At 70.0% G+C, this 57671-nt stretch carries 50 protein-coding genes (1 of these 50 running past the window's edge); 15 read left to right on the top strand and 35 right to left on the bottom strand.

The annotated features are described in order from the left end of the window. Nucleotides 1-7 precede the first annotated feature (7 nt). The 13 genes from ACFO0C_RS37105 to metX form a co-directional block, all read right to left on the bottom strand. Entirely contained in the window at nt 8-1309 is a 1302-nt protein-coding gene (locus ACFO0C_RS37105; protein ID WP_378071457.1) for an ammonium transporter, read from the bottom strand. 75 nt (nt 1310-1384) lie between these two features. Continuing rightward, on the bottom strand, nt 1385-2032 hold the full coding sequence (locus ACFO0C_RS37110; RefSeq protein ID WP_378071458.1) for a helix-turn-helix domain-containing protein: 648 nt from the start codon (nt 2030-2032) through the stop codon (nt 1385-1387). Continuing rightward, complete coding sequence (locus tag ACFO0C_RS37115) at nt 2033-2698, bottom strand: DUF4166 domain-containing protein (protein WP_378071459.1); 666 nt, start codon at nt 2696-2698, stop codon at nt 2033-2035. Next, nucleotides 2695-3348 (bottom strand): SRPBCC family protein, encoded by a 654-nt coding sequence (locus ACFO0C_RS37120; RefSeq protein WP_378071460.1) that lies wholly within the window; start codon nt 3346-3348, stop codon nt 2695-2697. The genes ACFO0C_RS37115 and ACFO0C_RS37120 overlap by 4 nt, the downstream gene beginning before the upstream one ends. Nucleotides 3349-3405: 57 nt before the next feature. Continuing rightward, nucleotides 3406-4509 (bottom strand): FAD-dependent oxidoreductase, encoded by a 1104-nt coding sequence (locus tag ACFO0C_RS37125; RefSeq protein WP_378071461.1) that lies wholly within the window; start codon nt 4507-4509, stop codon nt 3406-3408. A 40-nt stretch (nt 4510-4549) separates the two neighbouring features. Next, complete coding sequence (locus ACFO0C_RS37130) at nt 4550-5869, bottom strand: FMN-binding glutamate synthase family protein (protein ID WP_378071462.1); 1320 nt, start codon at nt 5867-5869, stop codon at nt 4550-4552. Next, a complete protein-coding gene (locus ACFO0C_RS37135) occupies nt 5869-6531 on the bottom strand; it encodes a hypothetical protein (RefSeq protein ID WP_378071463.1) in 663 nt (220 codons plus the stop codon). Before ACFO0C_RS37135 ends, ACFO0C_RS37130 begins: the two co-directional genes overlap by 1 nt. Then, on the bottom strand, nt 6519-7370 hold the full coding sequence (locus tag ACFO0C_RS37140; protein WP_378071464.1) for a hypothetical protein: 852 nt from the start codon (nt 7368-7370) through the stop codon (nt 6519-6521). The genes ACFO0C_RS37135 and ACFO0C_RS37140 overlap by 13 nt, the downstream gene beginning before the upstream one ends. Before the next feature lie 16 nt (nt 7371-7386). Beyond that, nucleotides 7387-8715, bottom strand: a complete 1329-nt coding sequence (gene glnT, locus ACFO0C_RS37145) for a type III glutamate--ammonia ligase (RefSeq protein WP_378071465.1) — start codon at nt 8713-8715, stop codon at nt 7387-7389. Between the two features lie 128 nt (nt 8716-8843). Further along, entirely contained in the window at nt 8844-9680 is an 837-nt protein-coding gene (locus ACFO0C_RS37150; RefSeq protein ID WP_378071466.1) for an SGNH/GDSL hydrolase family protein, read from the bottom strand. An 89-nt stretch (nt 9681-9769) separates the two neighbouring features. After that, entirely contained in the window at nt 9770-10240 is a 471-nt protein-coding gene (locus ACFO0C_RS37155) for a CoA-binding protein (RefSeq protein ID WP_378071467.1), read from the bottom strand. Beyond that, complete coding sequence (locus tag ACFO0C_RS37160) at nt 10237-11535, bottom strand: O-acetylhomoserine aminocarboxypropyltransferase/cysteine synthase family protein (RefSeq protein WP_378071468.1); 1299 nt, start codon at nt 11533-11535, stop codon at nt 10237-10239. The genes ACFO0C_RS37155 and ACFO0C_RS37160 overlap by 4 nt, the downstream gene beginning before the upstream one ends. After that, nucleotides 11532-12647 (bottom strand): homoserine O-acetyltransferase MetX, encoded by a 1116-nt coding sequence (gene metX / locus ACFO0C_RS37165; RefSeq protein WP_378071469.1) that lies wholly within the window; start codon nt 12645-12647, stop codon nt 11532-11534. The genes ACFO0C_RS37160 and metX overlap by 4 nt, the downstream gene beginning before the upstream one ends. Nucleotides 12648-12734: 87 nt before the next feature. On the opposite strand from metX, the gene ACFO0C_RS37170 reads away from it, so the two are divergent. Beyond that, the gene (locus tag ACFO0C_RS37170) at nt 12735-13280 is read left to right on the top strand and encodes an OsmC family protein (RefSeq protein ID WP_378071470.1); all 546 of its coding nucleotides are present in this window, start codon (nt 12735-12737) and stop codon (nt 13278-13280) included. Between the two features lie 2 nt (nt 13281-13282). Further along, nucleotides 13283-14491, top strand: a complete 1209-nt coding sequence (locus ACFO0C_RS37175) for an NAD(P)-binding domain-containing protein (protein ID WP_378071471.1) — start codon at nt 13283-13285, stop codon at nt 14489-14491. Here ACFO0C_RS37175 and ACFO0C_RS37180 read toward each other — a convergent pair. Beyond that, nucleotides 14434-16647: a rhamnogalacturonan lyase gene (locus tag ACFO0C_RS37180; RefSeq protein WP_378071472.1), complete on the bottom strand. Its 2214-nt coding sequence runs from the start codon at nt 16645-16647 to the stop codon at nt 14434-14436. The genes ACFO0C_RS37175 and ACFO0C_RS37180 overlap by 58 nt on opposite strands. A gap of 156 nt (nt 16648-16803) precedes the next feature. Here ACFO0C_RS37180 and ACFO0C_RS37185 point away from each other — a divergent pair, with 156 nt between their 5' ends. The 4 genes from ACFO0C_RS37185 to ACFO0C_RS37200 are packed head-to-tail and all read left to right on the top strand — an operon-like array spanning nt 16804 to nt 20657. After that, nucleotides 16804-18789, top strand: a complete 1986-nt coding sequence (locus tag ACFO0C_RS37185; RefSeq protein WP_378071473.1) for an alpha-glucuronidase — start codon at nt 16804-16806, stop codon at nt 18787-18789. A 30-nt stretch (nt 18790-18819) separates the two neighbouring features. Next, nucleotides 18820-19500 (top strand): hypothetical protein, encoded by a 681-nt coding sequence (locus tag ACFO0C_RS37190; protein ID WP_378071474.1) that lies wholly within the window; start codon nt 18820-18822, stop codon nt 19498-19500. 32 nt (nt 19501-19532) lie between these two features. Beyond that, nucleotides 19533-20069 (top strand): hypothetical protein, encoded by a 537-nt coding sequence (locus tag ACFO0C_RS37195; RefSeq protein WP_378071475.1) that lies wholly within the window; start codon nt 19533-19535, stop codon nt 20067-20069. A gap of 60 nt (nt 20070-20129) precedes the next feature. Next, nucleotides 20130-20657, top strand: coding sequence for an RICIN domain-containing protein (locus ACFO0C_RS37200; protein WP_378071476.1), 528 nt, complete (start codon nt 20130-20132; stop codon nt 20655-20657). On the opposite strand, the gene ACFO0C_RS37205 is transcribed toward ACFO0C_RS37200, so the two are convergent. Genes ACFO0C_RS37205 through ACFO0C_RS37230 form a run of 6 tightly spaced genes read right to left on the bottom strand, consistent with a single transcriptional unit; the run spans nt 20624 to nt 28236 of the window. Next, complete coding sequence (locus ACFO0C_RS37205) at nt 20624-22627, bottom strand: beta-galactosidase (protein ID WP_378071477.1); 2004 nt, start codon at nt 22625-22627, stop codon at nt 20624-20626. The two genes, ACFO0C_RS37200 and ACFO0C_RS37205, sit on opposite strands and share 34 nt — an antisense overlap. Continuing rightward, entirely contained in the window at nt 22624-23271 is a 648-nt protein-coding gene (locus tag ACFO0C_RS37210; protein WP_378071478.1) for a hypothetical protein, read from the bottom strand. Before ACFO0C_RS37210 ends, ACFO0C_RS37205 begins: the two co-directional genes overlap by 4 nt. Continuing rightward, nucleotides 23268-24746 (bottom strand): GH39 family glycosyl hydrolase, encoded by a 1479-nt coding sequence (locus tag ACFO0C_RS37215; RefSeq protein WP_378071479.1) that lies wholly within the window; start codon nt 24744-24746, stop codon nt 23268-23270. Before ACFO0C_RS37215 ends, ACFO0C_RS37210 begins: the two co-directional genes overlap by 4 nt. Continuing rightward, nucleotides 24743-26386: an ABC transporter substrate-binding protein gene (locus ACFO0C_RS37220; protein ID WP_378071480.1), complete on the bottom strand. Its 1644-nt coding sequence runs from the start codon at nt 26384-26386 to the stop codon at nt 24743-24745. The genes ACFO0C_RS37215 and ACFO0C_RS37220 overlap by 4 nt, the downstream gene beginning before the upstream one ends. A 12-nt stretch (nt 26387-26398) precedes the next feature. Beyond that, nucleotides 26399-27268, bottom strand: coding sequence for a carbohydrate ABC transporter permease (locus ACFO0C_RS37225; protein WP_378071481.1), 870 nt, complete (start codon nt 27266-27268; stop codon nt 26399-26401). Continuing rightward, the gene (locus ACFO0C_RS37230; protein WP_378071482.1) at nt 27265-28236 is read right to left on the bottom strand and encodes an ABC transporter permease; all 972 of its coding nucleotides are present in this window, start codon (nt 28234-28236) and stop codon (nt 27265-27267) included. The genes ACFO0C_RS37225 and ACFO0C_RS37230 overlap by 4 nt, the downstream gene beginning before the upstream one ends. Nucleotides 28237-28439: 203 nt before the next feature. On the opposite strand from ACFO0C_RS37230, the gene ACFO0C_RS37235 reads away from it, so the two are divergent. Then, on the top strand, nt 28440-29615 hold the full coding sequence (locus tag ACFO0C_RS37235; protein ID WP_378071483.1) for a LacI family DNA-binding transcriptional regulator: 1176 nt from the start codon (nt 28440-28442) through the stop codon (nt 29613-29615). Nucleotides 29616-29623: 8 nt separating this feature from the next. After that, the gene (locus tag ACFO0C_RS37240; protein WP_378071484.1) at nt 29624-30598 is read left to right on the top strand and encodes an acetylxylan esterase; all 975 of its coding nucleotides are present in this window, start codon (nt 29624-29626) and stop codon (nt 30596-30598) included. A gap of 19 nt (nt 30599-30617) precedes the next feature. Here ACFO0C_RS37240 and ACFO0C_RS37245 read toward each other — a convergent pair whose 3' ends face one another. From ACFO0C_RS37245 to ACFO0C_RS37255, 3 genes are all read right to left on the bottom strand, one after another. After that, nucleotides 30618-30815, bottom strand: coding sequence for a hypothetical protein (locus ACFO0C_RS37245; RefSeq protein ID WP_378071485.1), 198 nt, complete (start codon nt 30813-30815; stop codon nt 30618-30620). A 294-nt stretch (nt 30816-31109) separates the two neighbouring features. After that, nucleotides 31110-33416 carry an FxSxx-COOH system tetratricopeptide repeat protein gene (gene fxsT, locus ACFO0C_RS37250; RefSeq protein WP_378071486.1) on the bottom strand — a complete coding sequence of 769 codons (2307 nt, stop codon included), beginning with the start codon at nt 33414-33416 and terminating at the stop codon, nt 31110-31112. A gap of 162 nt (nt 33417-33578) precedes the next feature. Then, nucleotides 33579-34760, bottom strand: a complete 1182-nt coding sequence (locus ACFO0C_RS37255; protein WP_378071487.1) for a right-handed parallel beta-helix repeat-containing protein — start codon at nt 34758-34760, stop codon at nt 33579-33581. A 203-nt stretch (nt 34761-34963) separates the two neighbouring features. Here ACFO0C_RS37255 and ACFO0C_RS37260 point away from each other — a divergent pair, with 203 nt between their 5' ends. Next, nucleotides 34964-36490, top strand: coding sequence for a pectate lyase family protein (locus ACFO0C_RS37260; RefSeq protein WP_378071488.1), 1527 nt, complete (start codon nt 34964-34966; stop codon nt 36488-36490). After that, nucleotides 36490-37386, top strand: a complete 897-nt coding sequence (locus ACFO0C_RS37265) for a pectate lyase family protein (RefSeq protein ID WP_378071489.1) — start codon at nt 36490-36492, stop codon at nt 37384-37386. Before ACFO0C_RS37260 ends, ACFO0C_RS37265 begins: the two co-directional genes overlap by 1 nt. Before the next feature lie 716 nt (nt 37387-38102). On the opposite strand, the gene ACFO0C_RS37270 is transcribed toward ACFO0C_RS37265, so the two are convergent. Together ACFO0C_RS37270 and ACFO0C_RS37275 are read right to left on the bottom strand one after the other, a co-directional pair. Then, on the bottom strand, nt 38103-39299 hold the full coding sequence (locus ACFO0C_RS37270) for a restriction endonuclease subunit S (RefSeq protein ID WP_378071490.1): 1197 nt from the start codon (nt 39297-39299) through the stop codon (nt 38103-38105). Next, nucleotides 39296-40690 carry a class I SAM-dependent DNA methyltransferase gene (locus ACFO0C_RS37275; protein ID WP_378071491.1) on the bottom strand — a complete coding sequence of 465 codons (1395 nt, stop codon included), beginning with the start codon at nt 40688-40690 and terminating at the stop codon, nt 39296-39298. The genes ACFO0C_RS37270 and ACFO0C_RS37275 overlap by 4 nt, the downstream gene beginning before the upstream one ends. 238 nt (nt 40691-40928) lie before the next feature. On the opposite strand from ACFO0C_RS37275, the gene ACFO0C_RS37280 reads away from it, so the two are divergent. Further along, complete coding sequence (locus tag ACFO0C_RS37280; RefSeq protein ID WP_378071492.1) at nt 40929-41837, top strand: alpha/beta fold hydrolase; 909 nt, start codon at nt 40929-40931, stop codon at nt 41835-41837. Between the two features lie 53 nt (nt 41838-41890). Here the strand turns inward: ACFO0C_RS37280 and fxsT (ACFO0C_RS37285) are convergent, their stop codons facing one another. From fxsT (ACFO0C_RS37285) to ACFO0C_RS37330, 10 genes are all read right to left on the bottom strand, one after another. Further along, nucleotides 41891-45748 (bottom strand): FxSxx-COOH system tetratricopeptide repeat protein, encoded by a 3858-nt coding sequence (gene fxsT / locus ACFO0C_RS37285; protein ID WP_378071493.1) that lies wholly within the window; start codon nt 45746-45748, stop codon nt 41891-41893. Then, a complete protein-coding gene (locus ACFO0C_RS37290) occupies nt 45741-46904 on the bottom strand; it encodes a TIR-like protein FxsC (RefSeq protein WP_378071494.1) in 1164 nt (387 codons plus the stop codon). The genes fxsT (ACFO0C_RS37285) and ACFO0C_RS37290 overlap by 8 nt, the downstream gene beginning before the upstream one ends. Continuing rightward, on the bottom strand, nt 46901-47566 hold the full coding sequence (locus ACFO0C_RS37295; protein WP_378071495.1) for a hypothetical protein: 666 nt from the start codon (nt 47564-47566) through the stop codon (nt 46901-46903). Before ACFO0C_RS37295 ends, ACFO0C_RS37290 begins: the two co-directional genes overlap by 4 nt. Beyond that, nucleotides 47563-48357: an aminoglycoside N(3)-acetyltransferase gene (locus ACFO0C_RS37300; protein WP_378071496.1), complete on the bottom strand. Its 795-nt coding sequence runs from the start codon at nt 48355-48357 to the stop codon at nt 47563-47565. Before ACFO0C_RS37300 ends, ACFO0C_RS37295 begins: the two co-directional genes overlap by 4 nt. After that, nucleotides 48354-50558 (bottom strand): FxsB family cyclophane-forming radical SAM/SPASM peptide maturase, encoded by a 2205-nt coding sequence (locus ACFO0C_RS37305; RefSeq protein WP_378071497.1) that lies wholly within the window; start codon nt 50556-50558, stop codon nt 48354-48356. Before ACFO0C_RS37305 ends, ACFO0C_RS37300 begins: the two co-directional genes overlap by 4 nt. A 25-nt stretch (nt 50559-50583) precedes the next feature. Next, a complete protein-coding gene (locus ACFO0C_RS37310) occupies nt 50584-50730 on the bottom strand; it encodes a hypothetical protein (protein ID WP_378071498.1) in 147 nt (48 codons plus the stop codon). Nucleotides 50731-50928: 198 nt separating this feature from the next. Further along, nucleotides 50929-51372, bottom strand: coding sequence for a metal-dependent transcriptional regulator (locus tag ACFO0C_RS37315; RefSeq protein WP_378071499.1), 444 nt, complete (start codon nt 51370-51372; stop codon nt 50929-50931). A gap of 12 nt (nt 51373-51384) precedes the next feature. Beyond that, nucleotides 51385-52176: an ABC transporter ATP-binding protein gene (locus tag ACFO0C_RS37320; RefSeq protein WP_378071523.1), complete on the bottom strand. Its 792-nt coding sequence runs from the start codon at nt 52174-52176 to the stop codon at nt 51385-51387. Between the two features lie 5 nt (nt 52177-52181). After that, nucleotides 52182-53243, bottom strand: a complete 1062-nt coding sequence (locus ACFO0C_RS37325; RefSeq protein WP_378071500.1) for a FecCD family ABC transporter permease — start codon at nt 53241-53243, stop codon at nt 52182-52184. Beyond that, nucleotides 53240-54283 (bottom strand): FecCD family ABC transporter permease, encoded by a 1044-nt coding sequence (locus tag ACFO0C_RS37330; RefSeq protein ID WP_378071501.1) that lies wholly within the window; start codon nt 54281-54283, stop codon nt 53240-53242. Before ACFO0C_RS37330 ends, ACFO0C_RS37325 begins: the two co-directional genes overlap by 4 nt. A 133-nt stretch (nt 54284-54416) precedes the next feature. Here ACFO0C_RS37330 and ACFO0C_RS37335 point away from each other — a divergent pair, with 133 nt between their 5' ends. From ACFO0C_RS37335 to ACFO0C_RS37350, 4 genes are all read left to right on the top strand, one after another. Beyond that, nucleotides 54417-55442 (top strand): ABC transporter substrate-binding protein, encoded by a 1026-nt coding sequence (locus ACFO0C_RS37335; RefSeq protein WP_378071502.1) that lies wholly within the window; start codon nt 54417-54419, stop codon nt 55440-55442. Beyond that, nucleotides 55443-56036, top strand: a complete 594-nt coding sequence (locus ACFO0C_RS37340) for a GNAT family N-acetyltransferase (protein WP_378071503.1) — start codon at nt 55443-55445, stop codon at nt 56034-56036. 73 nt (nt 56037-56109) lie between these two features. Further along, entirely contained in the window at nt 56110-56343 is a 234-nt protein-coding gene (locus ACFO0C_RS37345) for a phosphopantetheine-binding protein (RefSeq protein WP_378071504.1), read from the top strand. After that, nucleotides 56340-57671: the 5' portion of an FAD-dependent oxidoreductase gene (locus tag ACFO0C_RS37350; RefSeq protein WP_378071505.1), read on the top strand. It continues 162 nt past the right edge of the window; the window shows 1332 of its 1494 coding nt (coding positions 1-1332); the start codon lies at nt 56340-56342; its stop codon lies off the right edge, out of view. The genes ACFO0C_RS37345 and ACFO0C_RS37350 overlap by 4 nt, the downstream gene beginning before the upstream one ends.

Below are 57671 nucleotides of genomic sequence, written 5' to 3' on the forward strand. Positions count from 1 at the left end.
CCGTTCCTCAGGAGACCGGGGCCAGCGCCGGAGCGGGGGTGCTCTCCGGGGTGTTCGCCTTGCCCTCCAGGTCGTAGGCGACCTCCGCGTGCTCGACCAGGTCGACGCCTTCGGCCTCCTTCTCCGTGGACAGCCGCAGGCCGATCGTCTTCTGCAGCGCGAACGCGATCACCCAGGTGACCGCGAAGGAGTAGACCAGCACCGCGAGTGCCGCGACGGTCTGCTTGCCGAGCAGCCCGAACCCGCCGCCGTAGAACAGGCCGGCCTGGCCGCTGGGCGCGTCCGCGACGCCGAACAGGCCGATCAGGACGGTGCCGATCAGGCCGCCGGCGAGGTGGACGCCGACGACGTCGAGGGAGTCGTCGTAGCCGAACCGGTACTTGAGGGCGACGGCGAGCGGGCACACCGCCCCGGCGATCGCGCCGATGGCCAGGGCGCCGAGCGGGCTGACCGCGCCGCAGGCCGGGGTGATCGCGACGAGGCCGGCGATCGCACCGGACATGCCGCCGAGCGTGGTGGCGTGCCCGTCACGCAGCTTCTCCACCAGCAGCCAGGCCAGGATCGCCGCGCACGTGGCGTTGAACGTGGTCAGCATGACGATGGACGCGCTGTTGCCGGCCGCCAGGGCCGAGCCGCCGTTGAAGCCGAACCATCCGAACCACAGCATCCCGGCGCCGAGCGCGACGAACGGCAGCGCGTTGGGCCGGGCCTGCGACGGCCACCCGGTGCGCTTGCCGACCACCAGGACCAGGGCGAGCGCGGCGACACCGGCGTTCATGTGGACTGCCGTGCCGCCCGCGAAGTCGACGGCGGCGAGCTTGTTGGCGATCCAGCCGCCGATCACGCTGCCGTCGGCGGCGTCGAACGCGAACACCCAGTGCGCGACCGGGAAGTAGACGAACGTCGCCCACAGGCCGGTGAAGAGCAGCCACGGTCCGAACCGGATCCGGTCGGCGACGGCACCCGCGATCAGGGCCGTGGTGATCACCGCGAAGAGGGCCTGGAAGATAGCCACGAGGGCCGGTGGGAGGGTCGCCTCGGGGTCGCCGGCGACCATCGCACCGAGCCCGGCGTGCTCGGTCAGGTCACCGAGAAGGCCGAGCCCGCCGTAGGAGTCGCCGAAGACGGCGGAGAAGCCGAACAGGGTCCACAGGACGCCGACGACGGCGACGCTGCCGAACACCATCATGATCATGTTGAGGACGGAACGGGCGCCGACCATGCCGCCGTAGAACAGGGCGAGGCCAGGGATCATGAGTGCGACGGCCATCGAGGCCGCGAGGATGAATGCGGTGCTGCCGACGTCCAAGAGAGGCGGTCCTTTGTCTACTGGGAGTGTCCGGAGTCTTATCCCAGTAGACGTAAAGACTGTTAAGGCCGCGTATCAGCGGTGCGGCGCGACCGTATCCGGGAAGGCGATCACCGACAGGAACCGGATCGGCAGCTCGATCAGGTCGGCCGGGCCGTGCGCGCCCTCCCCGTCCATCTGCAGCGAGTCACCCGCGGTGAGCCGGTGCACCGACCGGCCGTGCGCATAGTCCATGACCCCTTCGAGCATGTAGATGAACTCCGTCCCCGGATGCTGGAACAGCGGATACGTCTCGCTCTTGGCGGTCAGCGTGACATGCAGGCACTCCAGGCGCCGGTGCTCCCCGCGCAGCGACCCGAGCAGCAGGTACTCATGGCCGGCCTGCGAGCCGTCCCGGACGATCGCGGTGCCGCCCCCGGCCGGCACGAAGGACGACGGACGCTCCCGGTCGGCGCCCCGGAACAGGCTGGTCACCGGCACGTCCAGGCCGTCCGCGAGCGCGCCGAGCGTGCCCAGGCTGCATGAGGTCTGCGCATTTTCGATCTTCGACAGCATGGCCTTGGAGATGCCGACCCGGGTGGCCAGCTCGGCGACCGTCAAACCGTACTGAATGCGCAGCTCGCGCACGTTGCGCCCGATCGCCACCTCGAGTTCGAGGCCGCCGACCGGTTCGCCGGAGGCCCGTTCCCGGGCCGTCCCGGTGTCATTGCGAAGGATAGTCACCTAGACAGTCTCCCGCAGCGGCCGGACCGCGGCCGGAACCGGCGCCCCGGCCGGCACGTACCCGGCCGTGAAGCTGCCGTGATAGCCGAAGAGCGGCCCGAAACGACGGTTCGTGACGGTCACCCGGATCCGGAACCGCTGCGCCCACTCGTCCCACAACTCGTGCACCTCGGCGTCCCCGCGGATCAGCGCCGGGCACCCGAACCCGCCGCGGAACATCTGCGCCCCGCTACGGATCCGCAGCCCACCACGGCCGTCGGCGGACACGTCCAGGTCGACGGCGAGATGCTGGGTGGTGCCGAGATAGTCGACGGGAACCCGGCGGTCCGGGTCGTAGACCATCGTCGCGTCGAAACGGCGGCGCCGGTGCGGCCCCACCTGGAAGGTCCGCACGAAGGTGAGCGCCGGTCGGCCGAAACTGTCCTGGTAGGCGTAGTTCTCGATGGTGAACGGCACGTCGGCGCCGGTCTCCGGGAACAGGATGTGCCGCAGTGTCCCGACATGCAGGAACGGCGCGGTGAACGCCCCGCCACGCCAGATCCGGTCCATCGTCCCGGCGCCGACGCATCCCTGGTCCCGCTCGCCGTCGACCCCGAAACGCCGCTGCAGGTTCGGATGCAGGCGGTCGAAATCGTCACCGAGAGCATGCTGAAAGACCGAGGTCATCGCTGGTCACCCTTTCCGGGCCGGCGCCGGCATCGCCGGGCGGCAGGCGTCTTCCGATGCGGGGGTACGGCTACGGCGAAGACCGTGGCCAGCAGAAGGCTCCAGGGCCGTCCATCGACTGTGGCGGCGACGACCAGCCCGCCCCGCAGGAGCAGTTCGGCCGCCGCGTGCAGCCGGGCCCGCTCCGGCGGCACACCATGTTCGAGCCAGATCCGCAGACGGTCGAACGACCAGGCCGTCGCCCACCCGAACACCGGCCCGAACCCGAGATCGAACCATCGCCCGAGCCGTCCCCAGCGCGTGCGGTAGCGATATCCCGTGAGGAACCGGACTCCGCCGTCGACCGGCACATATCGCCAGTAGCCCGCCCCGTCCCGAATCGGCGACCGCCGATCATCCGACCCGAACCGCAGCGACGACACGGCTTCCCCGTCACGCCGCCGCTCGCCACCGTGCACCCCGAAGCCGGCGATCTCCACCCCCGGCAGCACGGCGGTGGCATAGGTGAACTCGGCCGGTGCGGTCCCGGCGACCGCCTCGATCCGCCCGAACCTGACATCCCACCGGGCATGCTCGCGATGGTCCTGGGTCGCTCCCCAGACGCGCTCCAGCGGAGCCGCGATCACCGTTTCCACGTAAACGCTGCCCACGACGCCTCCACACCAGTTTTGAGCACGTGCTCAAACTAGCCCCTTTTAAGCGATCGCTCAACCCTTCGGCGGAACACGGAAACGATCGGCCGGTGGCGCGAGGCCCAGGGCGGAGTCCGCGATGAGGGCGCCGAGCAGTGGGGCGAACTTGGCGCCGTGACCCGAGCACGGGGAGGCGACGGTGAACGGGCCGGCCGTGTCGATGACGAAATCCTCGGTCGGGGTCATGGTGAAGACGCAGGTGGTCTCGGCGTACGGCTCGGGGATCAGACCGGGCAGGTACTCCGCGACGTACTCGACGACCCGCCGGCGGTTGGCCGGGTCCACGATGCCGTCGTTGCCCGACGCTGACGGGATGTCGGTCCCGCCCAGGTATTCGGCCACCTTGTGGCCGCGGTGATCGGCGTCGCGGCCGCCCGGCAGCGAGTAGGTCGCGATGTCTCCCCGCTTGTGCACCGACGTCGGCCAGGCGGCGCCCGGATCGCGGTACGGGAAGTGGAACGCCTGCTCCTTGGTGATCCGCAGCGGCGGGAGCCGGAACGGCAGGTCGGCGGCGAGTGACGGCAGCCATCCGCCGGCGGCCACGATCACGTGGTCCACGGTCAGTTCGTCGCCGTGCGCGGACCGGATCGAGACACGGCCGGAGCCGGGTATCAGCCGGGTCACCGTCCAGTCGGTCAGGACCGTCGCGCCGGCCGACCGGGCCAGCGCGATCATGGCGTTCACCGACGATGCGGCGTCGATCACCCCGGCGCCGGGCTGCCACAGCACCGGGCCGTCGACGTGCATGCCCGGCCAGCGGGACGCGGCCTGCGAGGCGGTCAGCAGTTCGTGCTCGACACCGATCGACGTCAGGACACCGGCCAGGTGAACGGGGTCGCGCTGTGCGCCGAAGTCGATCGCCCCGACGTAGCGGATCAGCGGGACGTCGGCTGCCTGGGACAGTTCGTCCCAGTGGGCCCGGGCCTCGGCGACCAGGTTCGCGTAGAACGGGTCCGGGTAGGCGTACCGGAAGATTCTCGCCGAGCCGTGCGAACTGCCCTGCCGGTTGGCGGGCGTCGCCCGCTCGAGAACCGTGACCCGCTCACCGCGCTGAGCCAGCCGCCACGCCGTCGCCGCCCCGGCGAGCCCGGCCCCGACGACGGCGAACGAGCGGGTCACCGTGCCGCTCCCGGAGCCCGGCCGGAGGTGTAGGTGCGGGTCACTGTGCCGCTCCCGGGATCCACGAGGTGCCGGCCAGGGGGACCCGGGCCATCGCGGCGGCCTCGATCGTGACCGCGACCAGGTCCTCCGGCTCCAGGTGGGTGACGTGGGCCTTACCGCAGGCCCGCGCGATCGTCTGCGCCTCCATGGTGAGGACCCGCAGGTAGTTGGCGAGCCGCCGGCCGCCCTCGACCGGGTCCAGCCGGGCGGCCAGCTCCGGGTCCTGGGTGGTGATGCCGGCCGGGTCCCGGCCGTCCTGGAAGTCGTCGTAGAAGCCGGCCGCCGAGCCGAGCGCCTCGTACTCGGCGGACCAGCGCGGGTCGTTGTCGCCGAGGGCGATCAGCGCCGCGGTGCCGATGGCGACCGCGTCGGCGCCGAGGGCGAGGGCCTTGGCGACGTCGGCGCCGGTACGGATCCCGCCCGACACGATCAACTGGACACCCCCGGCCCCCTGCCGGTGCACGCCGAGTTCCTGCAGCGCCTGCACGGCCTGGGGCAGGGCGGCGAGGGTGGGGATGCCGACGTGCTCGATGAACACGTCCTGGGTGGCGGCCGTCCCGCCCTGCATCCCGTCGACGACGACCACGTCCGCCCCGGCGTGCACGGCGAGCTTGACGTCGTAGTAGGTCCGGGTCGCGCCGACCTTCACGTAGATCGGCTTCTCGTAGTCGGTGATCTCCCGCAGTTCCTGGATCTTGATGGTGAGGTCGTCCGGCCCGGTCCAGTCCGGGTGCCGGCAGGCGCTGCGCTGGTCGATGCCCTGCGGGAGGGTCCGCATCGCCGCCACCCGAGAGTTGATCTTCTGCCCGAGCAGCATGCCACCGCCGCCGGGTTTCGCACCCTGCCCGAGCACGATCTCGATGGCGTCGGCCCGTCGCAGGTCGTCCGGGTTCATCCCGTACCGGGACGGCAGGTACTGGTACACCAGGTGTTTGGACTGGCCGCGCTCCTCCGGCGTCATGCCCCCGTCGCCGGTGGTGGTGCTGGTCCCGACCTCCGACGCACCGCGCCCGAGCGCCTCCTTGGCCTGCGCCGACAGCGCCCCGAAACTCATCCCGGCGATGGTCACCGGGATGTCCAGGTGCAGCGGGTACTCGGCGTTGCGCCCGCCGAGCACGACATCGGTCCCGCACGACTCCCGATAGCCCTCCAGCGGGTAGCGGGACATGCTCGCCCCGAGGAACAGCAGGTCGTCGAAGTGCGGCAGCGCCCGTTTGGCACCCCAGCCCCGGATGTCGTAGACGCCGGTGGCCGCCGCCCGCTGGATGGCGTGGATGGTCGCCCGGTCGAAGGTCGCCGATTCGCGGAGATGGCTCATCAGTAGTCGTTCCCTGCCTGGAAGTGGTAGAGCTGCCGGGCCGATCCGTAGCGGGTGTAGTCGGCGGTGTCGTCGTCCGGCCAGCCCGCCCGGTCGAGGAGTTCGCGCAGCTCGGCGTGGTGTTCTGGGCGCATGTCCTTGGCGATGCAGTCGGCGCCGAGCGACGACACCTTGCCGCGGACGTAGAGGCGGGCCTCGTAGATCGAGTCGCCGAGGGCCTCCCCGGCGTCGCCGCGGACCACCAGGCGCCCGGCCTGGGCCATGAACGCGCTCATGTGACCGATGCTGCCACCGACCACGATGTCCACGCCCTTCATCGAGATTCCGCAGCGGGCCGCCGCGTCGCCGGTGATCACCAGCAGGCCGCCGTGGGCGGTGGCACCGGCCGACTGGGAGGCGTTGCCGTTGACCCGTACGCTGCCGCTCATCATGTTCTCGGCGACGCCGACGCCCGCGTTGCCGTTGATGACCACGTCGGCGAGCTGGTTCATCCCGGCCGCGTAGTAGCCGCAGTGCCCGTCGATCGTGACGGCCAGCGGGGTCCGCAGGCCGGCGGCGACACTGTGCTTGCCGTTCGGGGCGGTGATGGTCACGGTCCCGGTTTCGAGGCGGTGCAGGGCGCGGTTGACGCCGCTCGCCATGGCGTAGGTCAGCGTGTCCATGCGTAGATCCGTTCCGGCTCGGGTTCGAAGATGCGGGCCTGTTCGATGCCGGGCAGGCCGACGAGAGCGCGGTACTCCGACGCCATCGCGACCCACGCGTCGGTCTCGGCGACGACGGCGGGTTTGCAGGCGATCGCGTCACGGACCACGGCGAACGAGTCCCGATTGGACACGAGCAGCGTGTAGAAACCGTCGAACTCGGCACACAGGCTCTTCAGTGCCGACTCGATGTCCCGGCCGTCGGCGAGCGCCTGCGCCACGTACCGGGCGCCGACCTCGGTGTCGTTCTCGCTGTCGAACACCACGCCACGGGCCCGGAGGTGGCGGCGGATGGTGGCGTGGTTGGCGAACGAGCCGTTGTGCACGAGGCACTGGTCGGGGCCGACCGCGTACGGGTGCGCGCCGGCCGGGGTGACCGCCGACTCGGTGGCCATCCGGGTGTGCCCGACGCCCTGCCAGCCCTGGGCCCGCTCCAGGCCGAACGCGGTCGCCAGGTCCCGGGGGTGGCCGACACCCTTGAGCACGGTCAGTTCCTCACCGAACCCGGCGATCGGCAGGCCCGGCAGCCGGGCCAGGAGATCGCCGACCGGCATCGGGGCGTGCACGACCTGCACCTCGCCGAGGTCGATGACGGTGGCGCCGTCGATCGCCGGAACCGACGGGGCCAGCACGGTCACCGTCGCGTGGCCGGGCGGCGACCAGACCGGATCGCCGTAGACGGCCACCCCGGCCGAGTCGGCGCCCCGCTCGGACATCTCGCACAGCATGCCGGTGAGCAGTTCGCCGAGCCGCGGATACAGGTCGGGGTCTCGTAGGTGGAGACCGACGATTCCACACATCGCGGTGCATCCCCTTTCAGAACGCTTGCAGGTACTGGTTGATCTCCCAGGGCGACACAGCGCTGTGCCAGGCGAAGAACTCCTCGCGCTTGAGCTGGGCGAAGTAGGCGGCCACGCCCCCGCCGACGGCGTCGAGCACGCCGGTCAGCAGGTCGTCGGCCTCGAACGCACTCACGGCGTCGAGCAGGGTCAGCGGCAGCGGGCCGCCCTTGGACTCGCCGGCGCCGGGGCGCCCCGGATCCAGTGAACGGGCGATGCCGTCCAGGCCCGCGCCCAGGGCTCCGGCGATCGCCAGGTACGGGTTCGCCGATCCGTCACCGCCACGCAGCTCGACACGCTGGTCGTCGGGTACCCGTACGTAATGGGTCCGGTCGTTGCCGCCGTAGGTGGCGTGTCGCGGTGACCAGGACGCTCCGGATGTGGTGGCGACCGCCCCGGTCCGCTTGTAGGAGTTGACCGTGGGTGCGAGCAGGGCCTGGAGGGCGCAGGCGTGTTCGAGCACCCCGGCCACGAACGAATACGCCTCCGGCGACAACCCCAGACCCCGATCGTCGTCGGCGGTGGGAAAGACCCGCTGCTCACCCGCGGTGAGCGACATGTGCAGGTGCAATCCGTTCCCGGTACGGTCGGCGAACGGCTTGGGCATGAAGGTGGCGGTCATCCCGCGCTGCTCGGCGAGCATGGTCAGCAGGTAGCGCAGGGTGATCACGCGGTCGGCGGTGGTGAGGGCGTCGGCGTACTCGAAGTTCTGCTCGAACTGCCCGTTGCCGTCCTCGTGGTCGTTGGCGTAGTTGCCCCAGCCCAGTTCGTTCATCGCCGAGGAGATCGCGGTGAGGTGCTCGTACATCCGGGTCACGCCACGGGCGTCGTAGCAGGGCTGCGCGGCGGTGTCGAGCGCGTCGGCCGGCCGGATGCCGCCCTTGCCGTCGCGTTCGACCAGGAAGTACTCGACCTCGGCACCCACCCACGGGGTGTATCCGGCGTCGGCGGCCCGGGTCAGCACCGCTTTGAGGATGTTGCGGGGCGCGAACCGCCACGGCTCGCCGCCGACGTGCGGGTCGCAGTGCACGATCGCCAGACCCGGTTTGAGGAACGGCACCGGGGTGAACGACGACGGGTCGGGGATGGCCATCAGGTCGGGGTCGCGGGGCTGCTGGCCGATCGCGCCGACCGCGTATCCGGCGAAGCCGACACCCTCGGTGGCCAGTGTCTCGACCGCTTCGACCGGGACGAGCTTGGCGCACGGCTTGCCGCGCAGGTCGACGAAGAGCGCCAGGATGAAGCGGACGTCCGCGGCTGCGGCACGTTGTGCGAGTTCAGAAACCGGTGACGATGCCTGTGACACGTGACCTCCCCTGAAGAAGATTCTTCACAAGAAACTCTGTTTCGCAAGAGTGAACAGAATCTCTGTTACGGGAGGTCGCCGGATCTGTTACGTCCCCGGCACCGCGATGCCGGGGACGGGAACCGTCGTCAGGCGCGGTCGGTCAGGCCGCTCCCGGCGATCGCCGGCAGGTAACCGCGGGCCTGGCCGGTCGCGGTCGGGTGCAGAACCCGGTTGTCACGCATGCCCTCGGCGCCGACCAGCCACGGCTTGCGGCTGCACAGGCCGTGCGCCGCGAAGCCCGGCTCGACGTCGACGAAGCGGACCTTGTTGCGGGCGGCGGCCGCGGCGATCGCCGCGTTCAGGCGGGTGACCACGTGATTGGCGCGGGCCCGGACCCGCAGCGTCAGCGGCACCGACGGGCACTTCGGGCTCTTGGCGAACGGCAGCGGATAGCCGGTGATGACGATGCGCGCGTTCGGCGCGGCGGCGGTGACGGCGCGTAGCATGCGGTGCAGGCCGCGCGGCAGGTCCTCGGCCAGCCGGCGGTTGACCGCCAGGTTGTCGCTCTGGCAGGCGGCGTTCGCGAGCCGGTTCATGCAGGTCGCGAGCAGCTGCCTGAGCTGGAGGTCGTTGGCGCCGGCGGTGATGGTGACCAGCTGGGTCCGCCGGCTCAGTACGGACGCCTGACGAATCACGTCGGCGGTCGTGGCGCCGGTGCAGGCGGCGTTGCGCACCGAGATGCCGCCGTGCGCCTCGCGCGCGAGCAGAGCCGGGTAGGCGGCGCCGTTGCGGCCGCACTTGTCGCTGGTCGGCGCGGCGCCGAAGCCGGCGGCGTAGGAGTCACCGAGCGCGACGTACTGGAGCGGTGCCGGGGCGACGGCCACGGCCACGGCGGTCGCGGGGGCGGCCCAGGCGGTGGCGGTCAGTGCGGCGGTCGCACAGACGGCGACGACGCGCTGGAAGATCGCGGTGGGTTTGGACATTGCGGGTCTCCGTATTCGGTGCGGTGTGTGCGCGGTGAACCGGGGAGGGCTCACAATCGGACAAACGCCCCAAACAACGAAAAGTCACCCTATTGGAGACCGGACCGTACCGAGGTTATCCGCTGGGTGTTGAAGCCGAGCCAATGCATCCGGCCGACGTAGCGGGCGTGCTCGACCTTCAGGCAGCGGTCCATGATCACGGTCAGGCCGCCGGCCTCGGCGATGTCCGCGCCCTCCTGGTTGACCACTCCGAACTGGGTCCACAGCGCGCCCGCCCCGGCCGCCACCGCGTCGGTCGCGATCTGTGGCAGCGCGGCCGGCGCCCGGAACACGTTCACCACGTCGATCGGCACCGGCACGTCGGCCAGCGACGGGTAGGACACCTCGCCGAGGATCGACGACTCCCGCGGATTGACCGGGATCACCCGATAGCCGTGCCGTTTCATGTAGTAGCCGACGAAATAGCTGGCCCGTAGCTCGTTGCCGGACAGCCCGACGATCGCGATCGTCCTCGCCGAGTTGAGCACCCGCTGGATCGTCAGCGCGTCCTGATAGCTCACGACCGCACCCCCTCGAAGGCCTGCGTCAGGTCCCAGATCAGATCGTCCACGCTCTCGGTGCCCACCGACAGCCGGACCGTGCCCGGGCCGACGCCGGCGGCCCGCAGTTCCTCGTCGCTGAGCTGCCGGTGCGTGGTGCTCGCCGGATGGATGATCAGGCTCTTCGCGTCACCGACGTTCGCCAGGTGCGACCAGAGCTGCACGCCGCGGATCAGGTCCTGCCCGCCGTCACGGCCACCGGCCACGTCGAACGAGAACACCGCGCCCGGCCCGAGCGGCAGATACTTCTCCACCAGCGACTTGTACCGGCTGTCCGGCAGCCCGGCGTAGGTGATGTTCGACGCCAGCGGATGGCCGGCCAGGAAGGACGCGATGCGCCGGGCGTTGGCCACGTGCCGGTCCATCCGCAGCGACAGCGTCTCCAGGCCCTGCAGGAACAGGAACGCGTTGAACGGCGACAACGCCCCGCCCAGGTCGCGCAGCGTCTCCGCCCGCAACTTCATCAGATAGCCGTAGGTCCCGAACGTCTCATGGAACTTCAATCCGTGGTACGCCGGGGACGGCTCCGCCACCACCGGGAAGCGCCCGTTCGACCAGTCGAAGGTGCCGGCCTCGACGACCACCCCGCCGATGCTGGTCCCGTGCCCGCCGATGAACTTGGTCGCCGAGTGCACCACGATGTCCGCGCCCCATTCGATCGGCCGGCACAGGTAGGGCGTGGCGAACGTGTTGTCCACGATCAGGGGCAGCTCGTGCTCGTGCGCGACCCGGGCGATCGCCTCGATGTCGAGCACGTTCCCACCGGGGTTGCCGATGGTCTCGCCGAAGAACGCCTTCGTGTTCTCCCGCACCGCCTTGCCCCACGCCGACGTGTCGTCCGGGTCCACCCACGACAACTCGACGTTCATCTTGCGCAGCAGGTGCTTGAGCTGGTTGACGGTGCCGCCGTAGAGCGCCTGCGACGCGACCACGTGGTCACCCGGTTCCAGCAGCGTGAACAGTGCCGCCGCCTGGGCCGCGATCCCGCTGGCGAAGGCGACCGCCCCGCTGCCGCCCTCCAGGTTCGCCACCCGCTCCTCGAAGACCGCGGTCGTCGGATTCATGATCCGGGAGTACGTGTTGCCGTACTCCTGGAGGTTGAAGTAGGCCGCCGCCGACTCCGGATCCTCGAAGACGTAGCTGGTGGTCTGGAAGATCGGCACTGCCCGGGCGCCGGTGTTCGGGTCGGGCCGCTGCCCGGCGTGCAGCTGCCGGGTCTCGAACCCGAACTCGTGCGGCACTTCTTCTCTGCTCATGCCCTGCCTTCCAGGAATCGCCGGACGATCGGGGTCTGCCGGGCCTCTTCCAGCAGAAAGCAATCGTGCCCGTACGGCGCGTCGATCACGTGGTTCTCCACCGATTTACCGAGTTTCGTCAGCGTGTCGGCGATCTCCTGGGACGCGGCCGGCGGGTAGAGCCAGTCCGAGCTGAACGAGATCAGCAGCGTCCGGGCCCGCACGTCGTCGAGTGGCCCCAGCTCGAAATAGGTCAGCGCCCGGGACAGGTAGAGGTAGGTGTTGGCGTCGAACCGACGGACGAAGGCGGCAGCCTGGTGCCGCAGGTAGCTCTCCACCTCGAACTCGGGCTCGGTGATCGTGTAGTTGAGCCCGTCCCGGAGACGCCGGCCGAACTTCTCCGCCAGTCCCGGCGCGGAGAGGTAGGTGATGTGGCCGACCATCCGGGCCACACCCATCCCGGCGTCCGGCGAGCGGCCCGTGCCGTAGTAGCGACCGCCCTGCCAGTCCGGGTCCCGCATGATCGACTCGCGGGCGATGGCGTTCCAGGCCACCCCCTGCGGCTGTAACGCGTGCGTGGACGCGATCACCACGATCGCGTCGACCTGAGTCGGATACCGGACCGCCCATTCGAGTGCCTGCATCCCGCCGAGTGAACCGCCGGCCACCGCGGCGAGCCGGTCGATGCCGAGCTCGTCGAGGAACGCCCGCTCGCACCGGACCATGTCGGCCACCGTGATCACCGGGAAGTCCGGCCCGTACGGCTCACCGGTCGCCGGGTCGGTCGACGACGGCCCGGTGGTGCCCCGGCAGCCGCCCAGCAGGTTCGTCGACACCACGAAGTACCGGTCGGTGTCGAACGCCTTGCCCGGCCCGATCATGCCGTCCCACCAGCCCAGACCCTTGGCGTAGCCCTCGCGGGTGCCCTCCTCGGGCGGGCTCGCCGCGACGCCGGCGGCGTGCGCGTCACCGGACAGTGCGTGGCAGACCAGGATCACGTTGTCCCGATCGGGGGACAGCGTTCCGTACGTCTCGTAGGCCACCCGCACGCCGGTAAGGTCCCGTCCGCAGTCCAGTGGCAGCGGGCGGGGCAGGTCGAGAAAACGGGTCTCGACGACTCCGACGCTTTTCATGGCCCCCAACGCTAGGCCGGGACAAGATCATTGTCTAGTGTCCCGATGGGTGTTGTAGATCAAGGCGTCACCAGGGAGGATCCAGCCATGACCGTCACCGATAACGGAGTCAACGTCCAGGCGCTGCTCGACGCGCGTGAGGCCCTCAAGGGCGCGCCGGAGGCCGCCCAGTTCACCTGGCGGGCCACCTCCAAGTGGGACAAGGGCGTGCACAGCACCACCACCATCGAGAACTTCTACGGCCTCGGCGCCGAGCAGTCGCACAAGTCGAGGACCGAGTTCGCCGCCGACCACCCCGAGGTCTTCGCGGCCGAGGACAACGGCATCACCCCGATCGAGTACCTGCTGGTCGGCCTGGCCAGCTGCCTCACCGCCGGCGTCGCGTCGGTCGCCCAGAACCGGGGCGTCCAGCTGCGCTCGGTCACCGCCGTCGTCGAGGGCAACCACGACATCCGCGGCATCCTCGGCGACCCCGACGTGCGCAACGGCTACAACGACATCAAGGTCACCTTCAACATCGACGCCGACGCCTCCAAGGAGGACATCGAGGCGATCGTGGCCCAGTCGCAGAAGCGGTCGGCCGTCTTCGACGCGCTCACCAACCCGACCGACGTGACGGTCGAGGTCGCCTGACCTTGGGCGACAGCGTCACCACGGTCGTCGTCGGCGCGGGGCACGCCGGGCTGGCCGCCAGCCACTTCCTGCGGGCGCGGGGCGTCGACCACGTCGTCCTGGAACGCGGGCAGGTCGCGAACTCGTGGCGCACCGAGCGCTGGGACTCGCTGCGGCTGCTCACCCCCAACTGGCTGAGCCGGCTGCCCGGACAGGACTACGACGGCGACGACCCGGACGGGTACATGACGATGGCGGAGGTGGTCGCGTTCATCGAGCGCTTCGCCGCCGGGGCGCCCGTCCGGACCGGGGTGAACGTGACGTCGGTGCGGCGTACCGGCGAAGGGTTTGCCGTCGGTGACCTGCGGTGCCGGTCGGTGATCGTGGCCAGTGGCGCCTGCAACGTGCCGGTCGTGCCGGACTTCGGGGACCTCGGCGTCCATCAGGTCACGCCGTTCGGCTACCACAATCCCGACAAGCTGCCGGACGGCGGCGTGCTCGTCGTCGGCGCCTCGGCCACCGGCGTGCAGCTCGCCGCCGAGCTGCGGGCGGCCGGGCGGCACGTGGTGCTCTCGGTGGGGGAGCACACCCGGATGCCGCGCCGGCACCGCGACCGCGACGTGTTGTGGTGGATGCACGAGACCGGGCTGTGGGCGCAGCGTTACGACGAGGTGGAGGACCTCGACCGGGCCCGGCGGCTACCGTCGCCGCAGCTCGCCGGGGGCGCCGACGTCGACCTCAACACGCTGACCGACGCCGGGGTGGAGCTGGTCGGGCGGCTGGCCGCGGTGCGCGACGGGGTGGCGCTGTTCTCCGGCGGGCTGCGCAACGTGTGCTCGCTCGCCGACCTGAAGGCCAACCGGATGCTCGCCGGATTCGACGAGTGGGCCGGGCTGACCGGCCGGGTCCCGCTGGAACCGACGCGGGTTCCGGCCAAGCCCCGGCTGCGGCTCGACCTCGGCAGCGGCGAGATCAGCACGATTGTGTGGGCGACCGGGTTCCGGCCCGACCACTCCTGGCTGGACGTGCCGGTCCTCGACGAGAAGGGCCGGCTGCGCCACGACGGCGGCGTGACCGACATCCCCGGGCTGTACGCCCTGGGCCTGCCGGTGCTACGCCGCCGCCGGTCGACCTTCCTGCACGGGATCGAGGACGACGCCCGCTACGTGGTCGATCACCTGATCCGTACGTTGAGCGGCACCTTCGACCAGTCGGTGTCGGAGGCCAGGTAGAAGCTGGGGTAGGACGGCTGGTTGTAGGTGGTCTGCTGGCGGGCCACCTCCACCCGGTACTGCGGGTCCTGCATGAGCGTGTAGAGCTTGTGGTTCGTCACCTCGGTGCTCAGGTAGATCCGGATCGCCGAGCTGTCGGCGGTCCGGAGCAGCAGCTCCTCACGCCAGTCCCCGAGGACGTCGGCGACCAGGCCCGGGTTGCCCTTCGTCCCGTTGTTCGCCAGGGTCCCGTCGGCGGTCAGCAGCCGGCCTCGGGTCCAGTCGTCGATCGTCGGCGTGACGTCCAGCGCGCCGTTGACGATCTGCGTGGTCAGGTCGGCCGACCAGCGGATGCTCGCGTTCGTGCCGGGGATGGTGCTGGTCAGCACCTCGCCGGTGGCGCTGTGCAGGCCGAGCGCCTCGGAGCCGCCGGGCATGCTGGCCCACGACTCGACACCGCGCGTCCCCGGCAGCACGTCACCGACCATGCCGCGGCCGGTGTCACGCCCGGAGTACGTCCCGAACAGCACCTCGCCGGTCTTCGCGTCCCGCATCGCCATGCCGTACGGGGCCGAGGTCGCACCCTCGTGCACGGTGAAGATCTCCAGGCCGGGACGGTCCGGATCGATGTCGGTCACGTGCATGGCATCGCCGTGCCCGAGCCTGGCCACCGTCACGCCGTCCGGCAGTGTGTCGAACGACGAATACAGCACGTCACCGTCGTCGTCGATGGTGGCCGAGCCGTAGACGATCTCCTGCTTCCCGTCCTGATCGGCATCCGCCGCGCTCAGCGAATGGAAGCCCTGGGTGGTGATCTTCCCGTACTTCGCCGACGTGCCGTCACGCCCGTGCGGGGAGTCGTTGAACGGGTTCGTCATCGGCGTCCAGCCCGAGTCCACGTACCAGTCCTCGACCAGCTTGCGGCCGTTCCAGCGGTAGCTGACCAGCGTCGTGCGGGTGTAGTAGCCCCGGGCGAACACCGCCGACGGGTGCCGGCCGTCCAGGTAGGCGACCCCGGACAGGAACCGGTCGACCCGGTTGCCCGGCTCGATCCGGGCCATCGCGTAGTCGCCCCACATCAGGCCGTCGTCGTGGCGGCCCGGCTTGTACTCGATGGTCTGCAGCTCACGGCCGGTCGCGCCGTCGAAGACGGTCAGATATTCCGGGCCGTCGACGATGAAACCCTCGAAGGCGCGCAGGACGTTGCGGGCGCTGCGGGACGGGGCGTAGACGTCCATGAAGTAGTCGGTCAGCTTCTCGGCGTCCGTGCGGCTCAGCGGGTACTGATACTGCGGGGCGATGCCGAACGCCTGCTCCAGCGTCGCCGGCCAGTTTCCCGCCACCACCTCGGGATGCCTGTCCCAGCCGAGGAACATCTGCACGACGTGCTCGTAGTATCCGGCCGCACTCAGCCGGTAGTCCTCGGTGGGGGAGTGACCCGGGGTCGTGATGAAACGCTCCCGGCCGTCCCGGATCGTCTTCGTGCCCGGGGCGGTCTTCATCATCATCTCCGAGCGGCCGTCGCCGTCGAAGTCGTACACCAGGAACTGGGTGTAGTGGGCGCCGGCCCGGATGTTCACGCCCAGGTCGATGCGGTGCAGCAGGGTGCCGTCGGCCCGGTAGGTGTCGACGTAGACCGGGCCGGTGTAACCGACCTGTGAGACGTCCTTCGAGTTCGACGGGTCCCACTTGACGATGTACTCGTACCGGCCGTCACCGTCCACGTCGCCGACGCTCATGTCGTTGGCCGAGTAGGTGTACGCCCCGCCCACCGGGGTCACGCCGTCCTCCGGCTTCTGTAGGGGCAACTCCGTGTAGTTCGTCGCCCAGGGCGTGACCGTGTTCGAGCCGCTGACCCGGTACTTCGAGGTGGCGGTGCCGTCGCGGTCGAGGAAGTTGGTGCTGTCGGTGACGGTCGCGATCCGCCGGCCGTCACGGTAGACCGCGAAGTTCGCGCCGGTCAGGCCGGTCGCCGAGTGGCCGGTGGCCTCGTTCGCCAGCAGTCGCCAGCTCAGGAAAACGCCCTCGCTCGTCGCGGCCGCGACCAGGCCGCGGTCGAGACGTTCCATCTGCGGGCCGCGGGGCGGATGGGAGGCGGCGGGAGACGCGGGCAGGGCGGCGGCCAGGACGGCGGCCGCGACGCACGCTTTCCACAGTCTTCCGGTACGGGGACTCATGGGCTCGCATTCCTCTCGGTGGATGGGGGAAAGCGCTTTCCTGGAGTTTGCAGCCCCGCTTCGGTGTCGTCAACGGTTTCGATGGATCGTTTCAGTCGGCGCCTGGCGAGGTCGTGCCTGGTCCGGCCGCGACGTCGGCGATATCGTTTCCCCTCGATGAGTGAGACGTCTTCGCCCGAAGTCCACCCGGCCTGGCTGCCTCCGTCGGCGTTCCGCGCACTCGGCTCCCGTCGCGTCCACGTGGAAGCCTCCGGCCCACTCGCCGACACCGTCCGCGCCGAGGTTGCCCGGGCCTGCGCCCTGTTCGGCGGCAACGCGTCGTCACCACCGGCCGCCGCCGACCTGATCCTGACCCTCGCCGCCGTTCCCTCCTCCGGCTCCGGGGACGGGTTTCTGCTCGCCCGGCGGGGCGCGGCGACGATCGTGATCGCGGACGGTCCGGCCGGGCTGCTCCACGGCCTGTTCGAGGTGGTCCGCCGCGGTGAGGCCGCCTTCGCTCCGGATCTGGCCGACGAGCGCCACGAGCCCGCCCTCGGCCTCCGCGTCCTGGACCATTGGGACAACGTCGACGTCCACCCGGTGATGGGCCAGGTCGAACGTGGTTATGCCGGCGGTTCGATCTTCTGGCACCACGGCCGGCTCCGCAACGACCTGACCCGGGTCCGCGATTACGCACGGTTGCTGGCGGCGACCGGCATCAACGCGGTCACCGTCAACAACGTCAACGTCCACCGGAGCGAGACCCACCTGCTCACCGACCGGCTCGGCGAGGTCGCCGCGATCGCTTCAACCCTGCGGCCGTACGGGATACGCCTGCACCTGGCCATCAACTTCGCCGCCCCGGTGATCCTCGGTGACCTGCCCACCGCCGACCCGCTCGACGACCGGGTCCGCCGCTGGTGGCGGGAGACCACCGACCGGGTGTTCGCGACGATCCCCGACTTCGGCGGCTACCTGGTGAAAGCCGACTCCGAGGGCCAGCCCGGCCCGTTCACCTACGGCCGCACCCACGCCGACGGCGCCAACATGCTGGCCGCGGCCCTGGCCCCGCACGACGCTCCGGTCCGGTGGCGGGCGTTCGTCTACAACCATCGCCAGGACTGGCGTGACCGCTCCACCGACCGGGCCCGGGCCGCCCACGACCACTTCGCGCCGCTCGACGGGCAGTTCAGCGGCAACGTGATCCTCCAGGTCAAGCACGGCCCGATGGACTTCCAGACCCGCGAGCCGGTGTCCCCGGTGCTGTTCGCCATGCCCCGGACCCGGGTGGCCGTCGAGCTGCAGGTCACCCAGGAGTACACCGGCCAGCAGCGGCACGTCTGCTACCTGCCCCCGATGTGGAGCGGGGTGCTGGCCTTCCGGCCGGACGGTGACTCCGGTCCGGCTCTGGCGGAGCGCTTGTCCACCCGTACCCCTGGAGGTGGGGTCTTGTCGGCCGTCGCCAACGTCGGCGATGATCCGTTCTGGACCGGCCATCCGCTGGCGCAGGCCAACCTCTACGCCGTCGGCCGCCTCGCGTGGTCACCCGGCCGCGATCCGGCGGCGATCCTCGACGAGTGGATCACGCTGACCTTCCCGGACGCCCCGCGGCAGGCCCTCCACGACCTCATGGCCGATTCGTGGCTGACCTACGAGCAGTACACGGCGCCGCTCGGCGTCGGTTTCATGGTCCGCCCCGGTCACCATTACGGCCCGGACGTGGACGGCTACGAGTACACGCCGTGGGGCACCTACCACTTCGCCGACCGGGACGGCATCGGCGTCGACCGCACCACCGCCACCGGGACCGGCTTCACCAGCCAGTACCCGCACCCGTGGTCGGAGCGCTACGAGTCCCCGGCCACCTGCCCCGACGAGCTGCTCCTGTTTTTCCACCACGTCCCGTACACGCACGTCCTGCACAGCGGTACGACGGTGATCCAGCACATCTACGACACCCACTTCGCCGGCGCCGAGCGGGTCGCCGACATGCGGGCCCGGTGGGCGGACCTGGCCGGCACGATCGATCCGGCGGTCCACGCCCGCGTGACCGAGCGCCTGGCCGAGCAGCTCCGCAGCGCCGAGGAGTGGCGGGACCAGATCAACACCTACTTCCACCGCAAGTCCGGCATCCCCGACGCCAAGGGCCGCACCATCCACTGACCTCGGTGATCCTTGGCTTAGGATGCGCCGATGCCCGCTCGTGCCGCTCGTCTGCTCGCGCTTCCGTTCGTGCTGCTGGCGTTCGCTCTCCGCATCTTCGAGGCGCTCTGGCTGGAACCGCACACCTGGGGCATCGAACCGTCCGCCGCCGGTGTGCTCGCGGCTCTCGGCATGGTCCTGGGCACGCTGGCCGTGCCACTGCTGACCTACCGCCGGCTGACCCGGGCGGCACGTGACATCCCGTCGGCGTGGCGGGTCGACACCGTGGGGCGGCGGTTCTTCGTGGAGCCGGCGCCGGTCTGGAAGGGTTCCTTCGCCATCGCGCTCGCCTGGATGGCCCCGGGTGCCGTCCCGATGGAGCGGGTGCCGCACGAGGAGCAGCGGCGGATCGCCGAGTTCGGCGCCTACACCACGGCCGGGGAGATCCTCGCCGTGCTGTTGCTGCTGGTGGCCGTGGTCATGCTCCTGGTGAACCGGCCGTCGCTGGCGCTGGACGCTGACGGGGTGACGGTCCAGTGGTACCTCCGCCGGACCGGCGTGCGCTGGGCGGACACGCCGGCACTCAGGGTCCCCGGCCGGGGGCTGGCGATCACCTCGCGGTTCCTGGCCTTCTCGATCGACACCTATCGTGATGATCCGCAAGCCCGGAATCGGATCGGAACCATCGGGGAGGCGGACCGGCTGGAGTCGGCGTTCCGGTCCGGCGGCTGATCGGGGAAGCGCGGTCCTTCTACCGTGGATCCGTGACCGACAAGCTGCCCGAGCTCCCGCAGGCCTATCAACCACCACCGAGTGTCCTGGTCGACGAGTCCGAGCCGGCGCTCGTCCCGCCCGACGATCCCGCCCCGATCGCACCCCGCCGCCGGAGCCGTACCGGTCTGGTCGTGGTGACCGTTCTGGTGCTCGCGGCGGTGGTCTGGGGGTTCGTGCGACCCGCGCCGGCCCGGGAACCGGCGGCCCTGCCACCCGGGCCGGCGCCGGCGGCCAGTCCGGTGTTCCGGCTCGAGGCGATCCCCGGCAGCGCCGAGCGCAGCCGCCGCTGGCGGATCACCGAGGGCGCCCCGACGTCGATCTACTTCGCGAACGACACCGGCGAGACGGTCACCGTCAACCGGCTCACCGAGGAGCAGGAGCGGATCCGGTACGCGGAGATCGAACCGGGCCAGGGCTACCACCAGGACACGTACGCCGGCCACGTGTGGGTGATCACCAAGGCCGACGGAACGGCCGTGGCGTTGTTCCGGGCGATCAAGGAACCGGGGCTGGCCGAGATCCGCTGACGCACACGGTCGTCGCCTACCATCGAGACGCATGGATTCTCCATCGGGGAGGGACGATCGATGACATTCGGCAGGCGTGTGTTCGGTGCGATCAGTTTGCTGATCCTGGCGCAGGCGGCCCTACTGACCGGCGCGACACCGGCCCACGCGGCGGATCCGGTGACCAACGATGAGTACCACCTGCTCAACCGGGGTTCCGGGCTGCGTCTCGGCATCGAGGCCGCGAGCACGCAGAACCTGGCCGACGCGGTCCAGTTCGAGGAGAACACCAGCCCGGACCAGGTGTGGACGCTGTGGGCGAACGGCTCGCTGCAGAACCTCAACAGCGACAAGTATCTGAGCGTCGAGGCCGGCGGCACCCAGAACCTCAACCATGTCGTGCAGTACAAGTGGGTGGCCACCACGGACCAGTTCTGGGACCTCGAACCCAGCCCGTGGGGCCGCAACCTGCGGACCATCGTGAACCGTAAGAGCGGCAAGTGCCTCGGGATCGAGGCCGGCTCGACACAGAACCTGGCGCAGGCCGTCATCTACACCTGCGACGGCACCACGAATCAGTCGTGGTATTTCGTGAACTGGCTGGGGTAGACGGCTACGCCGTTCGGGCCGAGGGTGCGGACGGGATGGCCGGAGATCAGGTCGGGGCCGGCGCACGCGGCCGGCAGATCGACCGGGACCGTGCCGTGGTTGAGGACGAAGAGGAGACGGTCGCCGTCCGGGGTGACGCGGACGGCGGTCTCCACGTCGGGCAGGTCGGCGCACGGGCCGAGCAGGCCGTGCCGGGTGAGCACCTCCCGGACCACGTGGGTCACACCGTCCTGGGACAGGCCGGCCCCGACATACCAGGCGTGACCGGCGCCGTGCGTGTTACGGGTGACGGCTGCCGTGCCGGCGTAGAAGTCCGAGCGGTAGGTGCCGACGACCTCGGCGCCCTGCGGGATGACCAGTTCGAACAGCAGCCGGGACTCGAACGTCGAGCCGTTCATGGTCACCGGATTCACGACGGACGCCTCGCGGGCGTCCCACTCGTCCACCCGGATCCCCAGCAACCTTGCCAGGGGCCCGGGAACGTCAGCCAGAAATGCGTTGTCGTTCCCGTCGACGCGTCCGGACAGGAACGTGGCGAGCACCGTGCCGCCCCGGGACGCGACCTCCGTCAACCGATCGGCGAGACCATCTTTGATCATGTGCAGGGCCGGTGCGACCACCACGTCGTAAGAGTCCAGGGGCGCGGTCACCGGGATCACGTCGAGGTCGGCCCCGAGCTGCCACAGCGCGCGGTGATAGGTGGTGACCACGTCGAGGTAGCGGACCAGCCGGGACGGTCCGTCGGAGATCTCCAGCGCCCACCAGCTGTCCCAGTCGAACAGCAGCGCGACCTTCGCCGGGGTTCGTGCGCCCAGCGTGACGGCGCCGAGGGACGACAGCTCGGCGCCGAGATCCGCGACCTCCCGGAACACCCGCGTGTCGGACCGGCCGGCGTGCCCGATCACCGCCCCGTGGTACTTCTCGCTGGCCCCGCGACCGGCCCGCATCTGGAAGAACAGCACGGCGTCGGCGCCGTGCGCGACCGCCTGCCAGCTCCACAGCCGCATCACGCCGGGTCGCTTCAACGGGTTGACGTCCCGGCAGGCGGTGACGCTGGGTGTCTGCTCCATGAGCCAGAACGGCTGCCCGCCCTTGAGGCCGCGCATCAGGTCGTGGGCGAGGGCCATCCGTGCCGCGGACCGGTCGTCGGGCGGATAGTTGTCCCAGGAGACGAAGTCGAGGTCGGCGGCCCACCGGTGGTAGTCGATCGGCCGGTACAGCCCCATGAAATTGGTGGTCACCGGCGTGTCCGGATCCGATTGTCGGATCGCGGCCTTCTCGTCGCGGTAGTTGGCGAGCATCGCGTCGGACATGAACCGCAGGTAGTCCAGGGTGATGCCCTGGAAGGCGGTGTGATCGGGCCCGCGCCAGTGCTCGGTCAGCGCGGACGGCGGCTCGATCTCGTCCCAGTCGGTGAACGTGTGCGACCAGAACGTGGTGTACCAGGCCTCGTTCAGCGCGGACAGCGTGCCGTAGCGGCTCTGCAACCAGTCACGGAAACCGGCGGCGCAGAGCTCGCAGTAGCAGGCGCCGCCGTACTCGTTGCCGACGTGCCAGGCGATGATCGCCGGGTTGCCGGCATAACGCTCCGCGATCCGCCGCGCGACCTCGGTCGAATACCGCCGGAAATCGGGGGAACTCGGGCACGAGTTGTGGCGCTGGCCGAACCGGTGCCTGCGCCCCTCGAAATCGGTACGGGTCACCGACGGATGCGCGCGGGCCATCCACGCCGGATGCGCGCCGGTGCCGGTGGCCAGGCAGATCCGCTTGCCCTCGGCGCCGGCGCGTTCGACGATCCGGTCCAGTGTGGAGAAGTCGTAGACGTCCGGCGCCGGCTGGGTCAGCCCCCACGTGAAGACACCGACAGTGAGCGTGTCGATGCGCGCGGCCGCGAAGAGCCGGTAGTCGTCATCCCACACCTCCTTCGGCCACTGCTCCGGGTTGTAGTCGCCGCCGTACGGGATCCTCATCCCACGAACTCCTTCCGGACCACGGCAACCAGTGGCTGCGCGGTGCCCAGCAAACCGAGGACCAGCAAAGATGCGGCCAGTGCGAGCGTGGCCTCGGACCACAGCCACACACCGGCGAGCGCGACGACGATCAGGCAGGCGTTACCCACCGTCACCCCGAAAGAGCGGATCAGGAGGTACGCCGAAAGCCGCGCCACATCACGCAGGCGGAACACGAACAGTGACGTGATGACGAGAGCGTTCAGCATCCACAGCGTCGCCACCGCGATCAGCAGCAGCTGCGGAACCCCGGGATCGACCAGGTTCGCGGTGACCAGGAGCAGCCAGGGCACCCACACCTTCAGGGCACCGAGAGCGTTCAGCCGGTAGCCGCGCAGGAACGCCGTACCGGGATGGAGGTCGGTCAGGTCGAGCCGACGCCGGTCCAGCGCGTAGATCGCCGCCGACAGCGCCGGCCCGACCGGGAGCACACAGAGCGCCGCGAGCGGCAGGTTCGACGTGTCCCGGTCGAGCAGGGTCAGTGCGGCGATCCCCGGCCCGGCGGTGACCAGGAACAGCAGCTCCACCACCAGCAGGGTGTAGATCATCGCGGCGGCCTGGGACAGCAGCCCGGTACCGAAACGCTCGCCGATCGTGGTGTTCACGGCGTCCCCAGCAGCCGGGAGTCGTCCCACCACGACGGTGTCTCGTCGCAGACCGGTGTGATCTCCAGCAGGGTCACCTCGTGGCGGGCCAGCGTGAGGTCCACGGTGACGTGACCGTTGACGACCGGCCGCCGGCGGTGGGCGCGGACCGGCTCGGCGGCCTCCCGTAGCCAGTCGAGCTGCCGGGACGTCGGCGAGGCGGGCCGGCCCATCTCCCGCCAGGCCGTCCACGCGTTGCCGCGTTCCTCGTCGACCGACGACCGCACCTCGAAAGCGGATTGCCCGGACATCGGCAGCGACAGCCGCAGGGAATGCGACGACGGTGAATTCCGCAGATCGGTGTGGTCGACCGGCGCCCACGCGAGAATCGTCACCCGCCCCGTGACATCGGTGGTCATCAGGTGATGCGGGCCGCGCGACAGCACCTCCTCGCCCATGCGCGCCAGGAACGCGTACAGATGGAAGGTCGGCTTTTTGATCTGCCGGTGGGTGAGGAGACCGAAACCGCCGTGGAACAGCGCGGTGGGGATGCCCTCCTCCTCGAACATGTCGCTGAACGTCCAGTAGGAGAACGAGTCGGCGTGGTCGCCGCCGGCCGCGACGACCGGCGCCAGATAGGCCGCGTGAAAGGCCGTGTCGTGGATCGGGTTGTCCGGCCGGTAGGACGAGTTGAACTCGGTGATGTGAACCGGGAGTCCGTCCAGTGGGGTGCCGGCCAACTGCCTGCGGGGCAACGCGAACTGTTCCAGCAGCCGCGAGGCCGGCGCCAGTGTCTGATGCGTTCCGAACGGCACGTGCTCGGCCGGTCCGGAGGTGTACGCGTGCCGGCTCACGAAATCGATCGGCACATCCCGGGCGACCACGAATTCGGCGAACGTCTCCAGCCACTTGTCCGACCCGGGCGAGATGGCCGGGCCGCCGACCTGCAATTCCGCGTCCACATCCTTGACCGTCGTCGCGCTGATCTCGTAGAGCCGGTGATAGGCGTCGGCATCCGCGTCCCGCCAGAACTGGGTCAGGTTCGGCTCGTTCCACACCTCGATCGGCCATTGCCGGACCTCGGCCAGCCCGTAGCGGTCGACCAGGTGGGTGACCGTGTCACGGACCAGATCGGCCCACGCCGACCAGGAGCGCGGCGGCGTGATGTTGCCCTTCCACCAGAAGACCGTCTGATCGCCGGAAGCGAGCCCGGACGGCATGAAACCGAGTTCGAGAAAGGGCCGGATCCCCCGTTCGAGGTACAAGTCGACGACCTGGTCGAGATAGGTGAAGGAGTGTCGCACGTGCTCCTGGCCGAGGTGCGTGAACGGCCGGTGGATGCCCATTCCGTCGCTGAACAGGCCGTGCCCGCGAATGTGCCGGAACCCGATCTCCCGCTGCACCAGAGCGAGCGAATCCTGGTAGTCGCGGCGCAACGCGAGTTCCATCCGGCCGGTCCCGACACATGCGCGCCAGGCGGCCGGCAGCCGGCTCAACCGTGCTCCTTCTTGTACCGCTCGTGCGCCTTGTTGACGATGTCCAGGTACTGGGTGGCGTTCTTGCCCTCCAGTTCCTTGACGTAGGCGTCCCATTCGGAGAGGGGCCGCTGGCCGAGCGCGAACTTCAGTGTGTTCTGGAAGACGTGGTCCTTGAGACCGGCGTCCCAGAGGGTGACCTGCTCGCGTTCCTCGATGGTCAGCGGTGCGGGCGGCGGGACCGGCCGGACCTGCCGTTTGTTCATCTCGGCCTGGAATGCCTTCTCCTCGTCGGAGAACTGCGAGTTGAGGACGGCGGTGCTGCCGCCGTACGCGAAGACGCCGTTGAAGAATCCGAAGTCGACCTGCAGATCCTTGGTGGCGTCGGGGTTGAGGCCGGCCCATTTGATGCCCGGGTCGAGCTTGAACGAGCCGTCCTCGACCTTGCCGGTGTAGGTCTGCCCCTCGATGCCCCACTTGCTGAACATCAGGCCGGCGTCGGAGTACCACAACCAGTCGACGAACTGCATCATGGCCACGAAGTTCTTCGACTCCAGGGCCTTCTTGGAGATCATGATGCCGTTCTCGAGGCGGGTCTCGCCGGGCAGTGTGGCGCCGGCCGGGCCGATCGGCAGGATCATCTTGGCCACCGTGGCACCGGGGATCTTGGCGATGTCCTTGCGGGCTTCGTTGACCACGGTCTGCGCGTTGGCGCTGATCACGAACGACTTGCCGGTGGCGAACTTCTGCCGGGCGATGTCATCGGTCTGGGTGAAGCTCTCCGGGTCGAGCAGACCCTCCTTGACCAGCGTGTTCACGTATTCGAGGACCTGCCGGTACTGGTCCATCGCGCCGGTGTAGACGAACTTCCCGGCGGTGGCGTCCCAGTAGGTCGGGTTCCAGCCCCACCCGGCGCGGGTGCCGTAGGAGGACGAGATCAGGTTGAACAGGTTGTTGGCGCCCGGTTGTGGGGGAGTGCTCCAGCGGTCCGACAGCGGGTACTGGTCGGGGTAGGCCTTCTTCATCTCGCGCAGCACGCCGGTCAGGTCGTCCCACGTCTGCGGCGCGGTCAGGCCCAGCTTCTCCATGATGTCGGTACGCACGGCCAGCGAATAGTCCTGCCAGGCGTTCTCGTGCAGGCCGGGCAGCAGGTAGAACTTGCCGTCCTGGGCCTTGAACCCGTCCAGGTTGCCCTGCAGGTTCCAGCGGGCGACCTTGTCCTGGAAGTGGGGCATCAGGTCGACGTAGTCGCTGACCGGCAGGATGGCCCCACCGGCGATGAACGCCTCCTCGTCCGGGTGGTAGGTCTTCGGGATGATGAACGGCGCGTCCCCGGCGCTCACCATGACGCTGCGCTTCTGGTTGTAGTCACTGCCCGGTACGGCCGTCGACTCCAGCGTCACGTTGGTGCGAGCGGTCAGCTCCTTGAAGAACGGCCAGTCCGCCTTGTACGGGTAGGCCGGGTTGCTCAGCATCATGATCGGGAAGGTGACCGGCTCGGTGGCCTTGAACTGGTCACCGGCCTTGAAGCCGTCCATCGCACCGGCCCGCTTGTCGTCCAGGCCCTCGGACGAGCCCTCGTCGTCGCTGCAACCGGCGAGCCCGGCGACGGCCGCGGCGCCCGCGGCGGTCAGGAGATGACGTCTGGTCAGCTGAAACATGGGGGAGTGCTCCTAGCCCTTGACGGCGCCGAGCATGACGCCGGAGACGAAATATCGCTGGATGAAGGGGTAGACGAGCATGATCGGCAGCATGATCAGGACGATCGTGACGGCCTGGATGCTCGCGGCGATCTGCAGCGCGGCCTCGCTGGAAGCGGTGTTGTCGGTGCCGGAGGTCGCGCCGGCGATCAGATTGCGCAGGTAGACGGTGACCGGGAAGAGCTCCTGCCGGTCCATGTAGAGGAACCCGGCGAACCAGGAGTTCCAGAAACTCACCGCGTAGAAGAGCGTCATGGTGGCGAGCACCGCCTTCGACAGCGGCAGCACGATCCGCAGCAGCGTCCCGTACGTGCCGGTGCCGTCGACGGCGGCGGCCTCCTCGAGTTCCAGGGGCAGGCTCTCGAAGAACGCCTTCATGACGAGCAGGTTGAAGACGCTGATCGCGTTGGGCAGCACGATCGCCCACAGCGTGTTGCGCAGGCCGAGCGAACTGACCAGGACGTAGTTGGGGATGAGACCGCCGTTGAAGAACATCGTGAACACCGCGATGCCGACGAGCGCGCCGCGGCCCCTCAGGTTCCTCTTCGACAGCACGTACGCGTAACAGGTGGTCAGGACCAGCGCGATCAGCGTGGCCACAACCGTGTAGTAGACGGTGTTGCGGTAGTTGGTCCAGAACATCGCGTCGGACATGACCCGGTCGTACGTGGTGAGGTTGAACCCCTTCGGCCAGAACGAGACCTGACCCGACCGGATCTCCTGCTCGCCGCTGAACGAACGGGCCACCACGTTCGCGAACGGGAACAGCGTCACCAGCACCACGCCGGCCAGCACGAACCCGTTGACCCACTGGAACACCCGGTATCCCCGGGTCACGCTCACCACAGGCTCGTCCCGGCGACGCGGCGCGACAGCGTGTTCGCACCGAGCACCAGCGCCAGCCCGATCAGCGACTCGAACAGTCCGATCGCGGTGGCGTAACTGAAACTCCCCGAGACGATGCCGACCCGGTAGAGGTACGTCGAGACGACATCCGCCGTGACGTAGGTGAGCGGGTTGTAGAGCAGCAGGATCTTCTCGAAGCCGACCGCCAGGAACGTGCCGATGTTGAGGATCAGCAGCGTGATCATGGTCGGCCGGATGCCGGGCAGTGTCACGTGCCAGGTCTGCCGCCAGCGGCTCGCGCCGTCGACCATCGCCTGGTCGTAAAGGTCGCTGTCGATCGTGGTCAGTGCCGCCAGGTAGAGGATGGTGCCCCAGCCGACGGTCTGCCACACCTCCGACGACACGTAGATGGTCCGGAACCAGCCGGGCTCCTGGATGAACGCGACAGGTTCGCGCCCGATCGCGTGCAACCCCTGGTTGATCACGCCGTCGATCGAGACGGTCTGCATGATCATGCCGGCGATCACCACGATGGACAGGAAGTGCGGCAGGTAGGAGACCGTCTGCACGAAACCCTTCAGCCAGCGGGTGCGGACCTCGTTGAGCAGCAGGGCCAGCACGATCGGCAGCGGGAAACAGAACAGCAGCGTGAGTGCCCCGATCACCGCCGTGTTGGTGAAGACCTGCCAGAACGTCGGATCGGCGAGGAACATCCGGAAATACCGGAGCCCCACCCAGTACTCGCCGAACAGGTCGCCGCCGGGCTCGTACCGCCGGAACGCGATCACGTTCCCGAGCATCGGCAGATAACGAAAGATCAAAAAGAACAGCAGGGGGAGTACGGCCAGCGAGTACAGCTGCCAGTCGCGGCGCAGAGCCTGCGACCAGGAACGGCGGCGCGGCCGCAACGGGGTGTCGGGTGGGTCCTGAGTGGAGTGGGACGGGGTTGCCTGGGCTGTCAGCATTAGCCAGCCTTCCGAAACTTTCATCGAAAAACCGGGATGTATGGCGGCGAACCTAAGTCCGTTACGAATCGATGTCAAGCCTGATGGGAACGCTCAACTGATGGCGATCAACAGTGGACTCCGTCGATGTCCGGCGGCTATGGTGCCTTCACGTTCGACCGAAAAGCGGTTCGCAACTACCGAAGGGTGGTGCGTGATTTTCGATGACGAAGCCTGACGGGCCCGCGACCATCGCTGTCATCGCGAGTGACGTCGGGGTGTCGGTGACGACGGTGTCGAAGGTGCTCAACGGACGCTCCGATGTGGCCGCCCGCACCCGGGAACTCGTCGAGGCCAGCCTCCAGCGGCACGGCTACCGCCGGCGCAGCCGCCGCCCGCCCGCCGTCACCGGGCACCTCGACCTCGTCTTCCACGAGTTCGACACGGCCTGGTGCATGGAGGTCATACGCGGCGTCGAGGCGGTCACCTCCCCGGCCCGGGTCGAGCTGGTGGTCTCCCAGCTCGGCGGCAAGCATCGGCCGCCCCGCCACTGGGCCGACGACGTCCTCCAGCGCAGCCCGCTCGGCGTCCTGCTGGTGCTGTGCCATCCCACCGAGACCCAGCGGCGGCTGCTGATCCGGCAGCGGATCCCGTTCGTCGTCCTCGACACCGACAGCGCGACCGCCGCGTCGGTGCCGACGGTCGGCTCCAACAACTTCAACGGCGGTCTGCTGGCCACCCAGCACCTGATCGATCTGGGGCATCGGCGGATCGCCGTCGTCTCCGGCCCGGCGGACGTGCTGTGCAGCCGGGCCCGCGTCGCCGGATACCGGTCGGCCCACGACGAGGCGGGCCTGCCCGTCGACCCGGCACTCGTCCGGTACGGGGCTTTCACCGGCCACACCGGCTACGACATCGGCCTGGAGCTGCTCGCGATGCCGGACCGGCCCACCGCCGTCTTCGCCGGCTCCGACACCCAGGCCCTCGGCGTGATCCGCGCGGCCCGCCGGCTCGGCCTCCAGATCCCGGCCGACGTGTCGATCGTCGGTTACGACAACGTCCCGATGTCCGCGTGGACGGCGTCCGCCCTGACCACCGTCGACCAGCACGTCGCCGACATGGCCGGCACCGCCGCCCGGATGCTGCTCGACCTGGCTCGCGGCGTGGACGTCCCGATGACCCGAGTCGACCTGGTCACCGAGCTGATAGTCCGCGAGACCACCGCCCCACCACCGTCGTCCCCGCCGCCTTCCGCACCCTCGCCGTCTCCGATGCCCGCTACCGTTCCGCCGCCCTCGCCCTCGCCCTCGCCCTCGCCCTCGTCGTCGCCCTCGCCCTCGCCCTCGCCCTCGCCCTCGCCCTCGTCGTCGCCCTCGCCCTCGCCGTCCCCGTTTGCCTGAGGACCGTCGTGCCCGATTTCGATCTTCCGCTCGACCAGCTCGAGCGGTATGCGCCCGCCCTGCCGGAACCGCCGGACTTCGACGCCTTCTGGCTGTCGACACTCGTCGAGGCCGCCGGCCCGGTCGTCCTCGACGCCCGCCCGGTGCCGAACGACCTGGCCCTGTTCGACTGCTGGGACGTCACGTTCGGCGGATTCGGAGGTCAGCCGGTCCGCGCCTGGTACACCCGTCCCGCCGGCCGTCCCGACGCACTGCCCGGAGTCGTCGAGTACGCGGGTTACGGCCGCGGCCGGGGCCTCCCGCACGAGCGCCTGATCTGGCCCGCGGCAGGCTACGCCCACCTGCTGATGGACAACCGTGGCCAGGGCGACCTCTACGGTTGCGGCGGCGACACCCTCGACCCCTCATCCGGTACGACAGCGGGCGGCCCCGGCGTGGCGACACGCGGAATCCTCTCCCCGCACGACTACTACTACCGTCGCCTGATCACCGACGCGTTCCGTGCCGTGATGGCCCTCCGCGAACTCCCCGGCGCCGACCCGGCCCGCAACGCGGTGATCGGAAACAGTCAGGGCGGCGGCCTAGCCTTGGCGGTGGCAGGCCTGATCCCCGACCTGGCGGCAGTGCTCGTCTCGTCCCCGTTCCTGTGCCACTTCCCACGGGCGGTGTCCTTGACCGACCTGGCCCCCTACGGCGAGATAGCCACCTACCTGTCCGTGCACCGGGACGCCGAGTCCGCGGTGTGGAACACGCTCTCCTACATGGACGCGGTCCACTTCGCCCGCCGAGCGACGGCCCCCGCCCACTTCGGCATCGGCCTGAGAGACACGGTCTGCCCGCCGAGCACCGGCTTCGCCGCCTACAACCACTACGCGTCCCCCGACAAGACGATGCACACGTACCGCTTCAACGGCCACGAACACGGCGACGCCATCCACACCCGCACCCAGCTCCGCTGGCTCCACTCACGCCTACACTCCTGATCAGTGCGGTGGGCACTGGTCACCGTTCATCCTGGCGGCTGTCGCCGGGGTGGTTGCGCAGCAGGATGGTGAGCACAGTGCGAGCGTCCCGGCGCCGCTGCGGTGTGGGGGCGAGCAGTGCGGTGAGCGCCGCGGTGGTGACGGTCGCCGTGTAGAGAACGGTGCCGAATCCAGCGGCGAGTGCCCCGTCGTGGATCAGTGCGAGCGCGGTGGACATGTGAGGACTCCTCTGCCTGGCGAACGGCTGTTGTCCTCCTGTTGTCGGGTGTCCGGTGGGTGTCCGCCGAGCCCGAGACGGACACCTGCTCTCTTCGCCCAGCCGGTCACCTATCAGGAACTGTCCGGTCCGGAGGCCGTCCAGGCCCGGAACGGACAGCCTCCGGACCGGACAGGAAACGCCCGCTTCGCTACGGTGCGGTGGCCACCCTCATTTTCGGCTTCTGGCGCCGGACCTTCGATAGATTCGCTACCGGAGACCGTTTCCGGTGATCGCAACGGACGGTGGATCGCCTCAGAGGGAGAACTCGTGCCGGAGGCTCTCGGCCGCCGCTGTCTCGCCCAGTGCGTCCAGGTTGACGGCGAGGCGGGTGGCCGACGCGATGGTTTCCGGATGATCGGCGCCGAGGGCCTGCCGGCGGCGTGCCAGGACGTCCTCTCCGATCTGGCGGGCACTCGCGGTGTCGCCTTCCTCCGTGAGGATGTCGACCAGGGTGGCGCCGGCGGTCAGGGTCAGGCGGTGATGGTCGCCGAGCGCGTGGGAGGCGTCGGCGAAGGTCGTCTCGGCCTTCTCCCTTGCGTCGGGCAGGAGGCCGATGCGGGCTAGGTCGCGGGCGAGCCCGATTCTGGAGCGCAGGGTGTCCGGGTGGTTGGGGCCCAGCCTGCGCAGGCGTTCCAGCAGAACGACGTCCCGGAGTTCCTTCGCGGCTTGCGGGTCGCCCAGGTCGGAATGCCGGTTGGCGAGGTTGTCCATCGAGATGAGGGTGCGGCTGTCGCCCGGGCCGAAGAGTGAGCGCTGATGCTCCAGGGTTTCCTTGGTCAGTTCGCGTGCCTCGGTGTGTCGGCCCAGGTCGGCCAGGGCCATTGCCCGGTTGTTGGCGGTCGCCAGGGTGTCCGGATGATCGGTGCCGAGCAGCCGGATCCGTCGCTCGTGAAGGTCCTCTTCGATCCGTAGCGCGTCCGGGTGCGCGGGCGGGAGGGTAGCGGCCTGTCGCTGGGCGGCGCGCATCGTGTCGGTATGGTCCTCGCCGAGCATCGCGGACCAGCGCGCCCGTGCCCGGGCCGCCATGTCGTTGGCGGCGCTCGCGTGCCCGGCCAGCTCACGGTAGCGGGCCGCATCGAGGATCAGCTGCCGGAACTCTTCCGACTCGTCGGGCGAAACGGTTTGCAAGAAGGCGGCACGCGGAGCGAGCAGCGCCCATTTCGGCCAGATCGCCGTCTCATCCGGCGCGCCCGGCCTGAGTGACACGAGGATCTCCTGAAGACGGATGGTCAGCGCATGCCGATCGGCGGCCGGCGTGATGTCCCGGACGATGGCGGCGGTGGTCCGGTGGACGACGAGCACGTCATCGGCGGCCTCGTGTTTGGCGAGTCCGATGCGGACCAGCCGGCTCACCGCTTTTCGGAGTTGGACCTGACTCATCTGCCCGGAGACGACGAACCACGACAACGGAACCGGGTCGGGGCCGAGGAAGGCGCTGAAGCGCAGCAGCTCGAGCGCATGCTGATCCTTTTCGGTCAGCAGCTCCACGGAGATGATCACTACTGAGGCGACTGACCGTGGATAGGTGGCCGGCCGGCCCTCGTCCAGCAGATCGCTCGCGTGGGTCTCCAGCTCGCTGACGTACTCGCCGGCCGGCATCCCGGTCTCGCTGATGAAGTTCGCCGCCTGCGTGACGGCCAGCGGCAGGTCGTCGACGGACGCCGCGACCAGGTCGGCCTCGGCGTCGCTCATCGCTGGATTCCGCTCCTTCAGGACGGCGGCGGATTCACTGCGGGAGAACCTGTTCACGTCGATCGTCGCTCCGATCGTGTTCCATCGTGGGTCTCTGGAGGTGATGACCACCCGGCCGTGCCCGGCCGGAATGAGCTCGTGTGCCAGATCGGCACTCGGCACGTTGTCCAGGATCACGAGCCAGCCGACATTACGTTGCAGCCAGTTGCGTGCCTCGGCCGCGGCGCGTTTGGCCAGGGTCTGCTCGGAGGTTACGCCCAACTCGACGGCCAGCGCCGCGAACTGCTCGATTGCCGACGCAGTCTCCTCCGCGTCGACCCACCAGACGACGTTCAGCACGTCGGCGTGCTGGTAGGCGTACTCGACGGCCAGGCTGGACTTGCCCACGCCGCCGATGCCGTGCAACACGGCGATGGACGGAGCCAGGCCGTTCTGTAGCGTCAGCCGCACGGTGGTCAGGACCGCGGCGCGGCCGATGAACGAAGCGTTCCGGGTGGGCACCCGCCAGATCCGAGGAGCCCGTCGTGAGGGCGACGGGTCCGCAGCGCGCCCCCTGTCATCACGATTGGCCTGTCGCTCCCGCACCGCCCGCTGGTGAAGATCCAGCCACCAGGCCATCGGGTGGTGTGGGATGCCGGTGGCGCGCGGCTGCAGATGCTCGATGAGGAACCTTACGACGGCGGGATCGGCCGGCACCGCCTTGCCCCGGAACCAGTCGCTCAACCGCTGAGCGTTGATCGTGAGCGGCGGCTTCCGCATGTCGGCTTGTTTCACCAGCATGGCGTAGGAGACGGCGGTCGTGGCCTGCCGCAGCCCTTTCAGCGCGGCGATGAACTGTTCGGCCGCTGAGGACGGACCGTCGCTCATCGCGCCGCACGGCCGGGATCCGGACCTCGCCCGGACCCCGGCCGGACCGGACGGTTCGTTACCAGAAGTGAGCGGCTCACGATCACACCGTAACGGATGCCGGGATCGGCGGGTACCCATGAGAAGACTGCCCAGCGAGCGCGCCGGCCGTACCGGATGGGGTCAGATCTTGGCGCCGACCGACGGGTTGTTGGAGGGGACCAGGAAGCTGGAGGAGCGGATGGTGCCGTCGGCGGCGCGGGCGCCGGTGATCGTGGCGGCGTCGGTGCTGTTCAGGGTCCAGGTGCCGCCGATGTTCCACGAGTTTCCGGACGCCGTCGAGGAGCCCAGCGCGACCGCGGTGGCGTTGCCGACCGCGAGGTTGGCGGTCAGGCGTGTCGTCGAGCCGCCATCGACGTCGAAACCGGTCTTCGCGTTCTTCCACGCGGTGCTGCGGTTGATCGTGATGGCGCCGGTGTTGCCGTTGTCGGTGAAGCCGTGGGCGGCGTTGCTCCAGGAGAACGTGTTGCTCACCGCGTGGGCGGCGGCCGGGCCGGTGCCGCTGCTGCCGCCCAGTTTGAAGCCGTTGCCGTCGCCGGAGAAGTTCGGGATGCTCCATCGGTTGTAGCCGTTACCGTAGGCCAGACTGTTCTGGATCGTGATCGGCGAGGTGAAGCTCCACGCGTCGAAACCGTCGTCGACGTTGTTCCACAGACGGGCGCCGCGGACCACGTTGCCGGTGCCGCTGCCCTCCTTGATGCCCAGGCCGTCGGCGGATTCACCGTTCTTGCGCGGGTCCCGGTTGCCGTACGAGTCCAGGTTGAGGATCAGATTGTTCGCCGAACTGTTCTGCAACTGGAAGCCGGTCTCGTAGTTGTCCCTGGTCACGAGCCGTTCGAAGGTGTTGTTGTTGCAGTTGGCGCAGTAGACGCCGTACGGCCCGTTGATGATCTCCAGGCCGATCAGCTTCCAGTAGGACGCCTCCATGTGGATGGCTCCGCGCTGGGCGGCCGGGATCGTCGAGCCGACCGCGCCGGGCGTGTAGCCGAGCGCCTCGCCGTCGATGATCACGCGCTCGGAGCCGTACGCGGTGAGGGTGATCGGCGCCGACGAGGTGCCGCTCTTGGTGATCTGGATGTTGGACGACAGCGCGTACGTGCCACCGCGTACCGAGATGGTTCCGCCGGCCGTGATCAGGCTGATCGCCTTCTGGATCGTGGCGAGCGGTGCCGCCGACGTACCGGCGTTGCCGTCGTTGCCGTTCGTCGCCACATAGAGGGTCGTGGCGGCTGACGCGGGCACCTGGAATACGGCGGACAGGACCACTCCGGTGATCGTCGCGGTCAGCACATTCCGCAATTTCATGGGGATTCTCCTGGTGGGGGCGGGGGAGGCGCGACAAGGGGGAATGCGCTTTCCCGCCCGGACCGTACGACACCCATCGGGACAAGTCAATCGGTCGGGCTTCGCGATGGGTGCACTGCAACAATCCTGCAAACGCAAAAGCATTGACGCTTTCGGATGCGCGATTTTAGGGTCGCCCCATTCCCCCTCCCCGGAGTCCTCACATGCGAAAATCCCCATGGATCGTCGCGGTGGCCGGATCGGCCCTGCTGCTCACGGCCGTGCTCAGCGGCCCCGCCCACGCCGAGACCCTCTTCGGCGACAACTTCGACGACGGCAACGCCGACGGCTGGAGCCGCAACGGCGGCGCCTGGTCGGTGGTCAGCGGCGTCTACCGGCAGACCGCGACCAGCGGCACGGCCCGCGCCCTGGCCGGCACCGGCTCGTGGACCGACTACACGGTGCAGGCGCGGGTCAACACCACCGGAACCGCCGGGGTGGCCGCCCGCGCGACCTCGACCAGCCAGTACTACACGCTCGTGGTGACCGCCGCCGGCACCGCCCAGTTGCAGCGCCTCTCCGGCGGCACGGCAACCGTTCTCGGCAGCGCGGCCGTCGGCGCCGCGACCTGGCGGACCCTCGCGCTGACCGTGCGCGGCACCACGCTGACCGGACACGTCGACGGGGTGCAGCTCGTGCAGGCCACCGACGGCACCTTCGGTTCGGGGCGGATCGGGCTGATCACCACCGGGTCGATCGCGGGCTTCGACGACGTCACCGTGGACACGACGGCTCCCGGGCCGGGCCCGTCCACGTCGCCGACCTCGCCCACCCCGCCACCGCCCGGCGGATGCGCGGTGACCGGCACGGCGACCGGGTTCGCGGCCGGCACCACCGGAGGCGCGGGCGGCCCGACCGTCCAGGTGGACACCGCCGCCGAGCTCCTCTCGTCGATCGCCACCCCCGGGCCGCTGACCATCTGCGTCGTCGGCACGATCACCCTGCCCGCCGGGATGTATGACGTGACCAGCGACAAGTCGATCGTCGGGGTCGGCGCGACGGCCGGGATCACCGGCGGTGGCCTCAACATCGGGCTGCCGGTGTCCGAGGTGACGTCACCGCCCGCGAACGCCGTGCACAACGTGATCGTCCAGAACCTGTCGTTCCGCAACGCGAGCGACGACTCGATCAACGTGCAGATGTTCTCGCACCACGTGTGGATCGACCACAACGACCTGGCCCAGGGCTACGACGGGCTGATCGACATCAAGCGCGGCTCGTCACTGGTGACCGTGTCGTGGAACCACACCCACCAGCACACCAAGAACATGCTGCTCGGGCACGACGACGCCAACGGGGCGCAGGACACCGGGCGGCTCAAGGTGACCTACCACCACAACTGGTTCGACCGGACGCCGCAGCGCAACCCGCGGGTGCGCTTCGGTGAGCCGGTGCACGTCTACAACAACTACTACGTCTACAACACCGACACCGGTGTGGCCTGCCAGAACAACGCCGGCTGCGTGGTCGAGGGCAACTACTTCTCCGACGTCGAGGAGCCGGTGACCAACACGTACGCCGGACCGGCCGGGCGGTGCGTGGCACGCAACAACGTCTTCGTGGGGGAGTCGGGCGCGCCGGACTGCTCCGGGACCGTGCAGGAGCCGTCGACGTACTACAGCTACACCCTCGACGACCCGAACCAGGTCAAGTCGATCGTCACCGCCGGCTCCGGCGTGGGGAGGCTCTGATGTATCTCTTCCTGGCGGCGTTGCTGGCCCTGCCTTTTCCGAGTGCGGCCGACGGATTCGCGACCGGCACCACCGGTGGGGTGGGCGGGGCGACCGTGGTCGTCGACACCACCGACGAGCTGCTCGACGCGATCGACACCGTCGGACCGCTGATCATCCAGGTGTCCGGCACGATCGCGATCACCAGCAAGCAGGGTGTGCGGCCGAACAAGACGATCGTCGGGCTCGGGTCCGACGCCACTATCACCGGCGGTGGGTTCGACTTCTACCGGTCGTCCAACGTGATCGTGCGGAACCTGACGTTCGTCGACGCCGAGGACGATGCGATCAATGTCGGTCAGCAGTCGCATCACATCTGGATCGATCACAACACGTTCGTCCGGCCGGTGGACGGGTCGATCGACATCGTGCGCGGCGCGGACTACGTGACCGTGTCGTGGAACCACTTCGCCGGGACCGACAAGAGCATGCTGATCGGGCACTCCGACGGCGCTTCCGGCACCGACGTCGGCCACCTCAAGGTGACCATCCACCACAACTGGTTCGACGGGTCGCGGCAGCGGCATCCGCGGGTCCGGTTCGGTGAGCCGGTGCACGTCTACAACAACTTCTTCGACGGCAACGAGTTGTACGGCGTGGCGTCCACGATGAACGCGGGCGTCGTCGTCGAGGCCAACGCGTTCGCGGGGGTGCCGTTCCCGTGCTTCTCCACCGGTGGTTACGCCGACAGCGGGCCGGGACGGCTCGTCCAGCGCGCCAACGTGTTCACCGGCTCCGGCACGTGCCAGGCCGGCGGGACCGTCGCCGAGCCCAGTGGCTACTACTCGTACACGCTGGATCCGGCGGCCTCGGTCCCGGACCTGGTCCGGGCCGGCGCCGGAGCGGGCCGGCTCTGACGCCCGCCCGGCAAACGGCCGCACCTGTACCGGCGCAGTCGCCGACCGCACCCGCAGGCGCCACCGGGTGCGCTGGTGGCCTTTGGTGGGCGGTGGTTGCGCCCGGTCGTTCATCGGGTGCGCTGGTGGCCTTTGGTGGGCGGTGGTTGCACCCGCAAGTGCCATTGGGTGCGGCTGGCGGCCCTTGGTGGGCGGTGGTTGTACCCGGTTGTTCAATTGGGTGCGCTGGTGGTCCTTGGTGGGCGGTGGCCGGACCCGCAAGTGCCATTGGGTGCGCTGGTGGTCCTTGGTGGGGGGTGGCCGGACCCGCAAGTGCCATTGGGTGCAGCTGGTGGCCTTTGGTGGGCGGTGGCCGGACCCGCAAGTGCCATTGGGTGCGCTGGTGGTCCTTGGTGGGCGGTGGCCGGACCCGCAAGTGCCATTGGGTGCGGCTGGCGGCCCTTGGTGGGCGGTGGTTGCACCTGGTTGTTTATCGGGTGCGCTGGTGGTCCTTGGTGGGCGGTGGTTGCACCCGGTTGTTCATCCGGGTGCGGCTGGCGGCCCTTGGTGGGCGGTGATCGCACCCGGTCGTTCACCGGGTCGGCTGGGCTGTCTCATCGGGGCGGCTGGGATGTCGCGGCGGGTCGGCCGCGCGTGGCCGGCGGGTCGGCCGGGCGTGGGCGGCGGGGCGGCCGGGCGTGGGCGGCGGGGCGGGGGCGGCGAGCGGGGGCGGCGGGTCATGGCAAGTGCAGCCGGCCGGACATCAGCTCCGGCAGCAGTGCGTCGCGCGTCGCCTCCAGGACCCGGGTCTCCGCGCGCAGCGCCGTCAGGTGCGCGAAGGCCGCGTCCGCCCGTTCCCCGAATCCGGCCAGCCGGGCCGGGTCCGGGACGGCGACCAGGAACTCGGCGATGTGGGCGGCGTTCACCCGCTGCCGCCCCGACGATCCGGCCATCTTCCGGATGGCATGGCCGCGGAACCGCTCGTCGCGGGCGAGGAAGTACGGGAACTGGGCCGGCACGCCCGCGCGGGCCCGCATCACGACGAATTCGGTGGACCCGGTCGCCGTCTCGTCGGGGGCGAGGAAGTCGACCCAGGCGGCCTTGCCGTTCTCCAGGCAGGGTGTGATGCGGGCGAGCAGGGTGTCGCCGTTGCGGAACCGGCTGCCTCCGCGCGGCACCCGATGCGACCACGAATCGATTCCGGCGACGTACGTGGACAGGGCGGCCATGTCCACGTACGGCGCGCCGTCGCGGTCCGGCGGCGGGGTCCGCGGGTTGAACTCGACCATCGCGGTCACCGGTACCGTGCCGCCGGAGGTGACGGCGAGGGCGTCGAACTCGGCGCGCAGCAACTCCTCGGAGGCGGTCACCACCCGGTCGTTGATCTCGATCTTGTCGTCGAAGGCGGCCAGTACGGCGACGATCCGGCGCTGCTCGTCCATCGGCGGCACCCTCAGCAGTTCGGCGTCGAGGAACCGTTCGAACTGGAAGTTGCTGATCCCGGTCGACTGGTTCTCGTAGTCGCCGGCCCGCCCGGACAGATACATGTCCCGCAGGCCGTAGTAGGCGTAGCGCGGGTCGACCACCTCAGGGTCGAACCGGACGACACGGCAGAAACTCGCCGGGATCACCGGGTAGTCGAACGCCGGCAGGACGTCGGGGCCGACGAAGAGCGAACGGCCGGTGCTCTGGCCGCGGGCGGCGCTGCCGCCCGAGATCTCCAGCAGGACATCGTCCGGCCTCACCCGCCGCGGCGCGATCAGGGTGCGTTTCTCCCACCGGCGAGGGACGGCGTCGGTACGGCCGGAGCGTACCGCCGCGAAGTCGGTGCCCCGGATGACCGCGACCCGGTCGTGCCCGTCGACCTGCCGGTCCGTGCCCCATCCACCGCCACGGGCGAAGACCACGATCTGGCGGTACGGACGACGCGTCACGGCAGCCGCCCCAACTGGTCGCGCAGCACGTCCTCACGGCGGCGCGACTCGTCGAGGCAGGCCTGCAGCTGCTTGGTGAGCCGGGCGATCCGGTCGGGCAGCGGCTCGGCGGCCGGATCGTGCCCGGACCCGGCCGCGCCCACATAGCGGCCGGGACTCAGTGAGTGATCACGGGCCGCGATCTCGCCGAGGGTCGCCGAGTAGCTGAAGCCGGGCGTGTCCTCGTACCCCGCCAGGTCGGACCCGGTGTCCCGCCAGGCGTGGAACGTGCCCGCGACGCGCATGATGTCGGCGTCCGTCAGGACGCGCTCGGTCCGGCCGGTCATTGTGCCGAGCCCGCGTGCGTCGAGGAACAGCACCTGCCCGCGGCGGTCTCGTTTGTCCCGTGACAGGAACCAGACGCACGCCGGGATCGCGGTGGTGCGGAACAGGTTCGGCGGCAGCGCCACCATGCACTCCACCAGGTCGTCCTCGACGATCGCCCGGCGGATGGAGCCCTCGCCGGCCAGCTGTGACGACATCGAGCCGTTCGCCAGGACCACGCCGGCGGTGCCGTGGTCGCCGAGTTTCGCGATGATGTGCTGCAGCCAGGCGTAGTTGGCGTTGCCGCGCGGTGGCAGCCCGTGCCGCCAGCGCGGATCGTCCTCGCGGCGCGGCCAGTCGCTCATGTTGAACGGCGGGTTGGCCAGGATGAAGTCGGCGCGCAGCCCGGGATGGCGGTCGTCGGTGAACGTGTCGGCCCACCGGTCGCCGAGCCCGTGCGGGTCGATGCCGTGGATGGCCAGGTTCATCTTCGCCAGCCGCCAGGTCCGCTCGTTGGCCTCCTGCCCGAGGACCGTGAGGTCGCCGTTGTGCTCACGGCCGGCCTGCACGAACATGCCACCGGAGCCGCAGCACGGGTCGTACACCGTCCCCTGGTCCGGCCGCAGCAGCGCCACCAGCAGCCGCACCACGCTCGCCGGGGTGTAGAACTCGCCGGCGCGCTTGCCCTCGGCCCGGGCGAACCGTTCCAGGAAGTACTCGTAGACCTCGCCCAGTACGTCGCGGGATCTGCCGGTGAACCGGGCGTTGCCGATCACCCCGACCAGGTCGCGCAGCCGGTCCTGGTCGACGTTGTCCCGGCCGAAGATCCGGGGCAGCACGCCGGTCAGTGCCGGGTTCTCCAGCATGATCGCGTCCATCGCGGCGTCGAGCAGCGTGCCCATCCGGTCGCCGGCGTGCGCGGCCAGACGTTCCCAGCGGGCGCTCTCCGGCACCTTGAAGACGTTGCCCGCGGTGTCCGACACGTATTTGAGGAACACCAGGCCGAGGACGAACTCCTTGTACTGGGCGGCGTCCACCGAGCCGCGCAGCTTGTTCGCCGCCTTCCACAGGACGTCCTGGATCTGCATGCTCCCCGTTTCTGTCGGCCGGAACCCGTACGGTACGTCGAACCTTGGGGGCGGTCCGGTACGTACCACCCGTCGGCACGCGGGCGATTTCACTCGCGGGAAATTCTCCCCGTGTCAGAATCGGGCCGTAATCGGTGGGGACACCTGGTCTTCCGGACCGTTCCAACGACGACCGTGACTGAAATAGGCTGGGCGTCGGTTCCACGTAGAGTGATCGGATCGTCAGCGGGGAGTGTATGTGTCTCGCGACTTCAACCGCCGGTATGAGCTCAAAACCCGCGATGATCGCCTTCTCCGCTTCGATGTCGCCGGGCATCCGGAAGGTTCGCCGGTCCTTCTGCTTCACGGCTCTCCCGGCAGCCGGCTCGGTCCGAGACCCCGCAGCAGCGTCCTTCACCGGCTCGGCATCCGGCTGATCACCTATGACCGACCTGGATACGGCGGCTCGAGCCGCCATCCCAAACGTTCCGTCGCCGACGCCGCTCACGACATCGAGGACATCGCCGACAATCTCCGGCTGGAGCGCTTCGCGGTGGTCGGCCGCTCTGGCGGGGGCCCGCACGCGCTCGCTGCGGCCGCCCTGCTCCCCAGCCGTGTGACCCGGACGGCGGTGCTGGTCGGTATCGCCCCGTCGGACGCTGAGGGCCTCGACTGGCTGGGCGGAATGAGCGAGGACAACGTCCGGGAGTACGAGACGGCCGACGACGACTGGCCGAAACATGTCGAGCGCCTGCGGCTGCTGGCCGACCGTGCCCGCCGTGACCCGGAGTTCATGGTGGAGAACATCCGCCGCCAGATGACCGCTCCTGATCGCCAGGTGCTCGACGACATCGCGATCCGGCGGCTGCTGACCGAGACCTATGTGGAGGCCTTCGCTCAGGGCCCGTTCGGCTGGATCGACGACGTTGCCGCGTTCCGGTCGGCATGGGGATTCTCGTTGGCCGAGATCGTCAGCCCGGTGCTGCTGTGGCACGGCGCGGACGACAACTTCTCTCCGGTCGGTCACGCCCGGTGGCTGGCCCAGCAGATCCCGCACGCTGAGATCCGGATCGTGGAGAGCACCGCTCACTTCGGGGCCGTCGAGGTGCTGCCCGAGGTCCTGTACTGGCTGGCCGTCGGACGATCGATGGCTGCCGACCGGCGCTGAAACTCGGTCGCTGCCGGCGCGGGCCGGGAGGATGCAGACCGGCGGGCCCCTGATCAGAACGGGTGCGGGTCGAGCATGCGGTGCAGGTAGCGGCCTTCCTCCAGCGCGACCACCGCCGGGTGTGTCTTGCCCAGCGCGCTCTCCAAGCGGTCGGCGGCGTCGTCGGAGTCGGGCACGCCGGTGGCGCGGCGTATCAGGGCCCGGTTCGCCGCGCAGCGCAGTGTGTCCGGGTGGTCGGGGCCGAGCACCTCGCGGTGCCGTTGCATGGTCGCGTCGATGATCTGCAGTGCCGTGCCGATCTCGCTGGTCTCGGCGTGCAGCACCGCCAGGTTCTGTTCGGCCGCCAGAGTGTACGGATGCCACGGCCCCAGCACCTTCCCGAGTTCCCGTGCCGCCTGATGGGCGAACGTCAGCCCGGTGCTCGAATCGCCCCGCGCGCGATGGGCGGCGGCCAGGTTGTTCAGGCACACCAGCGTGTGCGGGTGCCGCAGGCCGAGACTGGCGCCGTACGCCAGCCGCACCTCCTCCAGCTCACTGATGGCGCTGCCCACCTCACCGGTCGCCTGCAGACTGACCGCTCGGCTCAGCCGGCACGCCAACGTGTCCGGATGACTCGGCCCGACCGCCTCGTTGAGCTGCTCGTACGCCTCCTCCAGCAGAGTGGCGGCCTGTTTCTGGCGGCCCGCGCAGCCCAGCGACACCGCCCAGTTCGCCTTGGCGCTGAGCGTGCGGTACGACGTCGGGCCGAACACCTGCTCGTGCTGCCGTGCGACCTGTTCCAGCAGTTCCACCGAGGCCTGGTACTCGCCGGCCTCGCGCAGGTCACGCCCGAGGTTGGTGCCCGTGCCGAGCGTACGCGGATGATCCTCGCCGTTGATCATCTTGTTTCGCTCGTAGAGCTCCTCGTCGCGGGCCCGGGCCGCCCGGAAGTCACCGGCCAGCCGCTGGGTGGTGGCCAGGTTGTTCAGCGCCGACAGGGTCCGTGACGAGTCCTCGCCGAAGTAGTCCGTCCACGCCGCGTACGTCAGCTCGTCGCGTTCCTGCGCCTCCTGGTAGCGGCCCAGCGCCCGCAGGTCGCCGCCGAGCCCACCGGCGGTCATCAGAGTGTGCGGGTGGGTGGCGCCGAGCAACTCGGACTGCTCGGCCAGGACCTGCTCGTCGAGGGCGCGGGCCTCCTCGAAGTGGGCCGACTCGCGCAGGATGTTGGCGATGTTGAACCGCAGGTTGAGGATCTGCCGGCGCAGCGACCTCCGGCCGGCTTCGTCGGTCTGGTAGCGGAGCATCTCGTTCCACCGGTGGTCGACCTGTTCGCCGAGCCGGCGGCCCTCGGGCAGGGCGCCGTTGTACCAGAGGTACCGCACCCGGTCGATCATCAGCTGGCGGACCTGCTCGTCGTCGCACTCGGCGGCGCCGGACATCTCCAGGTGCGGCCACAGCATCCGGAACCGGGGCCACGAGCGGGAGTCGTCGATCTCGTTACGCGGCCGCAGCCCGGCCAGCGCGAGGTGGATCTCGTGCCGGGTCTGCCGCAGCTCCTGCGGGGTCATCCGGTTGCGGACCGCGTGTTGCAGGAGCCGGTGCACCTGGATCTGGCTGCGCGCCCGGTCCAGTTTCAGCAGGGCCAGCCGATTGATGTGCTGGACCAGGGCGTGCCGGTAGAGCCGGACCGACATCTCCTTGTCGTAGCGGCCCAGCAGGTCGGCCAGCTCATCGCTGGTGATCAGGTCGAGGGTGATCTCCGGGGCCAGGACCGAGCAGAGCTGCAGCAGCCGGTACGCCGCCGGCGATCGTTCCTGCAGCAGTTCCAAAGACAGGTTCCACACCTGGTCGACGGTGCGGTCCGGGCCCTCCCGCTCGACGCGCCGCAGATATTCGCCGACGTGCTCGCCGGTCTCGGCGAGCCACGCGCCGGTCGCCGCCACCGCGATCGGCAGGTCGCCCAGCGCGATCGCGATCCGTTCGGCCTGCTCGGTACGGATGGTCGGCACCCGCTGCCTGAGGTGGGCGATGCTCTCGTGCCGCTCGAACACGTCGATCGTCATCGGCTGCGCCCGCTCACCCCACTGACTGTTGCGGGAGGTGATCAGCACGTGGCCGGGACCCTGCGGCAGGAACGGCAGGACCTCCTCGACGGCCTCGGCGTTGTCGAAGATGATCAGCCAGCGGGCGTGCGGTGTGCCCTGCTCCAGCGCGGTGATCACCGATCGCGCCGCGTCCAGGATGCTGGACTGCGGCGGCGCCAGGCCGAGGGCCTTGCCCAGGTCGGACAGGGCGATGTCGAGGAACTTGGTCTGCTCGGCGTCGACCCACCACACCACGTCGTAGGAGTTCTTGAAACGGTGGGCGTACTCCAGCGCGACCTGGGTCTTCCCGACACCGCCCATGCCCTGCAGCGCCACCTGGAGCGTCGGTGCGGTGCCGGACACCACGACCGGACGGCCGCCGCGTAGCCGGGCCCGCAGTTCCCGTAGGTCGGCCTCACGGCCGGTGAACCGTGCGTTGCGGACCAGCGGGTTGAACACGAGAGGCGGGCGGCCCGGGTACCGCGCACCGATGGCCAGCGGGTCGACGTCATCGACGACCCGCCCGACCAGGCGCAGCACCCGCTGCATCGCCACCTCCATCGTCTTGCCGCTGATGAACGCCGACGACGTCAGCGGATAGGACGGCAGCGGCGAGATGTCGTCGATGTAGACGGCGAGTGAGGGACGCGCCCCGGCCCGGTTGCGGGGCACCACGTCAGTGGGCGTGGCGGCGATCGCGTGCGAGATCAGGGTCAGGCGGCGGCCGGTGTCACCGACGGGGCGGCCACCGGTGTCGTGGACACGCAGCCCGGCCGCGGCCAGCAGCCCGCCGATCCACTCGGCCCAGGCCGAGTCCTCCGGCGCGTACTCCAGCGTCACCTCCTCCTCGGCGAGGGTGACCTGGCGGACGAACCGGTTGACCGTGCGCAGCCGAAGCGCCTCGTCCACCGGCGGCATCGCGATCACCTCGCCGTCGGTGATGTGCGCGGTGATCCTCTCGTAGGCGGCGAGCAGCGACGTGGTCTGGGCGGGCAGGTCACCGAAGGTCGCGAGGATCTCCTCGTAGGCGTAGTAAGCGCGGTACGGCACCTCGACGGAGTTCCAGTACCGGGTGCGCTCGGCTGGGGACATGCCGGCCGGCAGCCCCGGGAAACGCTGCATGGCGAAGGCCCGTCCGGCGTCGGCCTTGTTCTTCTCGGCCGGGTCGATCCGCATCGGCACCGGCAGCACCCGGATGTCGCGCTGCAACGTGTTCCGCGCGACCTCGGCGGCGACCTGGGCCGCGCCGGCGATGCCCTGCTCGCTGAAGGTGAAGCAGTCGACCAGCACGTCCGGCAGCTGCACGGTGCAGATCGCGGCCACGTCACTGAGCCCGGTACGGCTGTCGATCAGCGTGTAGTCGTAGTTGGCCCGCATGTCCTGGCGCAGCGCGTCCAGGAACAGGCCGCCGCCCATCCTCTCGTAGAAGTCGTCCCAGTTCATCCCGGTCAGGTTGGCCGCGTAGTGCGGGTTCTGCCGGCCGGCGGACAGGAAGTCGAGGTGGCCGCCGGGGGCGAAGTGATCCCAGTCGAGGGAGAAGGCGTGCTGGCCGACCCGGGCCAGTCGACCAGGCCAGCCGTTCTCCCTCTCCGTCCTCCTCGCGGTCTCCCACTCGTAGGCGCGGACCATGTCGATGACTCCGCTAGCGGCCTCGACGGCCTCGGCGCGGACGAACGGCACGAAGAAGCGGTGCAGGCCAGGCGATTCGAGGTCCCAGTCGGCGACCAGCACCCGCTTGCCGTTGGAGGCCAGGATCCAGGCCACATTGGCCAGTGCCATGGTCTGCCCGGTGCCGCCCTGGAACGAGTAGAACGTCACCACTTTGCCGAGGGGCGGCTGCTCACTCATCATCACTCGTCTCGACAACGTGTCGTCGCGATGGGTCGTCGATGCCGAGTCGTGGCAGCGCCGGGCCCTCCGGCAGCTGGACGGCGGCGTGCCGGATGAAATGGCGGCGGGCCTCGCTCACCACCGTCCGCATCAGCTGCGCCAACCGTTCCACATCGAGTGCACGGTAGACACGGGCCGCGCCGAGATCGGCCAGCCGCGCCTCGGCTCGGGCGAGCAGGTCCGCGCCGTCGCGCGGGAACCGCGGATCGGCCCGGTCGGCCACCAGCACCGGGGTGATCCAGCTATGCAGGTGGCCGCGGAAGACGTCGAGCGCGCCGGTGCCGCCCGGATGCCACGGATCGACCAGGATCATCCCGGGCGAGCCGTCGAGAATCTTCAGCTCGTCGGCCCGGTGGACGATCCGGACCGCGAGACCCTGCTGCTCCGCGCGGACCGCGGCGAACTCGGTGATCGGGACGTCCGGGCCGCCGCCGTACGGCAGCCAGGCCAGCTTGGCACCCGGGCCGGTGCTGACCGCCACCACGAACGGCGTCTCCCCGGACGGCAGGTCCGGCACGGCGACCTGGTCGAACGGCACGGTCCGGCTGGCCGGCAGCCACCGCCGCTCGGTCACCTCGACGATCCGCCGCGCGAGTCGCTCGATGATCCGGTGATAGTGGTCGCGGTAGGCGGTGAGCCGCCCGAGCGCCCGCAGACCGTTCTCCGCGTACTCCGGGATGCCGGTGCCGAGCGGCAGCGCCGCCGTCACCTCCGCCTCCTGGCCACGGTCGGTGACCGGCAGCCACAGCACCGGGATCACGTGCGCTCGCGCCGCTTCCGGCTCACCGGGGAACGCCCGCGCGAGCCGCTCCAGGAACACCGCCCGCTCCCGCATCGGCCACGACTTGAGGAAGTAGCCGGGGGAGTAGAGCGGCACGAACACCTCGGCCCGGCCCAGTTGCTCGGCGATCGTCGCCTTCGACGTGGTGCCCGGGGCGAGCAGGTCGTCGACGAACCCGACGGTCGCCGGATCCCGGCCGAGCAGCCGGCCGACCGCCGCCGACAGGTCGTCGAAGCAACTGCGGACCCAGATGTCGGCGTCCCGGTCACCCGACGAGGTGCCCGGCGCAGACTTGGCGTAGGAGAGAAAGAAATAGCAGCGGTCCGGCGTCATCGCGTCGCCTCCGTGAAACTGGCGCGTAGATCCTCGACACCGTCCGGGACGGCGGGCAACACGCGGTATCGTGCGTGGATACGCTGGATGTGCATCGCCAGCTTCCACACGATCGCGTCGTAGATCGCGGTCTGCCCGGTCCGGGCCACCCCGAGCAGCCCGTCGGCCAGATAACGTGCCGTCCAGTCCTCATCGGGCAGCCCGCTCGGGGTGAACATGTCGACCGCCGCGACCGGACCGGGCAGCGACTGCTCGAACGGCGTCCACAGCACCGGGACGATCGCGCTCTCCGTGGCCTGGCTCGCCCCGCCGCGCGACACCACCCGGCGGCGGGTGAACACGTCCCACTCGCGAGGGCACCACGTGCTGTGGAACAGGTACGGATACGACACCAGGCACACCATCACCTGGCAGGTGCCGACCGCCTGGAGCACCGTCTTCTGCCACAGCTCGCCGGTCCCGCGGCCCAGGTCCAGATAGCCCGAGTCACCGCCGACCGGTGAGCCGATCAGCTCGTTGACCAGCTCGCTCAGGTCGTCGAAGAGACGGACCACGTTGCGGTTGGGCTCGCGGGGCGGCCCGGCCGGGCGGGACCGGTCCGGACGGGAGTAGCTGAGGAAGAACACCGGCGCGCCCGGATCGTCAGCATTCACCTCGGTCACGGGTCGTCCTCCCTCCACCGCCGGTTCTCAGTCAACCACCGCACCGCAAAATCGACCGCCCCGCGCAACGGCGTCAGCAGTGCCTCGGTCCGCCCGATCCGGCCACGACGCGACCCGCCGGTACGGTCGAACGCCGCCCCCAGCTCCGCGAAGTCCCGGTCGTCGTGATCGATGCCGAGGAAGTGCTCGGTGACCCGCTTGCCGTCCCGGTCCACGAAGCACGTGTACGTCTTGCGCCGCGGCCGCGGCACCCGCCCCTCCGCCAGATGCAGGCCGGTGCACCGCTCCCACCCGCAGCCGATCATCAGCTCGTGCGCTCCGGCCCGGTAGAGCGCGCCCACCGGTGACCGCTCACCGAGATGACAGTCCAGATCGTGCACCGCCATGAACTCCTCCGCCCGCGGCCCGGCCGCCGCGAACGACGTCTGCGGATGTCCACTGCGGACGGTACCGGGCGCCAGGCGCACGTGCTCGGCGAACGCGCCCATCCCGGTCGACGCCATCGACGGCGTGAAACCCGGCATCGCGTCCAGGTAGGCGGCCAGCCGTGGCCCGTCCAGCCCGCGGGTCGCCTCCCGGAACACCGGGCTGGTCGTCGAGTTGTGCGCGGTGTGCGTCGGCACCACGATCGTCGCGCCCGGGCCGGCGACCTCGCGGAGCGCGTCGAGCAGCACCTGCGGGCCGTCGCGGGGCGGGCCGAGCCGCCGCAGCGACACGTGCACCACCAGGTCGCCGGCCGGCAGGCCGAGTGCCCGCAGATCGGCGGCCAGGCTCGCCCGGTCGGTTCTCACCCCGGCCACTGTCCGATCGTCGCGGCCAGCCGGCCCACGAAACGCCGGCCCTCCGCGGTCAGGGCACCCGAGTCCGACAGACGTCCGATGGCCTCGACCGTCCAGTCCCGGTACATCGCGTAGTGCTTGGCGGCGCCGTCCTCGCCGCGCGCCGCCCGGTGCCGCCACATGCCGGCCACCGTCAGGTGCGCGTAGATGCCCTGGAGCACCAGCTCGGCCGGGCGCGGATCGGGCCGCCAGCCGACCCGCACGAGCACGTCACTGTCCGGGTCGACCAGGTCGATCAGGTCGAGAATCGCGCCCAGTTTGCTGTGCTGGAACTCGTGCACCAGCATCACGGCGAGCGCCGCCGGGTCGGGGGTGAGGGCGATGCCGAGCGCGCCGTACGCCTGCCGGGACGTGGCGCTGCGCAACGTCACCGGGTCTCCGACCAGCGGGGTGATCGTGGTCAGGCCGCCGGCCAGGCCGGAAGCCTGCTCCGGGGCGTCACGCAGCACCGACGGCCAGGCCGCGCGCAGCGCCTCCGCCCAGGATCGCCGGTCGTCATCGCTCAGCGGGCCGGCCGGTGGCCAGCCGTGACAGTCCCGGTACGGGTCGGTGTCCTCCAGCAGGATCGTCACGTCGTCCAGCGCCACCGAGGCGGCCGGCGCCCAGCGGGGATCGCCCGGGACCAGACGGGCCGTGCCGCCCGGCCAGCGAGCCGTCCCGTCGCCGGTGACCTCCACAGTGGTCACCTCGGCCGGCACGGTCAGGGTGCCCAGGGTCGGTAGATGGACCCGGCCGTCCCGGGGCGTCACCGTCACGTCGTCCGGCACGCCGGCGATCACCGCGGCCGCCGCCACCAGATCGGCGAACCGCTCGGGGCCGTCCTGCCCGGCGAGGTGACGGACCGCCCACGTCCGCACGAACGGGTGGGACAGCACCCGCCGTACCGCCGCCGGATCTTGATCGTCGATCTTCTGCAACAGTGACCAGGCCGGGCCCGGCAGGCCGTCGGCCGCGGTGACCAGCAACGCCCGGTTGATCGCCACCTGGGTGGTGGTCAGGTGCCCGACGGCGATCGCGTCGCCGCCGCCCGAGGCCAGCTCGTCGAAGGCGGGCCAGGGCAGTTCCGGGTCACTCTGCATCGCGGTGACGAGTCCCTTCAGGTCGGCGCAGTAGACGGACGGATTGTCGAAACCGGAGCCGCTGCGGAACCGGTGCGCGTAGAGCCCGCCGCCGCAGCGCGACACCACCGGGCAGGCGCGGCAGGTGGCCGACAGCCCGGCCAGGCCGCTCTGCCGGTGCCGCATCGCCGGGGTCGCCACCAGGTCGTCGACCGAGGCGGTGAACACGGTGAGGCCGGTCGCCGCCGCCCCGTGGAACGCCGTCTTCATCGAATCCGGCTGCTCCCACGACCCGTCGGTCTCGACCACCGCCAGGTCACCGCGGTCGGCGCCGACCGACTCGACACCCGACTCACGCCCGGCGGCGGTGGCGTGCAGCGCGTCGAACAGGCGGATCGGTACCGGACGGCCGTCGGCGAGCCAACGGCGATAGACCCGCAACAACCATGCGGCGTACGGAGTACCGCCGGCCGTCCACAGCGGAGGAGGTTCGTCCCATGTCGCGTGCGGCAGCAGCAGATCGATGCGCGGCGGCTCCTGCGCCAGCAGCGCCTCGTAGACGGCGATCGGATCGTTGCGCACGTCGATCGTGCACAGGATCCCGGCGTACGCCGCCCGGAACCGCGGCGACCGCAGCAGCGCCAGCCCCCGCAACGTCCGGTCGTGGCTGCTCGCCCCGTTGCGGTACCGCCGGTGCAGGTCGTTGGCGGCCCGGTCGCCGTCCAGCGACACACCGGCCCGCACCCCGAACTCCAGCAGCAACTCCGCCATCGGCTCGTCCAGACGGATGCCGTTGGTCTGCATCCGCAGGTCCAGGGCGGTCACCGCACCCACCACCGACCGCAGGACCGTCAGGATCTCCCGCAACCGGGTGCGGCCCAGCAGCAGCGGCTCCCCGCCGTGCAGGACCACCCCGGCCGACGGGAGCCGGTGCCGGACCGCGTGCTCGGCGATCCGCGCGGCCGTACGCTCCGCGACCACCACCGACATCGTCGACGGCCGGTCACGCCAGGTCTGGTCCGCGTGCTCGTAGACGTAGCAGTGATCGCAGGCCAGGTTGCAGAGCTCGTGAACCTTGAGGACGAACTGGCGCACCGGGCTGGCCGGCGGCGCCGCGCGCTCAGATGGCCGACTGGAACGCGGAGACGTCAGAAGGCCGCTCCCGTGCCGCCACCCGGTCCGCCGGAGCGGCCGACCGCATGATCCGGTTGACGATTGCCGTGACGCCGGCCGCGGCCCCGCGGTCCAGCGGGACGGTGGTGGTCATCTGGCCTGATGTGGGTTCTTCCACGACGCTTTGTCTCCCGGGTGATCAGGACGAGCGAGTGTGTAGATCATTGTCAGCCAACCGGCGAATTCCACGTTACTCCATGGTCGGTGACGTGGTGTGTGTGCGGGCCGGAAGCAACGCCGTTCAACCCGATCGGACCCCACGACGGTTGGTGCGTCCCTCCGACCGAGCGCGTTACGTACCGAACCGTTGCTCATGTGCTTGGCGCAGCTCACGCAGGCCGGGGATCCGCAGGCCGCACGCGGTTCGGGTGGGGTGGCCGAGCCGCTCGTGGATGCGGCGTTCGGCGCTGGTGGTCAGCACGTGCCCCCACTCGACGGACTCCGGGTGGGCCTGCTCGTGGGGCAGGCCGATGAGCGAGACCAGCAGCAGCTCGGCGAGCCGTTGGCGGCGCAGGATCGTCACCGCCAGCCGCCGCCCGCGCCGGGTGAGCCGCAGCGTGCGGTCGGGGTCGTCACGGATCAGTCCGTACCCCTGGAGCCGGGCGATGTTCTGGCTGACCGAGGGCAGGCTCGCGAAGGTCCGTTCGCCGATCCGGGCCCGCATCGGCGGCACCCGTTCCTCCTCGAGCTCCAGGATGATCCGCAGGTAGGTCTCCGTGATGCGCGACGACGCCACGTGGGCGGCCCGTCAGACGGCGCGGGGTAACGGGACGATCAGCGGGGTGCCGGTCACCGGGTCGGGTATCACCATCGCCTTCAGGTCGAACACCTCGTCGAGCAGGCCGGGGTTGAGGACGTCGGCGGGGGTGCCCTGGGCGGCGATGCGCCCGTCGCGCATGGCGACGACGTGACCGGCGTAGCGGGCGGCCAGGTTCAGGTCGTGCAGCACCATGACGATGGTCCGGTCGCGTTCCCGGTGCAGGCGGGCGATCAGGTCGAGCACGTCGATCTGGTGGGACAGGTCGAGGTAGGTGGTCGGCTCGTCGAGCAGCAGCATCTCGGTCTCCTGGGCCAGCGCCATGGAGATCCAGGCGCGTTGCCGCTGGCCGCCGGAGAGCTGGTCGACGGGCCGGTCGGCGAGTTCCCGCATGCCGGTCCAGTCGAGGGCCGCGGTGACGATCTCCTCGTCGGCGCGCGACCACTGGCGGAACCAGTTCTGGTGCGGGTGACGGCCGCGCATCACCAGGTCGGTGACGGTCAGGCCGGGCGGTGCCACCGGGCTCTGCGGGAGCACGCCGATGACCCGGGCGATCTCGCGGGTGGGGATGCTGTCCAGCGGCCGGCCGTCGAGCAGCACCTCACCGGAGCGGGGGCGCAGCAGCCGGGCCAGGGCGCGCAGCAGTGTGGACTTGCCGCAGCCGTTGGGGCCGATCACGGCGGTCACGGTGCCGTGCGGGACGTCCAGGTCGAGGTGGTCGACGACGATGTCGTCGGTGTAGCCGAGGCACAGCGAGCGGGCCTGTAACCGGGCGGCAGGAATGGTGGTCACGCCGTCGTCCTTCGGTTGGTGCTGATCAGGAGCCAGATGAGGTAGGGCGAGCCGAGCATCGCGGTGACCAGGCCGACGGGCATCTCCCGGCCGGGCAGCACCACGCGGGCGAGCAGGTCGGCGGCGGCGACGAGCAGGGCACCGAGCGAGGCCGACGCGAGCAGCGGGGGACGGGAGCCGCCGCACAGCCGCAGGGCGATCTGCGGGACGGCGAGGGCGACGAACTCGATCGGGCCGGCCGCGGTGACCGCGGCGGCGGCCAGGCCGACGGCGGTGAGCACCACGGCGAGGCGGGCTAGTTGCAGCCGTACGCCGAGGCCGCGGGCCAGGTCCTCGTCGAACTGCATGGCCTGCATGGTGAACGCGGTGGCCACGGCGAGGGGCAGCAGGACGGCCAGTCCGGCGGCGAGCGGGTTGATCTGTGCCCAGTCGACGCCGGCGAGGGAGCCGTTGAGCCAGATGGTGGCGCGGGTGGCGTCGACGATCTCGGCGCGGACCAGGAACCACTGGACTCCGGCGGTGAGCAGTTCGCCGACGGCGATGCCGATCAGCACCAGGCGGAACCCGTCGATGCCGCGCCGCCAGGCCAGGAAGTAGACGAGGGCGGCCGCGGTCAGGCCACCGGCCAGGGCGGCGAGCGGTACGCCGGTGGCCGCGGAGCCGCCGAGGACGATGACGGCGACCGCGCCGAGTGAGGCCCCGTTGGTGACGCCGAGGACGTCCGGGCTGGCCAGCGGGTTGCGGGCGAAGGTCTGGGTGAGCGCGCCGGCGACCGCGAGGGCCGCGCCGACCAGCAGCGCGCCGAGGACGCGGGGCAGGCGCAGGTCGAGCACGATGAGCCGCTGGGCCGGTGTGCCGCCGCCGGCGAGCACGTCGACGACCTCGGTGGGGGAGATCGGGAAGCTGCCGCGGCCGATCGCGACGACCGCGACGGCGAAGGCCGCGGCCAGGGAGATCAACACCACGGCGGCGGTACGGACGGAGAAGGTCCCGGAGAACGCCCCGGCCCGCAGGACGTGACGCCCGGACGGCCGGATCGGTGTGGTGGTGGTCGTCACAGCTGCACCGTCCTGTTGCGGCGGACCAGGGCGATGAAGAAGGGCGCGCCGACGGCGGCCAGCACGATGCCGGTCTGCAGCTCACCGGGGCTGACGATGACCCGGCCGATGACGTCGGCGGTGAGCAGGACGGTCGCGCCGGCCAGGGCGGAGCACGGGATGAGCCAGCGGTGGTCGGGGCCGGTGAAGGCGCGGGCCAGGTGCGGGACCATCAGGCCGAGGAAGGCGATCGGGCCGCAGGCGGCGGTGGCCGCACCGGCGAGCAGGACGATCGCGACGACGCCGACGGTGCGGGCGACGGCGATGCGCTGGCCCAGTGCCCGGGCGATGTCGTCGCCGAGGCCGAGCGCGTTCAGGGCGGGCGCGTTGATGAGGGCGAGTGCCAGCCCGGCGACGATGAACGGCGCGACCTGCGCGGCGGTGCCGGCGTCGCGACCGGACAGTGAGCCGACCACCCAGAACCGGAACGCGTTGAGGCTGGCGTCGTCGCTGAGCAGGATCGACTGGGTGAATGAGGCGAGCAGCGCGCTGACCGCGACGCCGGCCAGCGCGAGGGTGATCGGTGTGGGCCCGCCGCGCCGGCCGGCGGCGGTGGCGAACACCACGACGCTGGCGATCAGGGCACCGGCGAAGGCGAACCAGATGTAGCCGGCCGGGGTGCGGGCGCCGAGCTGGATGCCGATGACGACGGCGAACGAGGCGCCGGCCGACACGCCGAGCAGCCCGGGCTCGGCGAGGGCGTTGCGGGTGTGGCCCTGCATCAGGGTGCCGGCCGTGCCGAGGGCGATCCCGACCAGGAGCCCGAGGATCGTCCTGGGCAGACGGAGCTCGCGGACGATGGCGGTGGCGGCCGGGTCCCGGCCGGGGGAGAGCAGGGCGTCCCAGACGGCGGCCGGATGCAGATTCTGCGCCCCGACGGCGAGACTGACCATTGTGGCCAATAGGACGGTAATGGCCAGAACGGCGAGCGTGAGGAGCCGTTTATGTCCGTTGATACCGCGTTCTGTCGCTGCCGGGTGAACCCGGCTCGGGGCGGTCATAGAGGACTCCTGAATTCACACATGGACTCTCGTCGAAGAAAGGGTAGCCTTACCAAACGAAGGACCCTGTATTGCCTCCGGATCCCGTTGTCGCTTAGGTTAGCCTTACCTAACAAGAAGCGCGAGGTTCTTCATGTCCTTTGTTCTGCGTCCGGGCCGCCGTGCGTTCGTGGCGGGCATCGCACTCGCCGCAGGGCTGTCGCTGCTGAGCGGGTGCTCCAGCGATTCCGGTGACAAGGCGGAGCCGACCGGCTCGACCGCCGCCGCCGCGGTTGCCTACCCCGTCACCCTTACCCACAAGCTGGGTACGGCGACGATCGAGAAGGCGCCCCAGCGCATCGTGGCGCTGTCCGATGCCGACCTCGACGCCCTGCTGCTGCTGGGCGTGCAGCCGGTCGGCATCTCCGAGTCCGCCGGCGAGGGTGGCGTCACCCCGTGGGCCAAGCCGCTGCTGACCGGCTCGCCCACCGTGCTGACCGCCGGTGACACCGGCTTCGACGTGGAGAAGATCGCGGCCCTGGCGCCCGACCTGATCCTGGCCGGCGGCGACTACTACATCGCCGACGAGTACGAGAAGCTCAGCAAGCTGGCGCCGACCACGGCCTACGAGACCACCGGCGCCTTCGAGGACCCGTGGCAGGGCACGGTCCGCCAGGTCGCCAAGGCGGTCGGCAAGAGCACCGAGGCCGACAAGCTGATCGCCGACGTCGAGGCCAAGGTCGCCGCGGCCAAGACAGCGCACCCCGAGTTGGCCGGTAAGAACTTCACGCTGGCCCAGATGTGGGAGGCCGGCTCGATCGGCGTGCTGCGCTCAGACAAGGACGCCGGCGTCAAGATGCTCAACGACTTCGGGCTGCAGCTCGCGCCGGGTGTGGCGAGCCTGGAGGGCGACGAGTTCGCCGTGCAGCTGAGCCTGGAGAAGGTCGCGGTGCTCGACTCCGACGTGACCGCGATCTACTACGCCGACCCGGCCCTGCAGCCCACTCTGGAGGGCAACTCGCTGTTCAAGGGGCTGAACTCGGTGAAGAAGGGCTCCTACGTGGCCCTGACCGCCCCGCAGTTCTCGGCGCTGCGCACCCCGACGCCGCTGTCGGCGCAGTACGTGATCGAGAACGTCGTCCCCGTCATCTCGGACGCCGCGAAGAAGTCGGCCGCCTGAGTGTCGGCCCGAGAAGTCACCGAGGGTCTCGCCGCGGCGGTCGTCGCGGCGGGCCCGCCCCCGGTGCCCGACCCGCCCGCGCCCTGGTCGGTGCGCGGGCTCACCCCGGGCGGCGGTGACCCGGAGCTGGTCAGCGCCTGGATGAACGAGCCGCATGTCGCGCTCTTCTGGGAGCAGGACTGGCCGCCGCAGCGGTGGGCCGAGACCCTCGCCGAGCAGCTGGCGGGGGACTGCACCCGGCCCTACCTGGTGTCGTACGACGGGGTGCCGTTCGCCTATGTGGAGGTCTACCGGACCCCTCGTGACGTGGTGGGGCGCCATTACCCGTACGACATCCATGATCTTGGTCTGCACCTGGCCATCGGCGACCGGGAGCGGACCGGCAAGGGCCTGGGGCGGGCGATGGTGCGTGCCCTGGTGGGCGCGTTGCACCAGGCCGACCCGCGGATCCGGCGGGTGCTGGCCGACCCCGACGAGCGGCACACGATCGCCCGCCGGATGTTCGTCGGCGCCGGCTTCCGGCTCCTGGGCGTCAGCGATCTTGGTCACAAGCATGCTGCGCTGCATGTTTACGACTTTTCGCCCAACGTGTGAGATAAGCCGCTTTACGTGTAGGAAATAGTAAGGTAAGCCTTACCTAACACGTTCGAATCGAAGGAAGCCACGAATGACCGCACCCCTGAGCCTCGACCGCGTCCGCACCGACGTCGCCGAGGTGCTCGACGAGGAGCCCGGCAGCTTCGCCGACGACGAGAACCTCCTCGACCGTGGTCTCGACTCGATCCGGCTGATGAGTCTCGCGGTGCGCTGGCGAGAGGCCGGCGCCGACGCCGGATACCTCGACCTGGCCAAGGAGCCGACGGTCATCGCCTGGCACAAGCTGCTGGAGGGCAAGCGTTGAGCGCCATCATCGAGAACACCGACGTCGTCGTCATCGGCGGCGGGCCCGGCGGGTCCACCACGGCCACCCTCCTGGCCAGACGCGGCCACCGGGTCGTGCTGCTGGAGAAGGAGACCTTCCCGCGCTACCAGATCGGTGAGTCGCTGCTCCCGTCCACGGTGCACGGCATCGGCCGGCTGCTCGGCGTCACCGAGGAGCTGGAGGCGGCGTCCTTCATGGTCAAGCGGGGCGGCAGCTTCCGCTGGGGCACCAACCCCGTGCCGTGGAACTTCCTGTTCGCCGTCGCCCCCGAGCTGTCCGGCCCGACCTCGTACGCCTACCAGGTCGAGCGGATGAAGTTCGACGACATCCTGCTCAAGAACGCCGCGAAACACGGCGTCGACGTCCGGGAGAACAGCCCCGTCACCGAGGTCATCGGCGACGACGAGCGGGTCCGCGGCGTCAGGTACACCGGCCCCGACGGTGTGCGCCACGAGATCCACGCGACGTTCGTGGTCGACGCGTCCGGCAACCGCAGCCGCGTCCACCAGAACGTGCGCGGCGAGCGGATCTACTCCGACTTCTTCAAGAACATCGCCCTGTTCGGGTACTTCGAGGGCGGCAAGCGCCTGCCCCAGCCGGACAGCGGCAACATCCTCTGCGCCGCCTTCGACGAGGGCTGGATCTGGTACATCCCGCTGTCGGACACCCTCACCAGCGTCGGCGCCGTGATCAGCCGTGAGCACGCCGCCAAACTCCAGGGCGACCAGGAGCAGGCGCTGCTCGGCTTCGTCGACCGGTGCGCGATCGTCAAGGACTTCCTGGCCGACGCCACCCGGGTCACCGAGGGCACCTACGGCGAGATCCGCACCCGCAAGGACTACTCGTACACCAACTCGACGTTCCACCGGCCCGGCATGGTGCTCGTCGGTGACGCCGCCTGCTTCATCGACCCGGTCTTCTCCACCGGCGTGCACCTGGCCACCTACGCCGGCCTGCTCGCCGCCCGGTCGATCAACACCGTGCTGGCCGGCGAGAACACCGAGGAGCGGGTCTTCGAGGAGTTCGAGGGCCGCTACCGCCGCGAGTACCGGGTGTTCTACGAGTTCCTCTCCGCGTTCTACGACATGCAGAGCAACGAGGAGTCGTACTTCTGGAAGGCCCGCAAGGTCACCAACTTCAACGCCACAGACCTGGAGGCGTTCGTCAGCCTCGTCGGCGGCGTGCACTCCGGAGAGCAGGCGTTCACCAGCGCCGACCAGCTGGTCAGCGAGTTCCGGACCTCCTCCGGCGACCTCGCCGACGCCGTCCAGCGCACCGGCGCCATGGACACCGACACCGGCGACAAG

This window comes from Actinoplanes subglobosus, from assembly GCF_042650585.1.
Taxonomy (GTDB): Bacteria; Actinomycetota; Actinomycetes; order Mycobacteriales; family Micromonosporaceae; genus Actinoplanes; species Actinoplanes subglobosus.

What these genes read in the sequence shown, in the direction of transcription:
- ACFO0C_RS37115 (WP_378071459.1), bottom strand. Translation starts at nt 2,698, where the DNA reads ATGACCTCGGTCTTTCAGCATGCTCTCGGTGACGATTTCGACCGCCTG.
- ACFO0C_RS37130 (WP_378071462.1), bottom strand. Translation starts at nt 5,869, where the DNA reads ATGAGCCATCTCCGCGAATCGGCGACCTTCGACCGGGCGACCATCCAC.
- ACFO0C_RS37135 (WP_378071463.1), bottom strand. Translation starts at nt 6,531, where the DNA reads ATGGACACGCTGACCTACGCCATGGCGAGCGGCGTCAACCGCGCCCTG.
- ACFO0C_RS37140 (WP_378071464.1), bottom strand. Translation starts at nt 7,370, where the DNA reads ATGTGTGGAATCGTCGGTCTCCACCTACGAGACCCCGACCTGTATCCG.
- ACFO0C_RS37150 (WP_378071466.1), bottom strand. Translation starts at nt 9,680, where the DNA reads ATGTCCAAACCCACCGCGATCTTCCAGCGCGTCGTCGCCGTCTGTGCG.
- ACFO0C_RS37160 (WP_378071468.1), bottom strand. Translation starts at nt 11,535, where the DNA reads ATGAGCAGAGAAGAAGTGCCGCACGAGTTCGGGTTCGAGACCCGGCAG.
- metX (WP_378071469.1), bottom strand. Translation starts at nt 12,647, where the DNA reads ATGAAAAGCGTCGGAGTCGTCGAGACCCGTTTTCTCGACCTGCCCCGC.
- ACFO0C_RS37170 (WP_378071470.1), top strand. Translation starts at nt 12,735, where the DNA reads ATGACCGTCACCGATAACGGAGTCAACGTCCAGGCGCTGCTCGACGCG.
- ACFO0C_RS37180 (WP_378071472.1), bottom strand. Translation starts at nt 16,647, where the DNA reads ATGAGTCCCCGTACCGGAAGACTGTGGAAAGCGTGCGTCGCGGCCGCC.
- ACFO0C_RS37185 (WP_378071473.1), top strand. Translation starts at nt 16,804, where the DNA reads ATGAGTGAGACGTCTTCGCCCGAAGTCCACCCGGCCTGGCTGCCTCCG.
- ACFO0C_RS37190 (WP_378071474.1), top strand. Translation starts at nt 18,820, where the DNA reads ATGCCCGCTCGTGCCGCTCGTCTGCTCGCGCTTCCGTTCGTGCTGCTG.
- ACFO0C_RS37200 (WP_378071476.1), top strand. Translation starts at nt 20,130, where the DNA reads ATGACATTCGGCAGGCGTGTGTTCGGTGCGATCAGTTTGCTGATCCTG.
- ACFO0C_RS37205 (WP_378071477.1), bottom strand. Translation starts at nt 22,627, where the DNA reads ATGAGGATCCCGTACGGCGGCGACTACAACCCGGAGCAGTGGCCGAAG.
- ACFO0C_RS37220 (WP_378071480.1), bottom strand. Translation starts at nt 26,386, where the DNA reads ATGTTTCAGCTGACCAGACGTCATCTCCTGACCGCCGCGGGCGCCGCG.
- ACFO0C_RS37230 (WP_378071482.1), bottom strand. Translation starts at nt 28,236, where the DNA reads ATGCTGACAGCCCAGGCAACCCCGTCCCACTCCACTCAGGACCCACCC.
- ACFO0C_RS37235 (WP_378071483.1), top strand. Translation starts at nt 28,440, where the DNA reads ATGACGAAGCCTGACGGGCCCGCGACCATCGCTGTCATCGCGAGTGAC.
- ACFO0C_RS37245 (WP_378071485.1), bottom strand. Translation starts at nt 30,815, where the DNA reads ATGTCCACCGCGCTCGCACTGATCCACGACGGGGCACTCGCCGCTGGA.
- fxsT (WP_378071486.1), bottom strand. Translation starts at nt 33,416, where the DNA reads ATGAGCGACGGTCCGTCCTCAGCGGCCGAACAGTTCATCGCCGCGCTG.
- ACFO0C_RS37255 (WP_378071487.1), bottom strand. Translation starts at nt 34,760, where the DNA reads ATGAAATTGCGGAATGTGCTGACCGCGACGATCACCGGAGTGGTCCTG.
- ACFO0C_RS37260 (WP_378071488.1), top strand. Translation starts at nt 34,964, where the DNA reads ATGCGAAAATCCCCATGGATCGTCGCGGTGGCCGGATCGGCCCTGCTG.
- ACFO0C_RS37265 (WP_378071489.1), top strand. Translation starts at nt 36,490, where the DNA reads ATGTATCTCTTCCTGGCGGCGTTGCTGGCCCTGCCTTTTCCGAGTGCG.
- ACFO0C_RS37275 (WP_378071491.1), bottom strand. Translation starts at nt 40,690, where the DNA reads ATGCAGATCCAGGACGTCCTGTGGAAGGCGGCGAACAAGCTGCGCGGC.
- fxsT (WP_378071493.1), bottom strand. Translation starts at nt 45,748, where the DNA reads ATGAGTGAGCAGCCGCCCCTCGGCAAAGTGGTGACGTTCTACTCGTTC.
- ACFO0C_RS37290 (WP_378071494.1), bottom strand. Translation starts at nt 46,904, where the DNA reads ATGACGCCGGACCGCTGCTATTTCTTTCTCTCCTACGCCAAGTCTGCG.
- ACFO0C_RS37310 (WP_378071498.1), bottom strand. Translation starts at nt 50,730, where the DNA reads ATGACCACCACCGTCCCGCTGGACCGCGGGGCCGCGGCCGGCGTCACG.
- ACFO0C_RS37330 (WP_378071501.1), bottom strand. Translation starts at nt 54,283, where the DNA reads ATGACCGCCCCGAGCCGGGTTCACCCGGCAGCGACAGAACGCGGTATC.
- ACFO0C_RS37335 (WP_378071502.1), top strand. Translation starts at nt 54,417, where the DNA reads ATGTCCTTTGTTCTGCGTCCGGGCCGCCGTGCGTTCGTGGCGGGCATC.
- ACFO0C_RS37345 (WP_378071504.1), top strand. Translation starts at nt 56,110, where the DNA reads ATGACCGCACCCCTGAGCCTCGACCGCGTCCGCACCGACGTCGCCGAG.